Source organism: Blastococcus sp. SYSU DS0541 (assembly GCF_054050875.1).
Window position 1 is genome coordinate 1 of the sequence record NZ_JBJHAD010000007.1, and the last position, 55,391, is coordinate 55,391.

54 protein-coding genes, 1 rRNA gene and 2 pseudogenes (1 of these 57 running past the window's edge) are annotated in these 55,391 nt (G+C 74.6%); 31 read left to right on the top strand and 26 right to left on the bottom strand.

Annotated features, from left to right (window positions below):
* The 3 genes from ACI794_RS09525 to ACI794_RS09535 form a co-directional block, all read right to left on the bottom strand.
* A 16S ribosomal RNA gene (locus tag ACI794_RS09525) occupies positions 1-90 on the bottom strand; the annotation flags it as partial.
* 383 nt (positions 91-473) lie between these two features.
* Positions 474-1,103: an alpha-ketoglutarate-dependent dioxygenase AlkB gene (locus tag ACI794_RS09530; RefSeq protein ID WP_456603323.1), complete on the bottom strand. Its 630-nt coding sequence runs from the start codon at positions 1,101-1,103 to the stop codon at positions 474-476.
* Positions 1,104-1,156: 53 nt separating this feature from the next.
* Positions 1,157-3,379 carry a DEAD/DEAH box helicase gene (locus ACI794_RS09535; protein WP_456582762.1) on the bottom strand — a complete coding sequence of 741 codons (2,223 nt, stop codon included), beginning with the start codon at positions 3,377-3,379 and terminating at the stop codon, positions 1,157-1,159.
* Positions 3,380-3,458: 79 nt separating this feature from the next.
* Between ACI794_RS09535 and ACI794_RS09540 the strand changes: the two genes are divergently transcribed.
* Complete coding sequence (locus ACI794_RS09540) at positions 3,459-4,304, top strand: PHP domain-containing protein (RefSeq protein ID WP_456616250.1); 846 nt, start codon at positions 3,459-3,461, stop codon at positions 4,302-4,304.
* A 4-nt stretch (positions 4,305-4,308) separates the two neighbouring features.
* On the opposite strand, the gene ACI794_RS09545 is transcribed toward ACI794_RS09540, so the two are convergent.
* Positions 4,309-5,472: a benzoate/H(+) symporter BenE family transporter gene (locus ACI794_RS09545; protein WP_456616251.1), complete on the bottom strand. Its 1,164-nt coding sequence runs from the start codon at positions 5,470-5,472 to the stop codon at positions 4,309-4,311.
* A gap of 104 nt (positions 5,473-5,576) precedes the next feature.
* On the opposite strand from ACI794_RS09545, the gene ACI794_RS09550 reads away from it, so the two are divergent.
* Positions 5,577-6,107 (top strand): N-acetyltransferase family protein, encoded by a 531-nt coding sequence (locus tag ACI794_RS09550; protein WP_456616252.1) that lies wholly within the window; start codon positions 5,577-5,579, stop codon positions 6,105-6,107.
* 6 nt (positions 6,108-6,113) lie between these two features.
* On the opposite strand, the gene ACI794_RS09555 is transcribed toward ACI794_RS09550, so the two are convergent.
* On the bottom strand, positions 6,114-8,225 hold the full coding sequence (locus tag ACI794_RS09555; RefSeq protein WP_456616253.1) for an ATP-binding protein: 2,112 nt from the start codon (positions 8,223-8,225) through the stop codon (positions 6,114-6,116).
* A gap of 51 nt (positions 8,226-8,276) precedes the next feature.
* On the opposite strand from ACI794_RS09555, the gene ACI794_RS09560 reads away from it, so the two are divergent.
* From ACI794_RS09560 to ACI794_RS09580, 5 genes are all read left to right on the top strand, one after another.
* Complete coding sequence (locus tag ACI794_RS09560; protein WP_456616254.1) at positions 8,277-9,230, top strand: carbamate kinase; 954 nt, start codon at positions 8,277-8,279, stop codon at positions 9,228-9,230.
* An 11-nt stretch (positions 9,231-9,241) separates the two neighbouring features.
* A complete protein-coding gene (bar, locus tag ACI794_RS09565; RefSeq protein WP_456603329.1) occupies positions 9,242-10,345 on the top strand; it encodes a barbiturase in 1,104 nt (367 codons plus the stop codon).
* A 281-nt stretch (positions 10,346-10,626) separates the two neighbouring features.
* A complete protein-coding gene (locus ACI794_RS09570; RefSeq protein WP_456616255.1) occupies positions 10,627-11,868 on the top strand; it encodes a Cache 3/Cache 2 fusion domain-containing protein in 1,242 nt (413 codons plus the stop codon).
* Between the two features lie 84 nt (positions 11,869-11,952).
* Entirely contained in the window at positions 11,953-13,026 is a 1,074-nt protein-coding gene (locus ACI794_RS09575) for a PP2C family protein-serine/threonine phosphatase (protein ID WP_456603333.1), read from the top strand.
* A gap of 115 nt (positions 13,027-13,141) precedes the next feature.
* Positions 13,142-14,116 carry a tripartite tricarboxylate transporter substrate binding protein gene (locus ACI794_RS09580; protein ID WP_456603334.1) on the top strand — a complete coding sequence of 325 codons (975 nt, stop codon included), beginning with the start codon at positions 13,142-13,144 and terminating at the stop codon, positions 14,114-14,116.
* Positions 14,117-14,121: 5 nt separating this feature from the next.
* Here ACI794_RS09580 and ACI794_RS09585 read toward each other — a convergent pair whose 3' ends face one another.
* The 3 genes from ACI794_RS09585 to rpsD all read right to left on the bottom strand — a co-directional run bounded on the left by ACI794_RS09585 (position 14,122) and on the right by rpsD (position 17,239).
* Positions 14,122-14,667, bottom strand: a complete 546-nt coding sequence (locus ACI794_RS09585) for an RNA 2'-phosphotransferase (protein ID WP_456616256.1) — start codon at positions 14,665-14,667, stop codon at positions 14,122-14,124.
* Between the two features lie 16 nt (positions 14,668-14,683).
* Entirely contained in the window at positions 14,684-16,366 is a 1,683-nt protein-coding gene (locus tag ACI794_RS09590) for a SpoIIE family protein phosphatase (RefSeq protein WP_456603336.1), read from the bottom strand.
* 270 nt (positions 16,367-16,636) lie between these two features.
* Positions 16,637-17,239 (bottom strand): 30S ribosomal protein S4, encoded by a 603-nt coding sequence (gene rpsD, locus ACI794_RS09595; RefSeq protein ID WP_456603337.1) that lies wholly within the window; start codon positions 17,237-17,239, stop codon positions 16,637-16,639.
* A 62-nt stretch (positions 17,240-17,301) separates the two neighbouring features.
* Between rpsD and ACI794_RS09600 the strand changes: the two genes are divergently transcribed.
* Together ACI794_RS09600 and ACI794_RS09605 are read left to right on the top strand one after the other, a co-directional pair.
* Complete coding sequence (locus tag ACI794_RS09600) at positions 17,302-18,057, top strand: DUF2470 domain-containing protein (protein ID WP_456603338.1); 756 nt, start codon at positions 17,302-17,304, stop codon at positions 18,055-18,057.
* Between the two features lie 142 nt (positions 18,058-18,199).
* Positions 18,200-18,946: a PilZ domain-containing protein gene (locus ACI794_RS09605; protein WP_456616257.1), complete on the top strand. Its 747-nt coding sequence runs from the start codon at positions 18,200-18,202 to the stop codon at positions 18,944-18,946.
* Between the two features lie 112 nt (positions 18,947-19,058).
* Here ACI794_RS09605 and ACI794_RS09610 read toward each other — a convergent pair whose 3' ends face one another.
* The gene (locus ACI794_RS09610) at positions 19,059-20,477 is read right to left on the bottom strand and encodes a DUF1116 domain-containing protein (RefSeq protein ID WP_456603340.1); all 1,419 of its coding nucleotides are present in this window, start codon (positions 20,475-20,477) and stop codon (positions 19,059-19,061) included.
* On the bottom strand, positions 20,474-21,979 hold the full coding sequence (locus ACI794_RS09615; protein ID WP_456582778.1) for an FdrA family protein: 1,506 nt from the start codon (positions 21,977-21,979) through the stop codon (positions 20,474-20,476). Before ACI794_RS09615 ends, ACI794_RS09610 begins: the two co-directional genes overlap by 4 nt.
* Positions 21,980-22,162: 183 nt before the next feature.
* On the opposite strand from ACI794_RS09615, the gene ACI794_RS09620 reads away from it, so the two are divergent.
* The 5 genes from ACI794_RS09620 to ACI794_RS09640 all read left to right on the top strand — a co-directional run bounded on the left by ACI794_RS09620 (position 22,163) and on the right by ACI794_RS09640 (position 28,328).
* On the top strand, positions 22,163-23,638 hold the full coding sequence (locus ACI794_RS09620) for a uracil-xanthine permease family protein (RefSeq protein WP_456603342.1): 1,476 nt from the start codon (positions 22,163-22,165) through the stop codon (positions 23,636-23,638).
* Between the two features lie 211 nt (positions 23,639-23,849).
* Positions 23,850-24,719, top strand: coding sequence for an FAD binding domain-containing protein (locus tag ACI794_RS09625; protein ID WP_456616258.1), 870 nt, complete (start codon positions 23,850-23,852; stop codon positions 24,717-24,719).
* The gene (locus tag ACI794_RS09630; RefSeq protein ID WP_456603344.1) at positions 24,716-25,234 is read left to right on the top strand and encodes a (2Fe-2S)-binding protein; all 519 of its coding nucleotides are present in this window, start codon (positions 24,716-24,718) and stop codon (positions 25,232-25,234) included. Before ACI794_RS09625 ends, ACI794_RS09630 begins: the two co-directional genes overlap by 4 nt.
* The gene (gene cutA, locus ACI794_RS09635; protein WP_456616259.1) at positions 25,231-27,654 is read left to right on the top strand and encodes an aerobic carbon-monoxide dehydrogenase large subunit; all 2,424 of its coding nucleotides are present in this window, start codon (positions 25,231-25,233) and stop codon (positions 27,652-27,654) included. The genes ACI794_RS09630 and cutA overlap by 4 nt, the downstream gene beginning before the upstream one ends.
* Entirely contained in the window at positions 27,651-28,328 is a 678-nt protein-coding gene (locus tag ACI794_RS09640; protein WP_456603346.1) for an SRPBCC family protein, read from the top strand. The genes cutA and ACI794_RS09640 overlap by 4 nt, the downstream gene beginning before the upstream one ends.
* 147 nt (positions 28,329-28,475) lie before the next feature.
* Here the strand turns inward: ACI794_RS09640 and ACI794_RS09645 are convergent.
* Positions 28,476-29,036: pseudogene (locus ACI794_RS09645) on the bottom strand (peroxiredoxin family protein); the annotation flags it as partial.
* Positions 29,037-29,261: 225 nt separating this feature from the next.
* Between ACI794_RS09645 and ACI794_RS09650 the strand changes: the two are divergent.
* The gene (locus tag ACI794_RS09650) at positions 29,262-30,092 is read left to right on the top strand and encodes an SDR family oxidoreductase (protein ID WP_456616260.1); all 831 of its coding nucleotides are present in this window, start codon (positions 29,262-29,264) and stop codon (positions 30,090-30,092) included.
* A gap of 47 nt (positions 30,093-30,139) precedes the next feature.
* Here ACI794_RS09650 and ACI794_RS09655 read toward each other — a convergent pair whose 3' ends face one another.
* Positions 30,140-30,610, bottom strand: coding sequence for an SRPBCC family protein (locus tag ACI794_RS09655; protein ID WP_456616261.1), 471 nt, complete (start codon positions 30,608-30,610; stop codon positions 30,140-30,142).
* A gap of 89 nt (positions 30,611-30,699) precedes the next feature.
* Here ACI794_RS09655 and ACI794_RS09660 point away from each other — a divergent pair, with 89 nt between their 5' ends.
* Positions 30,700-31,194 carry a winged helix-turn-helix transcriptional regulator gene (locus tag ACI794_RS09660; protein ID WP_456603349.1) on the top strand — a complete coding sequence of 165 codons (495 nt, stop codon included), beginning with the start codon at positions 30,700-30,702 and terminating at the stop codon, positions 31,192-31,194.
* Between the two features lie 137 nt (positions 31,195-31,331).
* Here ACI794_RS09660 and ACI794_RS09665 read toward each other — a convergent pair whose 3' ends face one another.
* Complete coding sequence (locus ACI794_RS09665) at positions 31,332-32,084, bottom strand: thioesterase family protein (protein WP_456603350.1); 753 nt, start codon at positions 32,082-32,084, stop codon at positions 31,332-31,334.
* Between the two features lie 35 nt (positions 32,085-32,119).
* On the opposite strand from ACI794_RS09665, the gene ACI794_RS09670 reads away from it, so the two are divergent.
* Positions 32,120-32,593 (top strand): hypothetical protein, encoded by a 474-nt coding sequence (locus tag ACI794_RS09670; protein WP_456616262.1) that lies wholly within the window; start codon positions 32,120-32,122, stop codon positions 32,591-32,593.
* Between the two features lie 39 nt (positions 32,594-32,632).
* Positions 32,633-32,848, top strand: coding sequence for a hypothetical protein (locus ACI794_RS09675; protein WP_456616263.1), 216 nt, complete (start codon positions 32,633-32,635; stop codon positions 32,846-32,848).
* On the opposite strand, the pseudogene ACI794_RS09680 reads toward ACI794_RS09675, so the two are convergent.
* Positions 32,839-33,393, bottom strand: a pseudogene (locus ACI794_RS09680) (MFS transporter); the annotation flags it as partial. The gene ACI794_RS09675 and the pseudogene ACI794_RS09680 overlap by 10 nt on opposite strands.
* Here ACI794_RS09680 and ACI794_RS09685 point away from each other — a divergent pair.
* Both ACI794_RS09685 and ACI794_RS09690 read left to right on the top strand, forming a co-directional pair.
* Positions 33,329-33,547: a hypothetical protein gene (locus ACI794_RS09685; protein WP_456616264.1), complete on the top strand. Its 219-nt coding sequence runs from the start codon at positions 33,329-33,331 to the stop codon at positions 33,545-33,547. The pseudogene ACI794_RS09680 and the gene ACI794_RS09685 overlap by 65 nt on opposite strands.
* Positions 33,548-33,591: 44 nt before the next feature.
* On the top strand, positions 33,592-34,059 hold the full coding sequence (locus ACI794_RS09690) for a winged helix-turn-helix transcriptional regulator (protein ID WP_456603352.1): 468 nt from the start codon (positions 33,592-33,594) through the stop codon (positions 34,057-34,059).
* 78 nt (positions 34,060-34,137) lie between these two features.
* Here the strand turns inward: ACI794_RS09690 and ACI794_RS09695 are convergent, their stop codons facing one another.
* From ACI794_RS09695 to ACI794_RS09715, 5 genes are all read right to left on the bottom strand, one after another.
* Complete coding sequence (locus tag ACI794_RS09695; protein WP_456616265.1) at positions 34,138-35,067, bottom strand: oxidoreductase; 930 nt, start codon at positions 35,065-35,067, stop codon at positions 34,138-34,140.
* Between the two features lie 48 nt (positions 35,068-35,115).
* On the bottom strand, positions 35,116-35,670 hold the full coding sequence (locus ACI794_RS09700) for a hypothetical protein (protein WP_456603354.1): 555 nt from the start codon (positions 35,668-35,670) through the stop codon (positions 35,116-35,118).
* A complete protein-coding gene (locus tag ACI794_RS09705; RefSeq protein ID WP_456603355.1) occupies positions 35,670-36,803 on the bottom strand; it encodes a serine hydrolase domain-containing protein in 1,134 nt (377 codons plus the stop codon). Before ACI794_RS09705 ends, ACI794_RS09700 begins: the two co-directional genes overlap by 1 nt.
* A gap of 243 nt (positions 36,804-37,046) precedes the next feature.
* On the bottom strand, positions 37,047-37,670 hold the full coding sequence (locus ACI794_RS09710; protein WP_456616266.1) for a dihydrofolate reductase family protein: 624 nt from the start codon (positions 37,668-37,670) through the stop codon (positions 37,047-37,049).
* A gap of 73 nt (positions 37,671-37,743) precedes the next feature.
* Positions 37,744-38,652, bottom strand: a complete 909-nt coding sequence (locus tag ACI794_RS09715) for a diguanylate cyclase domain-containing protein (RefSeq protein ID WP_456603357.1) — start codon at positions 38,650-38,652, stop codon at positions 37,744-37,746.
* Positions 38,653-38,812: 160 nt separating this feature from the next.
* Here ACI794_RS09715 and ACI794_RS09720 point away from each other — a divergent pair, with 160 nt between their 5' ends.
* A complete protein-coding gene (locus ACI794_RS09720; protein ID WP_456603358.1) occupies positions 38,813-40,021 on the top strand; it encodes a globin domain-containing protein in 1,209 nt (402 codons plus the stop codon).
* A 48-nt stretch (positions 40,022-40,069) separates the two neighbouring features.
* On the opposite strand, the gene ACI794_RS09725 is transcribed toward ACI794_RS09720, so the two are convergent.
* Complete coding sequence (locus tag ACI794_RS09725; RefSeq protein WP_456616267.1) at positions 40,070-41,152, bottom strand: alkene reductase; 1,083 nt, start codon at positions 41,150-41,152, stop codon at positions 40,070-40,072.
* 75 nt (positions 41,153-41,227) lie between these two features.
* Positions 41,228-41,695 carry a MarR family winged helix-turn-helix transcriptional regulator gene (locus tag ACI794_RS09730; RefSeq protein WP_456603404.1) on the bottom strand — a complete coding sequence of 156 codons (468 nt, stop codon included), beginning with the start codon at positions 41,693-41,695 and terminating at the stop codon, positions 41,228-41,230.
* Between the two features lie 140 nt (positions 41,696-41,835).
* Here ACI794_RS09730 and ACI794_RS09735 point away from each other — a divergent pair, with 140 nt between their 5' ends.
* Positions 41,836-42,246, top strand: a complete 411-nt coding sequence (locus ACI794_RS09735) for a nuclear transport factor 2 family protein (RefSeq protein ID WP_456616268.1) — start codon at positions 41,836-41,838, stop codon at positions 42,244-42,246.
* Positions 42,243-42,680, top strand: a complete 438-nt coding sequence (locus ACI794_RS09740) for an SRPBCC family protein (RefSeq protein ID WP_456616269.1) — start codon at positions 42,243-42,245, stop codon at positions 42,678-42,680. Before ACI794_RS09735 ends, ACI794_RS09740 begins: the two co-directional genes overlap by 4 nt.
* Positions 42,681-42,692: 12 nt before the next feature.
* Here the strand turns inward: ACI794_RS09740 and ACI794_RS09745 are convergent, their stop codons facing one another.
* Complete coding sequence (locus tag ACI794_RS09745; RefSeq protein WP_456616270.1) at positions 42,693-44,537, bottom strand: ABC transporter ATP-binding protein; 1,845 nt, start codon at positions 44,535-44,537, stop codon at positions 42,693-42,695.
* Positions 44,538-44,617: 80 nt separating this feature from the next.
* Here ACI794_RS09745 and ACI794_RS09750 point away from each other — a divergent pair, with 80 nt between their 5' ends.
* From ACI794_RS09750 to ACI794_RS09765, 4 genes are all read left to right on the top strand, one after another.
* Positions 44,618-45,034 carry a MarR family winged helix-turn-helix transcriptional regulator gene (locus tag ACI794_RS09750; protein ID WP_456616271.1) on the top strand — a complete coding sequence of 139 codons (417 nt, stop codon included), beginning with the start codon at positions 44,618-44,620 and terminating at the stop codon, positions 45,032-45,034.
* Between the two features lie 162 nt (positions 45,035-45,196).
* Positions 45,197-45,367: a hypothetical protein gene (locus ACI794_RS09755; RefSeq protein ID WP_456616272.1), complete on the top strand. Its 171-nt coding sequence runs from the start codon at positions 45,197-45,199 to the stop codon at positions 45,365-45,367.
* Positions 45,368-45,452: 85 nt separating this feature from the next.
* Entirely contained in the window at positions 45,453-47,525 is a 2,073-nt protein-coding gene (locus ACI794_RS09760) for a hydantoinase/oxoprolinase family protein (RefSeq protein WP_456616273.1), read from the top strand.
* A complete protein-coding gene (locus ACI794_RS09765) occupies positions 47,522-49,399 on the top strand; it encodes a hydantoinase B/oxoprolinase family protein (protein ID WP_456616274.1) in 1,878 nt (625 codons plus the stop codon). The genes ACI794_RS09760 and ACI794_RS09765 overlap by 4 nt, the downstream gene beginning before the upstream one ends.
* A 54-nt stretch (positions 49,400-49,453) precedes the next feature.
* Here the strand turns inward: ACI794_RS09765 and ACI794_RS09770 are convergent, their stop codons facing one another.
* A complete protein-coding gene (locus ACI794_RS09770) occupies positions 49,454-49,621 on the bottom strand; it encodes a hypothetical protein (protein ID WP_456616275.1) in 168 nt (55 codons plus the stop codon).
* A gap of 196 nt (positions 49,622-49,817) precedes the next feature.
* Here ACI794_RS09770 and ACI794_RS09775 point away from each other — a divergent pair, with 196 nt between their 5' ends.
* Complete coding sequence (locus tag ACI794_RS09775; protein WP_456616276.1) at positions 49,818-50,348, top strand: hypothetical protein; 531 nt, start codon at positions 49,818-49,820, stop codon at positions 50,346-50,348.
* 16 nt (positions 50,349-50,364) lie between these two features.
* Here ACI794_RS09775 and ACI794_RS09780 read toward each other — a convergent pair whose 3' ends face one another.
* Entirely contained in the window at positions 50,365-50,850 is a 486-nt protein-coding gene (locus ACI794_RS09780) for a DnaJ family domain-containing protein (protein ID WP_456616277.1), read from the bottom strand.
* A 38-nt stretch (positions 50,851-50,888) separates the two neighbouring features.
* On the opposite strand from ACI794_RS09780, the gene ACI794_RS09785 reads away from it, so the two are divergent.
* The 3 genes from ACI794_RS09785 to ACI794_RS09795 all read left to right on the top strand — a co-directional run bounded on the left by ACI794_RS09785 (position 50,889) and on the right by ACI794_RS09795 (position 54,439).
* Complete coding sequence (locus ACI794_RS09785; RefSeq protein WP_456582120.1) at positions 50,889-51,410, top strand: NUDIX domain-containing protein; 522 nt, start codon at positions 50,889-50,891, stop codon at positions 51,408-51,410.
* Positions 51,411-51,518: 108 nt separating this feature from the next.
* A complete protein-coding gene (locus ACI794_RS09790; protein ID WP_456582121.1) occupies positions 51,519-52,529 on the top strand; it encodes an ATP-dependent DNA ligase in 1,011 nt (336 codons plus the stop codon).
* 68 nt (positions 52,530-52,597) lie between these two features.
* Positions 52,598-54,439: a diguanylate cyclase domain-containing protein gene (locus tag ACI794_RS09795; protein WP_456616278.1), complete on the top strand. Its 1,842-nt coding sequence runs from the start codon at positions 52,598-52,600 to the stop codon at positions 54,437-54,439.
* Positions 54,440-54,451: 12 nt separating this feature from the next.
* On the opposite strand, the gene ACI794_RS09800 is transcribed toward ACI794_RS09795, so the two are convergent.
* Together ACI794_RS09800 and ACI794_RS09805 are read right to left on the bottom strand one after the other, a co-directional pair.
* Positions 54,452-54,955 carry a MarR family winged helix-turn-helix transcriptional regulator gene (locus tag ACI794_RS09800; RefSeq protein WP_456603371.1) on the bottom strand — a complete coding sequence of 168 codons (504 nt, stop codon included), beginning with the start codon at positions 54,953-54,955 and terminating at the stop codon, positions 54,452-54,454.
* Between the two features lie 46 nt (positions 54,956-55,001).
* A protein-coding gene (locus tag ACI794_RS09805) for an anti-sigma factor RsbA family regulatory protein (protein WP_456603372.1) crosses the window boundary here: on the bottom strand, positions 55,002-55,391 show its end. Its footprint extends 630 nt past the window's final position; only the last 390 of its 1,020 coding nucleotides appear in the window; the start codon falls outside the window, past its right edge — the gene reads right to left on this strand; the stop codon is at positions 55,002-55,004.

The window sequence follows — 55,391 nt, forward strand, 5'->3', positions numbered from 1 at the left end:
GATCCCCACCGAAGCGGTTCACCGTTCGACTTGCATGTGTTAAGCACGCCGCCAGCGTTCGTCCTGAGCCAGGATCAAACTCTCCGTAGATGATTTGATACCGGCTGAGAACCGCGAGCTGACACTCGCGATATCAATCAACCAAAGGAATCCCAGCCACGACCACAAGAATCGCGGCACGGGGTATTACTTGGCACTGACTTTCGGCACGCTGTTGAGTTCTCAAGGAGCGGACGCGCAAGAAGTCCGGCCAATTTCTTGGCCCTCGTCCTAGGCGGTTTCCCCACTGTACACCGAGTTCCGCAGCAGCTCGCCCTCAGGGGCTCCGCCGGCGGTTTCCCAGGCCTCGCGGCCCGGTCCGTTCTCGCTCGGTGCATGGAGAACGATACACGCTCTGGAGGGGGGTCTGCAGGGGGGGTCCCTCGGTCGCCTCCGAAGCCCCCCGAGCCGCGTCGTTCCGGGCCTTCCGGGGCTCAGGCGACCCCGCGGGGGCGGAACTGGACGCTCACCCGGGGACCGACCGGCTTCGTCGTCTTCGGGATGCAGTGCTCCCACGTGCGCTGGCACGAGCCGCCCATGACGACCAGGTCGCCGTGGCCCAAGGGGAAGCGCAGCGACTCCCCGCCCCCGACCGGGCGCAGCAGCAACGGGCGGGGTGAGCCGAAGGAGACGATGGCGACCATCGTGTCCGCCGACCGGCCGCGGCCGATGCGGTCGCCGTGCCAGGCCACGCTGTCCCGCCCGTCCCGGTAGAGGCACATGCCGGCGGTGACGAAGGGTTCGCCCAGTTCCGGCAGGTAGTGCCGGTTCAGCAGGTCGCGGGCGTCGGTGAGCAGCGGGTGCGGCAGCGGCTCGTGACCGGAGTACCACCGGAGGAGCCGCGGAACGGCGACCTCCCGCTCGTACATCTGGCGGCGGTCCGCCCGCCAGCCGATGTCGCCCAGCAGCACCTCGAGCACCTCGTCCGAGCCGGTCACCCAACCCGGGAGATGGTCGACCCAGGCGCCGGCAGACAGCCGGTGCCGGACGACGTGCCCGGCGAGGGGCGTGACCGCGGCCTCTTCGGCGAGGTCCCACATCGAGGGCTGGTGCGCCACGTGCATGCCGGCACGCTACCCCGACTTTTCGCACATGTGTGCGAAAACCTGTGGAGAACTCAGGCGGTGAGAGCCAGGGCGAACGGGAGCACGGCGACCGCACCCGCCCGGCGCAGCTCCCGGCCGGCGACCGTCATGGTCCAGCGCGAGTCGGCCAGGTCGTCGACGAGCAGGACCGGCCCGGTCACCTCCGCCAGCCGGGCGCGCAGCTCCGGGCCCACGGCGATGCGGTCCCAGACCGCGGCCAGCCGGAACGCGCTGTTGCCACCAGGCTGTCCCGTCGGCCCGCCGTGGGCGAGCGAGAGCTCGCCGAGGTAGGGCAGCCGCCCCATCCGGGCCAGGCCCTGCGCGACGCCGTCCACCAGCTGCGGACGGCGTCGCGACGGCATCGCCACCACGGCCGCCGGGCGCTCCGCCCAGTCCCAGGCGGCGAGCACCCGGCCGCAGGCCCGCAGGAGCTCCTCGTCCGGCGGCACGTCGGAGACCGACCGGCGCACCGGGACGTCGAAGGCGGCGTCCGGGTCCTCCTCGATGCTCGGCGCCTCGAGGTCGAGCTCGACGACCCCGCCGACGCCGTCGTCACCGAGGAGGGAGCGCAGCCGCTGACCCCAGCCGAGGTCGGTGAGCCGGGCGACGGCGCGGCCGGTCTGCAGCTGCTCCCCGGGCGCGATCTTGCCCTTGACGTCGACACCGAGCCGGTCGGCGCCGGTCGGCCACATCGCGCGGGGCGCCAGCTCCACACCCGGCCGGTCGAGCGCGGCCGACGCCGCCTCGGACGCCGCCTCGGGCACGTCGGTCGCGTACCAGGGGCCCGCGCAGACGTCGCAGCGGCCACAGGGGGACGCCGTCGGGTCGTCGAGCGCGGACTGCAGGAAAGCCATGCGGCACTCGGCCTCGTCGACGGGCTTGGCGTAGGCGAGCATCGCCCGCTGCTCGGCCTCCCGGGTGCGGGTGACCCGGGCATAGCGGTCGGCGTCGTAGACCCACGGCCGCCCGGTGGACCGCCACCCGCCCTGCACGCGCTCGACCGCGCCGTCGACGGCGAGCACCTTGAGCAGCAGCTCGAGCCGCGAGCGGCGGACGTCGGCGACCGTCTCCAGCCGCGCCACCGACCAGGCCTTGCCGTCCGCCATGGCGGTGAGCACCGCGGCCGCGTGGTCCTCCCGCGGCATGGAGGAGGTGGCGAACCACTGCCAGATGGCGATGTCCTCGGGCCCGGGCAGCAGCAGGACGTCGGCGTGCTCGACGGCGCGGCCCGCGCGGCCGACCTGCTGGTAGTAGCTGACCGGCGACGATGGCGCACCCAGGTGGACGACGAAGCCGAGATCGGGCTTGTCGAAGCCCATGCCGAGCGCGGAGGTGGCGACCAGCGCCTTCACCCGGTTCTCCCGCAGCGCCTCCTCGGCGTCCTTGCGGTCGGCGTCGTCGAGGCGGCCGGTGTAGGCGCGCACCTCGTGGCCGGCGTCGCGCAGCAGGTTCGCCGTCTCCTCCGCCGCCGCCACCGTGAGCGTGTAGACGATGCCGCTGCCCGGGAGGTCGCCGAGGTGCGCGGCGAGCCAGGCCAGGCGCGCGCGGTCCGACGGCAGGCGCAGCACCCCGAGCCGCAGGGAGTCCCGGGAGAGCGGGCCGCGGACCGTGGTCACCTCGACCCCGCCGGCGCCCAGCTGCTCGGCGACGTCCTCCACCACCCGCTCGTTGGCGGTCGCGGTGGTCGCCAGCACCGGCGTCCCCGTGGGCAGGGTGCCCAGCAGGTCGCGGATGCGGCGGTAGTCGGGCCGGAAGTCGTGACCCCAGTCGGAGACGCAGTGCGCCTCGTCGACCACGACCAGGCCGCACCGGGCGACCAGGCCCGGCAGCTGCTCCTCGCGGAAGCGCGGGTTGGTCAGCCGCTCGGGGGAGACGAGCAGGACGTCGACGTCGTCGGCGGCCAGGCGGGCGGCGATGTCGTCCCACTCGGTCATGTTGGCGCTGGAGATCTCGACCGCTCGGATGCCGGCGCGGGCCGCCGCCGCCACCTGGTCGCGCATGAGCGCCAGCAGCGGCGACACCAGGAGCGTCGGCCCGGCGCCGCGGCGGCGCAGCAGCGCGGTGGACACGAAGTACACCGCGGACTTGCCCCAGCCGGTGCGCTGGACGACCAGCGCGCGCTGGGAGCGCTCCACCAGCGCGGCCACCGCGGCGTCCTGCCCCTCGCGGAAGACGGCGTCGGGGCGGCCGGTGAGCTCCCGGAGGATCTCCAGGGCCTCGTCGGCGATCGAGGACGGCGGTGCGGCGGTGCTCATGGCGACGACAGTAGGCACGACCAGGGACGGAACGGGTGGCCGCGCGCCACCTGGGGACGGCGGGGAGAATCCACAGGCGATGGCAAGGGACAGGGCACACCAGGGGCAGCTGCCGCCCGACAACCACGTGCACACCCACTGGTCGTGGGACACGCCCGACTCGTCGACCATGCGCAGGGCCTGCGAGCGGGCGATCGCCCAGGGGCTGCCGGCGGTCGCGTTCACCGAGCACCTGGACTTCACCGTCTGGCACGACGAGGACCGGGCGACCGCCGAGGGGCTGGTCGACCGCCACCCGGCCCACCAGCTGCCCATCGACGTCGAGGGGTACTTCGCCGAGCTGGCCGAGGTGCGGGACCGGTTCCCTGAGCTGCGCATCTGGTCGGGCGTCGAGACCGGCGAGCCGCACCTCTTCGCCGCCAGCATCGCCCGCCACCTCGAGGACTCCCCCGTCGACCGGATCCTGGGTTCGCTGCACTCGCTGACCGACGAAGGGCGGCTGGTCGGGGTGGGGCGGCTGCTGCACGTCGACGCCGACGCGACCATGCGCCGCTACCTCGGCGAGATGGTCGGGATGATCGAGAGCAGCGGCGTCTTCCAAGTCCTGGCCCACGTGGACTTCCCGCGGCGCTACTGGCCCGGCGGCAGCCACCGGTACGTCGAGAAGGACTACGAGGAGGAGTACCGGGCGGTCTTCCGGGCCCTCGCCGGCAGCGGCCGCGCGCTGGAGATCAACACCAGCAGCCCGCTGGCGTCGGCCGACCAGGTGCGCTGGTTCCACGAGGCCGGCGGCGAGGCGGTCAGCTTCGGCAGCGACGCGCACGCGCCCGCCCCCGTCGGGCAGAAGTTCGACCTCGCCGTCGCCGTCGCGGAGGCCGCCGGCTTCCGGCCCGGGCGCGACCGCTTCGACTTCTGGCGCCGCTGAGGGATCAGGTGACGGCCGGCGCCGGCCGGTACCAGGCCCAGAAGGCCAGGCCGACGACGAGCGACCAGAACGCCGATCCGATGCCGCCCACGGTGACGCCGCTGATCGCCACGAGGAAGGTGGCGACGACGGGGATCCGGTCCTCCGCCCGCGCGAGCGCCCCGCTCAGCGAGGCAGCCAGCACCGGCCACAGCGCCAGCCCCGCGGCCGCCGCGACGAAGCCGGCGGGCGCCGTGACCACGAGCGCGGCGACGGCGGCCGAGACCAGCGCGAAACCGACGTAGGCCAGGCCCGCGGTCCGCGCGGCCAGGTAGCGGCGCGCCGGGTCGGCGTCCGCCTCCGGGCCGGCGGCGAGGGCGGCGCTGATGGCGGCCAGGTTGACCGCGTGGCCGCCGAACGGGGCGCCGAGCACCGTCCCGGCGCCGGTCACCGCCATGGCCGACCGCCAGGGCGCCCGGTACCCGTAGGCGGCCAGCACCGCCATGCCCGGCACGTTCTGCGAGGCCATGGTCACCACGAACAGGGGCAGCGCCAGCCCGAGCACGGCCGTGGAGGTGAAGTCCGGTGTCGTCCACTCCAGGGCCGGGACGAGCGCGGACACCTCGACCCCGCCCTCGCGGTGGGCGAGCACCCCGATGATGCCGAGGGTGACGGCGAACGCGGCCGGCACCGCCCAGCGCGCGGAGAACCGCAGCAGCAGCGCCCAGACGAGGACGACGGGCACCACCAGCCACGGCATCTCCAGCGCGGACCGGACCGGCTCCAGGCACAGCGGGACGAGGACGCCGGCCAGCATCGCCTGGGCCAGCACCGGCGGGATGGCCGCGATCGCGCCGCCCAGCCGGGGCCACGCCGCGGTGAGCAGGACGAGCGCGCCGACCACCACGAAGGCGGCGACGGCCACCTCCCAGGAGGGCGCGGAGGCCGTCGCCAGCAGCGCGGCGCCGGGCGTGGACCAGGCCACGGTGATCGGCATGCGGGTCCGCTGCGCCAGCAGCACGGTGGCCAGCCCCATCGCGAGCGAGAGGACGACCAGGCCCGAGGCCGCCTGCCCCGGGGTGGCGCCGACCGCCCGGAGCCCGGTGAGCACGACCGCGAAGGAGCTGAGGAACCCGACGAGCGCCGTCACCAGCCCCGCGACAGTCGTCGAGGAGGGGGCGGCAGGCACGGCGCGGGACGGTAGCCCAGCGGCCCCGGGCGCCCCGCCCACGGCGGGCCGAGGTGGCCGACCTCACGCCCGCGCGAGGACGCACCGGGCCTACGTTGCTGATCATGGGCCTCGCTCCGACCGTCCGGGACGCCACCGTGGCCGACGCCGCGGCCTGCGCGGCGATCTACGCGCCCTACGTCACGGGTACGGCGATCACCTTCGAGACGGAGCCGCCGACGGCCGAGCAGATGGCCGGTCGGATCGCCGCGGCCCTGCGCACGCACGCCTGGCTGGTGCTCGAGGACGACGGCGCCGTCGTCGGGTACGCCTACGCCGGGCCGTACAAGGAGCGCGCCGCCTACCGGTGGTCCTGCGAGGTCAGCGTCTACCTGGCCGAGGGCCGAGGACGGCGCGGGGGCGGGCGCGCGCTCTACGCCGCGCTCTTCGAGCGGCTCGCCCGGCGCGGCTACCGCACCGCGATCGCCGGCATGACCCTGCCGAACGAGCCCAGCGAGGGGCTGCACGCGGCGATGGGCTTCGAGCCGATCGGCACCTACCGGCGGATCGGGTGGAAGCACGGCCGGTGGCGGGACGTGCTGTGGGCGCAGCGGCCGCTGGGCCCCTACGACGAGGACCCGGCCGAGCCCGCCTGACCGTGCTCAGACCCGGGCGGGGAGGCCGTCGAGCAGGGTCCGCAGCTGCGCCCGGCGGACCGGCTTGGTCAGCACGCCCTGCATCCCGGCCCGCAGGCAGGTGGCCCGCTCCTCCTCGGCGGTGGCGGCGGTGAGCGCGAGCAGCGTCGTCCCGGCCGCGGGGCCTGGCAGGCCGCGGATGGCCCGCGCCGCCTCCGGGCCCGACATGCGGGGCATCTGCATGTCCAGCAGGACGAGGTCGAAGTGCCCGAGCTCCACGGCCCGCACGGCCTCCTCGCCGTCCCCGACGGTGACGACGTCGGCGCCCTCGGCGCGCAGCAGCGCCTCGGCGACGCGCAGGTTGATGTCGTTGTCGTCGGCGACCAGCACCCGGATCCCGCGGAGCGGGGCGGCCGGGGTGGTGCCGGCGGGTGGGGCGGCGAGCTCCGGCGCGGGCGCCGGGGCGTCCGGCCGCGCGGCCGCGGCGGGCAGGTCGACGACCAGGGTGAACAGCGAGCCGGCGCCGGGCCGGCTGACGACGTCGATCCGCCCGCCCATGAGCTCCACGATCTGCCGGCTCAGGGCCAGCCCGAGCCCGGTCCCCCCGGCCCGGGCCCCCTGGGCGCCCTGGGTGAACGGCCGGAACAGCCGGTCGATCTCGTCGGGCTCCATGCCGGGGCCGGTGTCCCGGACCGACAGCCGGAGGCGGACCGTCGACCCGGTGGCGCAGCTGTCGGTGCGGACGGCGACGTCCACCCGGCCGCGCTCGGTGAACTTCAGCGCGTTCCCGACGAGATTCATGACGACCTGGCGCAGCCGCACGGGGTCGCCGACGACCACGGGGTGGTCACCGGCCGCGACGACGAGGTCCAGCCCCTTCCGGTGGGCCAGCGGGGCCAGCGCCGTCACGACCTCGGTGGCGACGTCGCCCGGCCGCAGCTCGCGTTCGGCGAGGGTGACCGAGGTGGTCTCGGCCTTGGACAGGTCCAGGACGTCGTTGAGCAGCGCCATCAGGGACTCACCCGAGCTGCGGGCGAGCTGCACGTACTCCGCCTGCCGCGGGTCGAGCGAGCCGAGGGTGAGCGCCTCGAGCATGCCGAGGACGCCGTTGAGCGGGGTGCGGATCTCGTGGCTGGCGGCGGCCAGGAACGCCGTCTTCGCACGGGTCGCGGCCAGCGCCTGGTCGCGCGCCGCGGCGAGCTCGCGGGCGGCGGCGCGCTCCCCCGTCACGTCCTTCATGGCGACGACGGCCCCGAGCAGGCGACCGGAGCTGTCCCGCATCGCCGCGCCGTCGCAGCGCAGGGTTCGCGCCTCGCGGTCGGCCGGGCGGATGACGAGGGTCGCGTCGTGCACCCCGCCCTCGCGCAGCGCGCGGAACAGCGGGATGCGCCCGGCCGGCATCGGCGTCACGCCGTCGGTCTCGAAGAGCGAGTAGGCGACGGCCTGCTGCTCCTCGTCCAGCCCGGCGTCCTCCGCCAGCCCGTGGAAGTCGCGGGACGCCCGGTTGAACAGGGTGAGGCGCCCCTCGGCGTCGCAGGCCACCACGCCGACGTCGATGCTCTCCAGCAGGGCCGCGGTCAGCGCGCCGCGCCGCTCCGCCTCGCGGACCAGCCGCCCCTGCTCGAACAGGGCCACCGCCTGCGCGGCGAGGTCCTCGAGCGCCGAGATCTGAGCCGGGGACATGCGGCCCGGCTCCTCGTCGAACACGCAGAGGCTGCCGAGCACCCGGCCGTCGGGCAGCTCCAGCGGTGCCGACGCGTAGAGGCGGATGGAGCCCGACCGGCCGTCGACCCACGGGTTGACCGCGAAGACGGGCTCGAGCGTGGCGTCGGGCACGTACCGCAGCGACTCGTCGCGCTGCGCGTAGTAGCACATGGACGACCGGACATCGGTCCGGCCGCCCTCGAAGCCCACGGAACCCACGCCGTGCTGGAAGCACTCGTCGAGCAGGTTCACCACCGCGTTCGGGACGCCGCAGACCGTGGCGGCGACCCGCGTCACCGCACGCAGCTGCTCATGCGGAGCGTCGTCCGGCAACCCGTACTCGGCGAGCAGGTCCTGCGCGGGGGTGGCCGTCGGCGGGACGGGGTGCGGCGTCACCATGCCCTTGTCGGCGTCCGGGGACAGGTCCTTGAACACCTCCCCCACAACTACTTCACCGCTAAGGAAAATGCGGCTAGGGTCCCCGGGGTGACGTCGACGCGCGTGGTGATCGCCCTCGGCGGCAACGCCATGACCGGCGCCGACGGCTCCGCCACGCCGGAGGCCCAGCGCGGCGCGATCCGGGAGGCCGCCGGGCACGTCGCCGAGGTGGTCGCCGCCGGTGTCCAGGTGGTGCTCACGCACGGCAACGGGCCCCAGGTCGGCAACCTGCTCGTCAAGAACGAGCTGGCCGCGCACGAGGTGCCGCCCGTCCCGCTGGACTGGAACGTCGCGCAGACCCAGGCCACGATCGGGTTCACCGTCGCCGACGAGCTCGACGCCGCCCTCGCCGCACGCGGCCTCGCCCAGCGCACCGCGGCACTGGTCACCCGCACCCTCGTCGACGCCGACGACCCGCACTTCGCCGAGCCCTCCAAGCCGGTCGGCCGCTTCCTGCCCCGCGAGCGGGCGGAACGGTTCGTCTCGCTCGGGCAGCGGTGGGAGGACCGCGGGGAGAAGGGCTGGCGGCGCGTCGTCGCCTCCCCCGAACCGCTGGCCGTCGTCGACTCCCCCGCCATCCACGCCCTGGCCGCGGCGGGGTTCGTCGTCGTCTGCGCCGGCGGTGGCGGCATCCCGGTGGTCGACGACCACGTGGACGGGCACGCGCTGCGCGGCGTGGAGGCGGTCATCGACAAGGACCTGACCGCCGCGATCCTCGCCCGTGACGTCGGCGCCGACACCCTGGTGATCGCCACCGACGTCCCGAACGTGATGGTCGACTTCGGGACGCCCGACCAGCGCCCCCTGGGCCGGGTCACCGCCGCCGAGCTGCGGGAGCTCGCCGAGGCCGGGCAGTTCGCCCGCGGCTCGATGGGCCCCAAGGTCGAGGCGGCCCTACGTTTCGTGGAGGCAGGCGGAACGCGCGCCGTCATCACCTCGCTCGACCACATCGCCGACGCCGTCCGTGGCGACGACGCCGGCACCGTCCTCACCTCCTCCTGAAGGGAATGCGCATGCCCGCACCGATCGAGGTCCGCAAGGTCCCGCTGCACAACGTCAGCGACGCCTCCGAGCTCGCCAAGCTCATCGACGACGGCGTGATGGACGCCGACCGCGTCGTCGCCGTCATCGGCAAGACCGAGGGCAACGGCGGGATCAACGACTACACGCGGATCATCGCCGACCGCGCCTTCCGCGAGGTGCTGCTCGAGAAGGGCTCGCGGAGCAAGGAGGAGGTCGGTGACATCCCCATCGTGTGGTCCGGCGGCACCGACGGCGTCATCAGCCCGCACGCCACGATCTTCGCCACGCTGCCCGAGGACGCGGTCGAGAAGACCGACGAGCCGCGGCTGACCGTCGGCTACGCGATGAGCGACGTCCTGCTGCCCGAGGACATCGGCCGCGTCGCGATGGTGGAGAAGGTCGCCGAGGGCGTGAAGAAGGCGATGGCGGCCGCCGGCATCACCGACCCGGCCGACGTCCACTACGTGCAGACGAAGACGCCGCTGCTGACGATCGACACGATCCGCGACGCCCACCAGCGCGGGGAGACGACGATCCTGGAGGAGCCGCACGGCTCGATGGACATCTCCAACGGCACGACGGCACTGGGGATCGCGGTGGCGCTCGGCGAGATCGAGATGCCGACGCAGGAGCAGATCATGCGCGACCTCTCCCTGTACTCCTCCGTCGCCTCGTGCTCGTCGGGCGTGGAGCTGGACCGGGCGCAGATCGTCGTCGTCGGCAACGCCCGCGGCCACGGCGGTAGCTACCGCGTGGGCCACTCGGTCATGAAGGACGCACTGGACCAGGACGGCATCTGGGCCGCGATCCGCGACGCCGGCCTGGAGCTGCCCGAGCGGCCGCACCACACCGATCTGGGCGACCGGCTGGTCAACGTCTTCCTCAAGTGCGAGGCCTCGCCCGACGGCAAGGTGCGCGGGCGGCGCAACGCGATGCTCGACGACTCCGACGTCTCGTGGCACCGCCAGATCAAGGCGTGCGTCGGTGGCGTGACGGCGTCGGTGACCGGCGACCCGGCGGTCTTCGTCTCGGTGGCCGCGGTGCACCAGGGCCCGTCCGGCGGCGGTCCGGTCGCCGCGATCGTCAAGGCGTGACGACAGCCCCGGGAGCCCCGGGAGCCCCGCAGCGAGGGGCGAGCGAGGAGCGGACCGGGGCGCGGAGTCGCGCCACGAGCGAGGCGTAAGAGCCCACAGCACGACTTCGGGGAAGCGGGGGTCCGGACCGGCGGTCCGGAGCCCTGCTTCCCCGAAGTCGTCCCCGGGGGTGGTCCGCCCCACCCGGCGCGCCTTCCCCGGCCCGGCGACCAGCGGCCTACGGTTCCGGGACGGCCCGCCCGCGGGCCGGTCCGCCGGTCGACCGCAGGGAGGAACGGGTCGTGCGCTCGTCCACGTCGTCAGGCTCCGCGCCGCTCCCCACGGCGGTCGCCCCGGCCCCCCCGACGCCGCGGCGCGCGCCCGAGCGCGACACCAGCATGGAGGACGCGGCGCGGCAGGCAGGCGTCCTCGCCCAGGCCTCGCGCGAGGTCTCCGACACGTCCGCGGAGGCCGCCGCGACGCTCGCCGAGCTGCGCGCCGCGATCGGCGACATCTCCACGAGCACCGGCCGGGCCTCCGCCATCGCCGAGGAGGCGGTGCGGGACGCGCGCGCCGTCGACGAGCGGATCGCCGCCCTGCAGACCGCCAGCGAGTCGATCACCCAGTTCGTCCGCCTGATCGGCGCGATCAGCCAGCAGAGCCGCTTCCTCGCGCTCAACGCCTCGGTCGAGGCCGCCCGGGCCGGCGACCTCGGCCGCGGCTTCGCCGTCGTGGCCGACGAGGTGAAGGAGCTCGCCGACCGCACCGCCCAGGCCGCCCGCGACATCGACGCCCAGATCACGGCGGTGCAGCGGGAGACGCAGCAGGCCGTGGAAGCGGTGCAGCGGATCACCGGGACGCTCGGCTCCATCGCCGAGGCGCAGGACACGATCGCCGCCGCCGTCGAGCAGCAGCGGGCGGCCACCGACCGCGTCGTCGAGAACGTCGAGCGCGCCGCCGGTGGCTCCGCGCGGATCAGCGACGCCGTCGGGCAGCTGGCCGAGAGCCAGCGGGTGGTCTACGTCCGCCGGGCGCTCGCGGTCGCCGAGCAGCACCTGGCCGACCTGGGCGGCGCAGGCCTCGGCGAGGGCCGCACCTCCCTGACCGTGCGCGACCAGACCACCGGCGCGACGCACACCGCCGCGCTCCCCGACCTCCTGATCGGCGGGCGGCCGCTCGAGCGCAGCGACGACCCCCGCCGGCCGGCCCCGCTCGTCGACGACGTGGTGCGCCAGGTCGGGGGCAGCTGCACGCTGTTCCAGCGCCTGGACGGCGACGGCGGCATGGTCCGGGTCGCGACGACCGTCCTCACCCCGGCCGGGCGGCGCAACGTGGGCACCGCCATCGGGCGCACCGGCCCCGACGGCCGCCCGAACCCGGTGCTCGCGGCGGTCCTCGCCGGCGAGACCTACACCGGTGCCGCGACGGTGGCCGACCGGCCCTACTTCACCGCCTACACCGGACTGCGAGCCCAGGACGGCGCCCTGATCGGCATGCTCTACGTCGGGCTGCCGATGGACGCGATGCCCGGCACCGCCCCGTGACGACGTCCTCCGTCTAGGTTGTCCACCGGACGCGCCGCGTCGCTGGGCGAGCACGAGGGGGATGCGGTGAAGCGGTCACGTCGCGTGAACGCCGCGCTCCCGGCCCTGGTGCTGCTGCTCGTCGTGATCGCGGAGGTCGTCAGCGGCCGTGGGCAGGTGGTCCTGGGGCTCAGCGTCATCGCCCCGCTCGCCTCGGCCACCTTCCTCGGCCGCCGGGCCACGGTGCTCTACGCGGCGGCCGCGTTCGTCGTCGCCACCCTGCTGGGCCTCTACAGCCAGCAGTACACCGCCGAGACGGCGGTGGCGCAGACGATCCGCCTGGTCGCCGTCGCCCTCGGCGGCGCTCTCGCCGTGGTCACCTGCGAGCTGCGGCTGCGCCGGGAGGCCCACGTCGCCCGGCTCGGCGCGGAGGCCGCCGCGACGCGGGCCGCCGTCCGGACCGGGGAGACGCTGCAGCGGGCGCTGCTGGGCGAGATCCCGAGCGTGCCGGGGCTGGAGACGGCCGCGCGCTACCTCCCCGGTGCCCGGGACGCGCAGGTGGGCGGGGACTGGTACGACGCCTTCCCGCTGGCCGACGGGCGGACGATGCTGGTCATCGGCGACGTCGCCGGCCACGATGCGCCCGCCGCGGCCACCATGGCGCAGACGCGCGGCATGCTCCGGGCCCTGGCCCGCGTGGGGCACGGCTCCCCCGCGGCCGCCCTGACCGTGCTGGACGACGTCCTGGCGGGCCTGGGCCTGGACACGCTGGTCACCGTCGCCGTCGCCACGATCGACCCGGAGGGCGTCCCCGCGGGCTCGGTGCCGCTGCAGTGGTCCAACGCGGGTCACCCCCCGCCGGTGGTCGTGCGGGCCGACGGCCGCGTCGAGGTGCTGGAGCGGATGCCCGACCGGCTGCTCGGCGCCGGCCCGGGCGACGGCCCGGCGCGCACCGACCACGACCTGCTGCTGCACCGGGGCGACACGCTGCTGCTCTACACCGACGGGCTGGTCGAGCGCCGCGGCATGACCCTCGACGACGGCACGACCTGGCTGGTGCGGACGCTGCGGGAGCTCGGCCGGGAGCCGCTGGACCGCATGTGCGACGGGCTGCTCAGCGCCCTGGGCAGCCGCGGCGACGACGACATCGCGCTGCTGGCGGTCCGCCTCCCCGCCTGACCGGCGGGCGCGGGTGCCGCGGCGGCCACCATGCCGGACGATGGGTGCCACCGCCGGACACGGACGGTCACCCGCCGGGGACGGCGATGCCGGCATCCCCACGTCAGGAGCCATCATGCGATCTGCCCGCGTGCCCGCCGCCCTGCTCACCGCCGCCCTGCTGACCGCGTGCGGCGGCGACGACCCCGGACCGGGAGGAGGGGAGGCGGCCGGCTTCCCCACGGAGAGCATCCGCCTGCTGGTCCCCTACACCGCCGGCGGGCCGACCGACATCGCGGCGCGGGCCCTGGCGGCGCACATGGAGGAGGAGCTCGGCGAGACCGTCGTCGTGGAGAACCTCCCCGGGGCGTCGGGCGCCACCGCGTACCAGCAGCTGATCCAGTCCGAGGCCGACGGCCACACCCTGTCCATGACGGCGCTGCCGACGGCGGTCCTCAACTACCTGACCAACGACGTCGGCTACACCCGTGAGGACTTCACCCCGATCGGCGTCGTCACGCGCGTGCCGTCGGGCATCGTGGTGCCGGCCGACTCGCCGCACCAGGACCTGGCCTCGCTGTTCGGGGCCGCGCAGTCGGATCCCGACTCGGTCACCGTCGGCACCCCCGGCGCCACGAACACGCACGCCGCCGAGACGCGGCGGATCACCCAGCTCTACGACGTGCCGCTGACGGTCGTCCCGTTCGACGGCAACTCCGAGGTGCAGACGGCGCTGCTGGGCGAGAACGTGACCGCCGGCTTCCTCAACCTCTCCCAGGACGTGCTGCCGGCGATCGAGTCCGGCGACCTCCGCGTCCTCGCCGTCGGCAGCGAGGAGCCGCTGCCGTACGTGGACGCCCCCACCTTCGTCGAGGAGGGGTACCCCGAGCTGGTCCAGAGCACGACCACCTTCGGGGTCATCGCCCCCGCCGGCCTCCCCGACGACGTGCGGCAGACCCTGGAGGACACGCTGCGCAGCGCCGGGGAGGAGCCGGCCGTGGTCGAGACGCTCGACGAGCGCTACGTCCCCGAGGAGTTCATCGGCAGCGCCGGGCTGGAGGAGCTGTTCGCCGAGACCGAGGAGACGTTCCGCGGCGTCCTGGGCGACTGAGCCGGTCACCCTCCTCGGTCGGAGCCGCCACCCACCACGGTCAGGTACCGCCGGGGGACGTCGTCCACCAGCCACACGCCGTTGGCGGAACGGCGGAAGGCGAACCCGTCCGCGGCCATGCCGGCCGCGTCCACCCGGAGCACCACCGCGCGTCCCCGTCGTCCGCCGACGGCCCGGGCGGTGGCGACGTCGGCCGAGAGGTGCACCGCGTGCCGGCGGCCCGGCCGCAGCCCCTCGACCAGGATGGCCGGGAGGAACCGCTCGACCGTGCCGTGGAACAGCTCCTCCGGCGGCGGCTCGGGCAGGTAGCCGAGCTCGACCGGCACGCTGTGCCCCTGGCTCGCCCGGATCCGGGTGCCCGTGTCGTCGAAGGCGAACCTGCGCTTGTCGTTCGCGGCCACGACGTGCTCGAGCTCCTCCCGGGAGATCCCCAGCGCCGCGAGCAGCCGGTCGACGTCGGCCCAGCCGGCCGCGTCCAGGGTGAGGCCCGCCGCGTCGGGGCGGTGGCGCAGCAGGAACGACAGCCGCTTGCTCGTCCGCACGACGTCCACCCCCGCTCCGCCCGCCTCAGCCCCGGCGGAGGAGGACGAAGGCGACGTCGTCGTCCGGGGCGTCGCCCAGCAGCCGCTCGGTGAGCAGGGTCTTCAGCTCCGCGGGGCCCAGGTGGCGGCCCTCCACGAGCGCCGCCGCGGCCCGGTCGATCCCCTCGTCGAGCACCTCGTCCCGCCGCTCCACCAGGCCGTCGGTGTAGAGCAGGAGCGTCGAGCCGGCGGGCAGCGGCCGCTCCACCTCCGGGCGGGCGCCGTCCACCACGGCGAGCGGGAGGCCGCGCGCGTCCTCCAGCAGCAGGCTGGTGCCGTCCTCCTGGACCAGCACCGCCGGCAGGTGCCCCGCGCTGCTGTAGCAGAGGGTGCCGGCGTGGACGTCGATGACGGCGCAGAACATGGTGCTGACGGCGGCGCCGGGCACCATGGCGGCGAACCGGTCCAGCGCCTCGAGCACGTGGGAGGGCGACCGGCTCTCGAGCAGCAGCGCCCGCCCGGCGCTGCGCAGCTGACCCATCACCGCGGCGGCGGGCAACCCGCGACCGACCACGTCACCCACCACCACGCCGTAGCCGCCGTCGGGCAGGTCCACCACGTCGTACCAGTCGCCGCCCACCTCGAGGGTCCCGGTGGCCGGCTCGTAGTGGACGGCGAACCCCTCGGGCAGCACGGTGGGGCCGAGGACCGCCCGCTGCAGGGTGACGGCGACGTCGGTGAAGAACTGCGCCCGCACCCGCTCGGAGCGCGCCCGTTCCTCGGCCCGCCGGCGCTCGGCCGCGACCGCCTGGGCATCGCCGACCGCCGCGGCGACCTGGCCCGCGGCGAGCGTCATGAAGATGCGGTAGTCGTCGTCGAGGGGGAGGTGCGGGCTGGCACCCAGGACCAGGGCGCCGATCGGCCGCTCGGCGCCGGCGGCGGTGAGCGGCAGGACGACGGCGGTGTCGACGTCGGCCTGGCCGGCGGGGCTCGCACCGGCGCTGGACAGTCCGGGCAACCGCGCGGCGAGCCCGGTCACCGTCTGCGCTTCCCCGGTCGCCACGGCCCGGCGCACCCGCTCGGGAATCGAGCTGGTGGCGAGCTCGCCGTCGACGGCGAGGCCCTGGCCGGCGACGAACCGCGGGGCACCGTCGCCCCCGTCCGACAGGTAGACCAGCCCGAACGGGCAGTCGGCCCGGGCGTCGGCCAGCACCCCGAGGGCCGTGGACACCGCCTCGGTCGTGTCCCCGTGCGCGGCCCGGGGGAGGCTGCCGAGCCGCTGGAGGACGCCGAGCCGGCGGGCGGCGAGCACGCGGTGGGTGGTCTCCACGACGGTGTCGAGCAGGCCGACCACCGCGCCGCCCGGCTCCACCACCGGGCTGAACGAGAAGGAGAAGTAGGTCTCCTCCTCGAACCCGTTGCGCGTCATGACGAGGGGCAGGTCCTCGGAGTAGGTGGCCCGCCCGGCCATCACCTCCCCGACCATGGGGTCGAGGGCGCTCCAGATGTCCGACCAGACCTCCCGCGCCGAGCGACCCAGGGCGGCGGGGTGGCGGGCCCCCAGCATCGGGGCGTAGGCGTCGTTGTAGATCATGACGAGCTCCGGGCCCCACATGAGCAGGAACGGGAAGCGCGAGTTCAGCGCGCTGCTCAGTGCGGTCCGGAGCGTCGACGACCACTCTGCCTGCGGCCCCAGGGGGGTGGTCGACCAGTCGTGCTCGAGGACCATGCGCTGCAGCTCCGACCGCGGACCGCCGGGGATCAACTCCGCCAGATGCCTGTTCAGCGCTCCGCTCCCCGCCCGCCCGGGCACGCCTCGCGCCGCCGTCCCGGCGGCCGTTCGCTCGTGCTGCCCGGCATCTTCGCACCCGCGACCGCAGCCGGCGTATTGGGCGCGATCAGAAGCCACCCCGCCGGGTTGCCACCTCGGCCGGGGCGGGATCGCCGCACCGGCCCCGCCGAACGGGCGATCGAGGCCGGTGCGCAGGTCTCGCAGCGGTCAGCGGGAGTAGTACTCAACCACGAGCTGCTCCTCGCAGACGACGGGCACCTCCTCGCGGGTGGGGGTCCGCTCGTAGCGGCAGACCAGGTCGGCGAGGTGCACCTCGAGGTACGTCGGCGCCTCGGCGTGCGCCCCGGAGGCGGCGACGACGAACGGGTCCTTGGCACGCGACTTCTCGGCGATCTGCACGAAGTCGCCCGGGTCGAGCCGGTAGGAGGGGCGGTCGACGCGCTTGCCGTTGACCAGCACGTGCTGGTGGGTGACGAACTGGCGGGCCTGGTAGATGGTGCGGGCGAAGCCGGCGCGCAACACGGTCGCGTCCAGGCGCGACTCGAGGTCCTGGATCAGCGCCTCGCCGGTCTTGCCGCCGGTGCGCTTGGCGCGGTCGAAGGCGGCTCGCAGCTGGGTCTCGCTGATGTCGTACTGCGCCCGGAGCCGCTGCTTCTCCTTGAGGCGGGTGGAGTAGTCGCTGTCCTTGCGACGCTTCCGCCCGTGCTCGCCCGGCGGGTAGGGGCGGCGCTCGAAGTACGGGACGCACTTCGGGGTGAGCGGGATGCCCAGCGCGCGGCTGAGCCGGACCTTGGGACGGGGGGTGTTCACTGGGGACCTCCGGTTTGGTTAGGCTCACCTTACTACTCCTCCACGAGCTCCCGAGGTGGTCCATGACGGCCGGCCCGACCCACCCGCCCACGGCCGTCGACCGGCAGCCGCCCGCCGCCGAGCGCGCCCGAACCGTCGCGATCCGCCCGGCCGCCACGCTGCACCTGGCGGGGGCCGGCTCCTGCCAGGTGCGCGCGGCGACCACGACCGCCGGCGGCGACGTCCTGCTCGTCGTCCCCACCGACGGCGGCGCGATGGCGGCGCTGCGCCGCTCGCCGCTGGGCGACGCCCCCGCCCGGCTCACCGTCGCCGACCGCGCCCCCTTCCCCCTGCGCCTCCCCGTCCGGGGGCTGGTGCAGCTGACGGGCTGGCTCGCGCCGGTGGCCGAGCCGGAGGTGCCGCGGCTGCTGCTCGACTTCGCCGAGTCCACGCCGGCGGACGCGTTGTTCGAGGTGGGGCTCGGCGCGACGCTGGTGCGGCTGGACCTCGCCGAGGTGGAGCTCGAGGAGTCCGGCACCCGCGCCGTTGTGGACCCCGACGACTTCCGCGCCGCCCGGCCCGACGCGGTCAGCGGCGCGGAGACCGAGCTGATGTCTGCCCACCGGGAGCCGCTGGGCCGGCTCTGCGCGCGCGTGCAGGACTGGGCCGGGCGGCGCGACGACGTGCGGCTGCTCGGGCTGGACCGGTTCGGCGTCCGGTTCCGGGTGCAGGGCCGCAGCGGCTGCTCCGACCTGCGGGTCCCCTTCACCGAGGCTCTGGACGACGTCGAGGGGTTCGCCGCCGCCGTCGACCACCTGCTCACCTGCGGCCCCGCCTGACCGCGCTCGGCCTTCCCGGTCGCTGATCGCGACGACACGCCGGGACGGGGGTTCGCCGCCAATGCAGCCCGATGCCCGGCTCGCCCCACTAGCCTGCGCGCGATCCAAGACGCGTCCGTTCTAGTAGGAGGAGGGGCCAGGGATGCTGGAGAACCCGGGGGTGGACTACCCGGAGGCGCGCACCGTCGTCGACCTTCTCGCCACGAGCAGGGGCGACGTGCTGATCAGCCTCGTCGAGTCCTCGGACCCCACCGAGATCGTCGTGTCCATCGGCGAGGACCGCACGCGACGGCGGGTCCGCCTGGACGTCGGCGAGCACGTCGAGGTGCTCTGGCGCGGACCCGAGGAGCTCCGCTCCCTCCCCACCGAACTGGTCGCGGCGGAGCTCCACCCGGCGCAGTGGCGGCTGCGCCCCGTCGGCCCGTCCACCCGGGGTCAGCGGCGGTCCGCGGTCCGCGCGCCGCTGAGCCTGCAGGTGCAGATGGCGGTCGGACCGGACGTCCTGAACGGCCTGACCGTGGACATCAGCGAGGGCGGCATCCGGGCGCTCTTCTCGCCGCCCGACCCGGCGCGCGCGTCCGCGTCGCAGCCCGCGGCCGAGCAACTGGTGGCCGAGCAGCCGGTGGCCGAGCAGCCGGTGGCCGAGGACGCACCCCCCGCGGAACCGGAGAGCCCGCTGCGCCTCGGGGCGGTGCTCCCGCTGGTCGTCTGCCTGGAGGACGGCGAGCAGCTGCCCTGCCGCGGTGAGGTGATCCGGCGGATCCCGCGGCAGGATCGCGGCATCGAGCTGAGCCTGCGGTTCGTCGACATGCCGGAGAAGACCCAGGACCTGGTCCGCCGGCACGTCTTCGCCGGGCTGCGGTCGCTGCGGGCCCGCGGCCTGCTCTGATCCGGCCCCCGTCCGGTGGCACCGGCCGCCCCTGACCCGACGCTCCCCCGAGCGCGACGAACCCGTGGTCATCAGCCCTGCCCATGGCCACGGGTTCGTCGCGCTGGGGGGCTCAGGCGGTGCGGGCCTCCTCGGCCAGCGCCGCCAGCGCCTGCTCGAAGCACTGCTGCGGAGGCTGCACCAGCCCGGCGCCCACCTGGCCGGTGCCTGCGACCCGCCCCGCCATCCCGGTGTTGATCTGCGGCAGCCAGCCGGTGCGGGCGACCTTCAGCACATCGATCCCGGTGGGCGAGCCGCGGAAGCCCATGATCGGGATCTGCATCGCCGGGTTCTCCGCGAGCGTCAGCTGGTACATGCGCTCGGTGGTGGCGAGCGCGTCCGGCACGGTGCCGCCGACGAACCGGACGATCGCCGGCGCCGCGGCCATGGCGAAGCCGCCGATGCCGTAGGTCTCCATGATCGCGGAGTCGCCGATGTCGGGGTTGGCGTCGTCCGGGCCGTAGTCGCCGAGGAACAGGCCGACCGGGGTGTTCGCCGGGCCGGTGAACCAGCGGTCGCCGGTGCCCGAGGTCTGGATGCCGAACTCGGTGCCGTTGCGCGACATGACGGTGAGCATCGTGGAGCCCGGGATGTTCCTGGCCGCGTCCAGCGCGAGCTTCGCCGTCGGCATGCCGAGGTTGAGGAAGAAGTGCTCGTTGCCGCCGATGAAGCGCAGCACGTCGGCGATGTCGGACGAGGGGGCGCCGCTGGCCACGATCGACGGCGAGAGCTCGCGCAGCGCCATCAGCGAGCCGGCGCGGTTGCGGTTGTGCCCCTCGTCGCCCATCTGCAGCATCTGGGCGAGCACGCCCTTGACGTCCAGCGGGTCGTTGCCGGCGTCGATCGAACCGCGCACGGCCTTGGACAGCACCGGGCCGAGGACGTCGCGCATCCACCGCAGCCGGATCTGGACCTCCTCGTTGAAGGCACCCATGCGCAGCACCTTGCCGAGGCCCTCGTTGAGGTTGCAGAACGCCTGGCCGCCGGTGACCGGGTCCTCCAGGCACCACATCCACATCGACGGGCTGGTCACGCCGGCCATCGGCCCGACGGTGCGGTGGTGGTGGCAGGGCTCGAGGGTCACCGCGCCGGTGGAGAGGAGGATCTCGGCCTCCTCGACGTCGTCGGCCCAGCCCTCGAACAGGCAGGCCCCGACCAGCGCGCCGCGCATGGGGCCCGAGGCGTTCTCCCACTCCAGTGGCGGGCCGGAGTGCAGGAGCGTGCGGTCGGTGAGGCCGATGACCTCGCGCGCGGGGCGGACGTCCACCAGCAGCGAGCCCGCGGCCATCAGCCGCTCGACGGCGGTGCGGTTCGCGGTGGCGCGGCGGGGGTCCAGGGCCAGCGCGGCGAGGTCGGCCGCGTCGCCGAAGCCCGGCGGGCGCCAGTCGACGTCCTGGACGTCGGCGCCCTGCGCGCGCAGCGCATCGGAGAAGACGTCGACGCCGGCGGCGACGATCGCCGGCGGGCCGGAGAGCAGGTTCTGCAGGCTCATGCGGTGGCTCCCAGCAGGTCGAGGGCGTACCGCGTGGCCGCGGCGTTGGAGGAGAAGACCGCGGCTCCCGCGGTGGCGAGGGCGTCGGCCTGCCGGGACCAGCCCTGCGGGTCGCCCTCGGTGCCGATCAGCGCGACGACGACCGGCAGCGCGCGCCGCTCGCGGGCGGCGGTGAGCGCGGGCACGAGCGCGCCGGCGGGGTCGGGGTCGGCGCCGTACCCGAGGACGACGTCGAGCAGCAGGACGGCGGGCTCGTCGGAGGCGGCCAGCGCCTCGATCGCCTCCAGCCGCAGCGTCGGGTCGATCATCGGGTGCGCGCGGCCCACCGTGAGGGCGTCGTCGCCGAAGTCGACGACCAGGTGGCCGGTGGCGGACAGGTCCGTACCCAGGTCGAGATCGGGCCGCAGCGGGATGTTGGAGCGGATGCCACCCAGCGCCGGGGAGGCCAGCAGCATCGCCTCGTCGGCGAGCGTGCCGCCGGAGTAGAGCCCCTTAAGCGCCGCGCCCGGGACGGCGGCCTCGGCGGGGCCCGGGCGCGACGGCCACACCGGCACGTCGAGCCCCATGTCGGCGAGGAGCGCCTCGACGGCGGCGGTGAGGTCGGGGGTCTCGGGCGAGAGGACGGCGGAGCGCACCGGCACGGAGAGCTGCCCGGCGGCGTCGGTCACCGCGGCGGCGACCGAGGGCGCGGGCGGCTTGGAGACCAGCAGCACCCGCTCGGTGGCGGGGTCGGCGTCGAGGGCGGCGAGCGCGTCGAGGGTGGCCAGCCCGCCGACCTCCTCCTTGAGGTCGCGCCCGCCCACGCCGAGCACGTGCGAGACGCCGACCCCGGCCATGTCCAGCAGGCAGGACACCTGCTGCGCACCGGTGCCGCTCGCCGCGACCAGGCCCACCGGGCCGGGGCGGACGACGTTGGCGAACCCCAGGGCGACGCCGGAGACGATCGCCGTCCCGCAGTCGGGCCCCATCACCAGCACGCCGGCCTGGTGCGCGGCTCGCTTGAGCGCGACCTCGTGCTCGACCGGGACGCCGTCGGAGAAGACCAGCACGCTGCGCCCGGCGGCGATCGCGTCGGCGGCCTCGGCGACGGCGTACTGCCCGGGCACGCTGACGATCGCCAGGGCGGGCGACTCGGGGGAGAGCTCGTCGAGCCCCGCGCCGATGGTGCGGTGCGGGACCGCGGCGGCGCTGCCGGTGGAGCGCTCGCGCTCGGCCAGCGCGGCGTCGACGTCGGCGAGCGCGGCGGCGAGCGTCTCGTCGTCGGCGGCACGGACGGCGACCAGCAGCTGCTCGGGGCTCGTCGGCTCCTCGGGGGCCAGGCCCATGCCGGCGGCGAGCTCGAGGTTGAGCGGGGTGGCCATGGCGACGAGGACGGCGGAGACGCCCTCGCGCGCGCCGATCCGGCGGCTCACCTGCATGAGCTTCACCGAGTCGGCGTAGACGCCGGATCGCAACTGCACCGAGACCGCGGCGTCTCCACCGGAGGGGGTTGAGGGGCTCATCCTCGAAACCGTACCGATGGATCTCTCAGCGGTGAAGTATCGGCATCTCAGTGCAACAATGATTTAGCACTGAGGTACTTCCGCGACACCTGGGAGCCGTGCCACATTGGCGCCTCCCGGTGCGGGCACACCCCCGTCGACCAGCACCGGACCACATCGGAAGTGCACGTCGAGGAGGCACTCATGTCGTTCGGGTGGAAGCTCTACGGGGACGGTAAGACGCCCCCACTGGGAGAGGCCGTCGCCCCCGACGAACGCCTCTCCTGGCCGCGCACCGCCGGGATCGGCGCGCAGCACGTCGTCGCGATGTTCGGGGCGACCTTCGTCTTCCCGATCATCATGGGCCTGGACCCCAACCTCGCCATCATGATGAGCGGCGTCGCCACGATCATCTTCCTGCTGATCGTGAAGAACCGGGTACCGAGCTACCTGGGCACCAGCGCCGCCTTCGTCGGCGGTGTGGCGGCGATCCGGGCCAACGGCGGTGACTCGAGCGACGTCGTCGGCGCGCTGCTGATCGCCGGCATCGTCCTGGCCCTCGTCGGTGTGCTGATCCACTTCGCCGGGCTCGGGCTGATCAACAAGGTGCTGCCCCCGGCCGTCACCGGCGCCGTCGTCATGCTGATCGGCTTCAACCTCGCCCCGGTCGCCGCGGGCATCTACTGGCCGCAGGACCAGTGGGTCGCCCTGGCCACGATGACGTTCGTGATCGTCGCCTCGCTGGCGCTGCGCGGCTTCCTCGCCCGCATCTCGATCCTGCTGGGCCTGATCTTCGGCTACCTGCTCTCGGTGCTGCTGGACGTCACGGCCGGCCCGATCACCTCGCCCGACGGCACCGGCGCCGAGTCCACCCGCGACCGGATCAACTTCGACTCGGTCGCCGACGCCGACTGGTTCGGCCTCCCCGACTTCACCGGGCCGACCTTCTCGCTGAACTTCAGCCTGCTGGTCATCCCCGCGGTGATCGCCCTGGTGGCGGAGAACGCCGGCCACGTCAAGGCGGTCGCGGAGATGACCAAGCGCGACCTCGACCCGTACATGGGCCGCGCGGTCGCGGCCGACGGCATCGCGACCGTCGTCGCCACCTCGGTCGGCGGCTCCCCCACCACCACCTACGCCGAGAACATCGGCGTCATGGCGGCCACCCGCGTCTACTCGACGGCGGCCTACTACGTCGCGGCGCTCGTGGCGATCCTGCTGGGGCTGATCCCCAAGTTCGGCGCGCTGATCAGCATCGTCCCCGGTGGGGTGCTCGGCGGGATCACCGTCGTCCTCTACGGGATGATCGGCCTGCTCGGCGCCAAGATCTGGAAGGAGAACCGGGTCGACTTCGCCAACCCGATCAACCTGGTGCCGCTGGCCGCCGGGATCATCATCGGCATCGGCAACGTGACCCTGGTCTTCTCCGACGAGTTCTCGCTGACCGGCATCGCCCTCGGGTCGATCGTCGCGGTCGTCGCCTGGCACGTCGCGCGGGCGCTGGCGCCGGCCGACATGAAGGCCGCGCTGCTCCGCGAGGGCGCGCACCCGGCCGCGGGCAGCACCTTCGGCCACGACGCCGGCGACGAGGTCAGCTCCGACCCGTCGTCGGTCGACGAGGTGGGCCGCCCCGGCGTGCTGGGTGGCAACACCCCGGGGACGGACAGCCGCAACCGCTGACCCGTTCTCCCGCCGCCCCCGGCGCCCGGACCCACCGTCCGGCACCGGGGGCGGCGTGCGTCTGCGGACGGGCGTCGGCCACCGGCGCCGCCGCCCGGAACCGTCCGCTACGGAAACTCGCGACGAAGTTTTAGCACTGAGGTACTTTCGCCCACCCTCCCGCCGGTGACAGAGTGACGTCTCGCAGCGAGCACGGAGGTGACCGGAGCCGGTGAAGCCCGCCCCCTTCCGCTACGCCGATCCCAGCACCCTGGGAGAGGCCCTGGCGGTCCTGTCCGACGAGGGCGCCAAGGTGCTCGCCGGTGGCCAGTCCCTGCTGCCGCTGCTCTCCATGCGCCTGGCGGCGCCGACCACGCTGGTCGACATCAACCGGATCCCCGGTCTGGACACCGTCGAGGTGACCGACGACGGCGTGACGGTGGGGGCGCTCGTCCGCCACGGCGCACTGCTCCGGCACGAGGGCGCCGCCGGGGCGCAGCCGCTGCTGGGCCGCGCCACCGCCAACGTCGCCCACCCGGCGATCCGCAACCGGGGCACCACCGTGGGCTCGATCGCCCACGCCGACCCCTCGGGCGAGATGACCTCGGTGCTGGCGCTGACCGACGGCTCGGTCACCGTGGCGACGACGGCCGGCACCGAGCAGGTCGGCTGGCGCGACTTCTTCGTCGGGCCGCTGGAGACCTCGATCGCCCCCGGCGCCGTCGTCACCGCGGCAACCTTCCCCGCGCTGCCGCCGCGCTCGGGCACCGCCTTCGCGGAAGTCGCGCGGCGCAAGGGCGACTACGCGGTCTGCGGAGCCGGCGTCGTCGTCACCCTCTCCGAGGACCGGCGGGTGGAGCGCGTGCTGGCCTCCTACGTCTCGGTGGGGCTGACCCCCGAGGTGCACGACCTGACCGAGGCCGTCGCCGGGGTTCCGGTGGAGAAGGCCGACTGGGCCGCCGCCGGGGCGCTCGCGCGCACCCTGGTCGACCCGGACACCGACATCCACGCCAGCGCCGACTACCGGCGCCTGCTGGTGGGGGTGCTCACCGAGCGAACGCTGACCTCGGCGGCTGCCGAGGCCGGGGAGAAGGCGACATGACCAGCATCGACACCGAGCGGACCATCACCGTCACCGTGAACGGTGTTCCACGTGAAGCGACCGTACCGGTGCGCCGGCTGCTCTCCGACGCGCTGCGCCACGACCTCGGGCTGACCGGCACGCACGTCGGCTGCGAGCACGGCGTCTGCGGGGCCTGCACGGTGGTCGTGGACGGGGCCCCGGTGCGCTCGTGCCTGATGCTCGCCGTGCAGGTGGACGGCGCGGAGGTGCGCACGGTCGAGGGGCTGGCGCGCGGGGACCACCAGGGCGGGCAGGTGCTGCACCCGGTCCAGGAGGCCTTCCGCGAGTGCCACGCCCTGCAGTGCGGCTTCTGCACGCCGGGCTTCCTCATGACGATCGCGGCCGGGCTCGAAGGGCGCGACAACTCCGAGGAGCTCACCGAGGAGGAGGTCGACGACATGGTCGGCGGCAACCTCTGCCGGTGCACCGGCTACGCCAACATCAAGAAGGCCGTGCACCACGCGGCCGCCGCGATGCGGGACGGCGACGCATGACCACCAAGCTCTTCGGCGAGCCGGTCCGCCGGCGGGAGGACCAGCGGCTGATCACCGGCAAGGGCCGCTACCTGGACGACATCGGGCACAACGCCCTGGCCGCCGCCTTCGTGCGCTCGCCGCACGCGCACGCCCGGATCGTCTCGATCGACGTGGACGAGGCGCTGGACGTCGAGGGCCTGGTGGCGATCTACACCTACGAGGACCTCACCGGCCCGATGGCCGAGCCGCTGCCGGTCCTCATCCCCCACCCCCAGCTGCACTCACCCCGCACGGGGTTCCCGCTGGCGAACGGCGAGGTCAACCACGTCGGCGAGCCGGTGGTCATGGTCGTGGCCACCGACCGGTACGTCGCCGAGGACGCCTGCGACCGCATCGTCGTCACCTACGAGGAGCTGCCCGTCGTCGTCGGGGTGGACGCCGCGCGCGCCGCGGAGCACGCGGTGCACGAGGAGATCCCCGACAACGTCGCGGCCCGGCACCACCAGGAGACCGGCGACGTCGAGCCGGTGCTGGCCTCCTCGCCGCGGACGCTCTCCTTCACCCAGTACATCGAGCGCAGCGCCTGCATGCCCATGGAGGGGAAGGGCGTGCACGCGAAGTGGGACGCCGACGACTCCTCACTGCGGGTCTACACGAGCACCCAGGCGTCGACGTCGGTGCGCGCGGCGATCGCGGCGAAGCTGGAGCTCTCGCTGGACACGGTCGAGGTGATCGCGCCCGACGTCGGCGGCGGGTTCGGCGTGAAGATCGTCCACCCGTGGCCCGAGGAGCTGCTGGTGCCGATGGCCGCCATCGCCCTGGGCCGCGAGGTGAAGTGGACCGAGGACCGGCGCGAGCACTTCATCGGCTCGGCCCACGAGCGCCAGCAGCGGCAGGAGATCACCGTCGGCTACGACGACGAGGGCCGGGTCACCGCTCTCGACGTCCACATCTGGCACGACAACGGCGCCTACACGCCCTACGGGATCATCGTGCCGATCGTGACGGCGACCCAGCTGGTCGGGCCGTACGCGATCCCGGTGTACCGGGTGATCGTGGAGTCGGTCTTCACCAACACCGTCATCGTGACGCCGTACCGCGGCGCCGGGCGGCCCCAGGGCTGCTACGCGATGGAGCGGACGATGGACCGCATCGCCGACGAGCTGGGCCTGGACCGGGCACTGGTGCGCGAGCGCAACCTGATCCGGCCCGACCAGTTCCCCTACGACCACCACCTGACGTTCCAGGACGGCCGGCCGGTCATCTACGACTCGGGCGACTACCCGGGGCTGCTGGAGAAGCTGAAGGCGCTGGTCGGCTGGTCGGCGGCCGAGGAGCTCCGGGCCGACGCCGAGGCGCGCGGCCGGCTGCTCGGCGTCGGGATGGCGCTGTACGTGGAGGGCACCGGCCCCGGGCCGTACGAGGGCGGGCACGTGCAGGTCCTGGGCAGCGGCAAGGTGCTGGTGTCGACCGGTCTCACCTCGCAGGGCCAGGGGCACGAGACGGCCTTCGCGCAGATCGTCGCGAGCGAGCTCGGGGTGCCGATCGAGGACGTCGAGGTGACCACCGGGGACACCCGGCGCTTCGGGTACGCCGTCGGCACGTTCGCCTCCCGGGCCGCGGTGATGAGCGGCAACGCGATCGCGCTGGCCGCCCGCGGGGTGCGGGAGAAGGCGCTGCGGATCGCCGCAGACGTGCTGGAGGCCTCGCCGGAGGACCTCGAGATCGACGAGGGCCTGGTGCAGGTGAAGGGCGTGCCGGGGACATCCATCCCGCTGCGCACCGTCGCCGTCCTGTCCAACCCGCTGCGCTACGCCTTCGACGAGGCGGCCAAGCAGGCGACGCAGTTCGCCAAGGCCGGCGACGACGACAAGCCGCCGGTCGCCGTGGGCGACGCGCCGGGGCTGGAGCACCGCGACTACTACTCGCCGATCCGGTCGACGTTCGCGTCCGGCGCGCACGCGGCGATCGTGGAGATCGACCCGGCGACGTGGGAGATCGACGTCGTGAAGTACGCCGTCGTGCACGACTGCGGCAACGTGGTGAACCCGATGATCGTCGAGGGGCAGGTGCACGGTGGCGTCGCCCAGGGCATCGGCGGCGCGCTGTACGAGCGGATGGCCTACGACGCCGACGGACAGCTCCAGAACGCCTCGTTCATGGACTTCCTGATGCCGTATGCCTCCGAGGTGCCCGACATCGACATCGACCACCAGCAGACGCCCTCGCCGCTGAACCCGCTGGGGATCAAGGGCGCCGGCGAGGCCGGTGTGATTCCGGGGACGGCGGCGCTCGCCTCGGCGATCGAGGACGCGGTGGGCCGGCGGATCGCCTCGATGCCGATCTCCCCGACCGAGCTGTACGACCTGGTGCGTTCCCCTGATTCGGAGATGACCGCCACGGCCGGGCGCCGGGCGGGGACTGGAGTGATGGCGTGAAGCTCGACGGCTCTGCGGTGCTGCACGGCGACCCCGAGAAGGTGTGGGCCGTCATCACCGACCCGGCGGTGCTGGCGCGCACGATCCCCGGCTGCGAGACCCTGGAGCAGGTCGGGGACGACGAGTACAAGATGAACGTCTCCGTCGGCGTGGGGGCGATCAAGGGGACCTACGCGGGCGAGGTGCGCCTGTCGGACCAGCAGCGGCCGTCCTCCTACGTGATGCACGCATCCGGCGCGGGCGCCCCGGGGAACGCGCGGGCGACGGTGCGGATCGACCTGTCCCCCGCCGAGGACGGCGCGACGAACCTGACCTACTCCGCGGACGCCGTCATCGGCGGCCCCGTGGCGGGCGTGGGGCAGCGGATGATCACCGGCGTCGCCAAGCGGATGGCCGGGCAGTTCTTCAAGGCGATCGACGCGGAGCTGACCGGTGCCGCGGTGCCGGCGGTGGCGGTGCCGTCCGCGGCCGCGGTGAGCTCGACGGCGGAGGCGGACACGGCGGCCAAGCACCCCGCCCCGGCGGCCGAGGCCGCGCCGGCGGTGTTCGCCGGCCGCGCCGCCGCTCCGGCCGGTGTGGGCGGCGACGTGCAGACCCTGGCGCTCGGCGCCGTGGGTGGCGCGGTGCTGACGCTGATCGGCATCCTGGTCGGCTACCGCCTCGGTCGCCGCTGAGCCCGGGGCACGGGCGCCCCGGCCGGGCCCTCCTGGTCGCCGCGGCGCCGCGGCAGCACTGCCCGGACCAGTCGCCCTCTGCCCACCAGGAGTGGGCAGAGGGCGACCGCCCGAGCCGACGGGCGGCGGTGGGGGACCCGAGCCCCGCTACTGGCGGTGCGGCGGGTGCTCGGCCCGCCACTCGTCGAAGGCGGCGAGGAACGAGTCGGCCATCCGGTGCTCGGTGAGCAGTTGCTCGCGGTCGCGCTCGTCGACCATCCGCTCCGCCAGCGCGCCCGTGTTCATCTTGATCGCACGGAAGTACGGAATGAACGACTGCGGCTTGAAGGCCCGTTCCGTGGGCTGCGGCTCGACGTCCGGCTCCCAGGGCAGGACCGGTACCGGGTCGAGGCCCAGCGACTCGAGGGCGGAGAGGACCGGCTCGTCGTCCGGGCGGTCGGTGAAGTCGCGCGACAGCTCGCGGAACACCTCCCGACCGTCCGGCGCCACCGCGACGAGGAGCGGCTTGAAGATCTGCCGATCCGGGTTCCACGCGTCCAGCGGCTTCGCCAGCCGCGAGCCGTCCGGATCGCTCACCCACCGGAACGGCAGGTGCCAGGTGCGGTTCATCGCCGCCTGCACCTCAGGTGGGTCGGTGGAGGCGAGCACCACCTCGGTGCCGGCGTCGGCGAGGCGGGAGGTCGACCGGGCCAGGCGGACCGCCTGGGCGCAGCAGTACGGCTACCAGTCGCCCCGCAGGCCGATCAGGAGCAGGGCGGCGCGCTCGTCGGAGCGCAGGGAGAGCAGGTCGGCGGGTTCCATCGCCCGAGCCTAGGGAGGGCGGCCCCCGGCCCGCCTCCCGACGCAGCCCAGGTTTCCGAGGTGCCCGCGCCGGAACAGGACGGGGGACGCACGCGCTGACGACGGCGGACGCCCGACGAAGGAGACCCCCGCATGGCCAAGACCTGGTTCATCACCGGCGCATCCCGCGGCTTCGGCCGCGAGTGGTCGATCGCCGCCCTCGAACGCGGTGACAACGTGGCCGCCACCGCCCGCGACACGGCGAGCCTCGAAGGCCTGGTGCAGCAGTTCGGCGACCGGGTGCTGCCGATCCGGCTCGACGTCGACGACCGGGACGCCGTCTTCGCGGCCGTGCAGCAGGCGCGCGAGCACTTCGGCGGGCTCGACGTCGTCGTCAACAACGCCGGCTACGGCCAGTTCGGCATGGTGGAGGAGATCAGCGAGGCCGAGGCCCGCGCCCAGTTCGACACCAACGTCTTCGGGGCCCTGTTCGTCACCCAGGCGGCGCTGCCCCACCTGCGCGCCCAGGGGTCGGGCCACATCCTCCAGGTGAGCAGCATCGGCGGGATCAGCGCCTTCCCGAACATCGGCATCTACAACGCCTCCAAGTGGGCGCTGGAGGGTTTCAGCCAGTCACTGGCCGCGGAGGTCGCCGGCTTCGGCATCAAGGTCACGATCATCGAGCCCGGCGCCTACGCCACCGACTGGGCCGGATCCTCGGCACGGCACGCCGCCCCGGAACCCGCCTACGACGACTTCCGGGTGCAGGCCGCGGAGGCGCGCAAGGCCCGCGCCGGCAACCCCGGTGACCCGCTGGCCACCCGCGAGGCCGTGCTCCAGCTGGTCGACATGGAGGATCCGCCGCTGCGCGTCTTCTTCGGCGACGGCCCGCTGTCGATCGCCACCCGCGACTACGAGTCCCGGCTGGCCGAGTGGCGCGCCTGGGAGCCGCTGTCCAAGGCTGCGCACGGCCCGAAGCGCTGACGTGGCAGGGGCCCCTCCCGAGCGGAGGGGCACCGCTCGCCCGGTTCCTATCCCGCGTGCTGGGGCGCGCGCGACCGGGTCGCCTCGTCGTCCGACCCCGGCGTGCCGGTGCCCGTGGTGATGCGGCGCCGCAGGCTCTCCGCGGCGTAGCGGTCCCAGGACGCCGAGCAGACGTCGAAGCACTCGTCGGCGGGGGTCAGCCCGGCGTGGGTGAACCGGAGCTCCGTCCCCCCGTCCACGGCGGAGACGTCGAACCGGATCGCGGTGTCCTTCCACTCCCGCTGGTCCTGGACGAACCCGAACCAGTTGTCGACCACCCGCCAGACGACCGTCCGGCCGGGCACCAGCTCCTCGACCCTCATGCGCACGCGGTGGACGCCCGCCACCTCGTACCCGAACTCGTCCCCGACCGCCTCGGCGCTGCCCTGGACCTGGGTCATCCACCAGCTGCGGACGTCGGCGACGGCCTCGGTCACCTCCTCCGGCGTGCGGTTGACCGTGAAGCTCGTCTCGTCCATGGCGCTCCGATCAGCGAGGGACTTGCATGACGCAAGTCACTCTAGGGAGCGCGCTTTCGTGATGCAAGTGGCTGGGTACGCTGGTCGGCATGCTGGGCAGGACGTACGACGCCGAGGTGTGCTCCATCGCGCGGGCGCTCGAGGTGGTCGGTGAGCGCTGGAGCGTGCTGATCGTCCGGAACGCGCTGTTCGCCGGGTCGACGCGGTTCGGCGACTTCCAGCGGAGCCTGGGCATCGCGACCAACGTCCTGGCGTCGCGGCTCGACGGCTTCGTGGCCGCCGGCATCATGGAGCGGCGCCGCTACTCCGAGCAGCCCGAGGCCTACGAGTACCTCCTCACGGCCAAGGGCCGCGACCTCGCCCCGGCGCTCATCGCGCTCACCGAGTGGGGCGACCGCTGGGCAGCCCCCGACGGCCCGCCGGTTCTCTACCGCCACGCGACCTGCGGATCGGCCGTCACCCACGAGGTGGTCTGCGCGACCTGCGGCCCGGTCGACGAGCCGGCCGAGGTGCGGGCGCTGCCCGGGCCGGGCATGCCTGCCGACCGCCGGCAGCGCATGGAGCAGCGCGCCGCCGGCCGGTAGGCGCAGCGCGCCGCGAGGTGACTACCCAGCCGGCCACCGCGGAGACGACCCAGCCGGCGAGCACGAGCACCGACTACCTCACCGGTTCCCCCTGGCCGAGCTCCAGCGTTGCCTGGACCGGACGCCACACCGGCGGCTCAGCCGACGAGCAGCCGCCGGGTCTGCCGGCCCAGGGCGACCAGCGCGCCGTCCTCCGCGCGCAGCTCCACGTCGTCGACCGCCACGTCGTCGTCGCACCACACGGTCCGCTGGTCCACCCGCACCCACGCCCCCGTCGCCGGCACCGGCCCGGCCAGGTGCGCGGTCAGCTCCACGGTCGGCATGGCCGCGGGCAGGGTGCGGACGGCGAACAGCGACGGCGGGAGCGCGTCCAGGAGCACGCCCAGCTGAACCAGGGGCGCCAGCTCCGCGCCCCGGATGCGCACCCACGCGTGCAGCCGCGGCTCGACACCACCCCCCAGCGGGCGCGCAGCCCCCAGCGCCCGGATCTCGGTGTGCTCCGCCACGGGCACGTACTCGCGCGGCAGCTCGAACGGGACGCCGTCGGCCACCCGGGGCTGCTCCGCCGGCGCCCCGTGCTCGACGCCCGGCGACGCCGGGCGGGCCAGCGTGAGGACCTGCGCGACCGCTCTCAGCTCGCCGCCCTGCCGCAGCTCGGCGCGCACGCTGCCCGTGCGGCCGGCCCGATCGGCGACGGCGCCCACCTCGGCCTCGAGGTCGGCGGCGACCCCGCCGGTGAGGTGCGCGGTCACCGCGCGCGGTGCGGCCCCCGCGAGCTCGCCGGCCGCGGCCAGCAGGTGGCCGACGACCAGCCCACCCTGCGTGCTGGTGAACGACCGCCAGGTGGGGTCGAACGAGAGCCGGCGTCCGGCGGTGGTCACGGCGGTCATGGGGCTTCCTCTCGGGCAACGGGACGGAGATCGGGGTGCCGGGCGCGGCCGATGGCGAGCGCCAGCGCGCTGGCCCCGGCGGCGAGGACGACGACGAGCAGCCAGCCGCGGTCGGCGCCGGGGAGCTCGCCGCCGCTGCGGGCGACCGCGGCCAGCAGCAGGGCGACGCCGAGGGTCGCGCCGAGCTGCCGGGCGGCGCCGAAGGTGGCGGTCCCGGTGGCCAGGGCGCCCGGGGCAGGGCGGACGCCGCCGCCGCCGAGAGGTTGGTCAGCGTGAGCCCGACGCCCAGCCCGGCGAGCAGCTGCCCGGGCAGGAAGGCGGTCAGGTACTCGGCCTCGGCGCCCACCTCGGTGAGCCACCACAGCGACCCGAGCGCGAACAGCGCCGTCCCGGCCGCCGCCACGACCCCGCAACCCACCCGGGCCCCCAGCCGCCCGGCCGGCACCGCCGCCAGCGCGGCCAGCAGCGGGCCCGGCACCAGCGCGAAGCCGGCCTCGACCGCGGTGTAGCCCCAGCCGCCGGTCAGCCAGAGGACGTTCCCCAGCAGCATGGCGGCGAAGGCGGCCATGAAGGCGGCGATCGACAGGCAGGCCAGCGAGAACGCCCGCGCCCGGAACAGCCGCAGCGGCAGCACCGGCACCGTGCCCGCCGGGGCCCGGGCCGCCCGGACGACGACGAGCACGGCGCCGACCACGGCCGAGGCGAACGACCCGATCACGACGGCGTCGTCCCAGCCCCGCTCGGGGGCGTCGACCAGGGCGTAGGCGAGCAGGCCGACGGCGAGCACCAGCAGGGTGGTGCCGACGACGTCCGGGCGGCGGGTCTCGGACCCGTCCCGCGACTCGGGCAGCACCCGCAGGCCCACGACCAGCGCCGCGACGACGACGGGCAGGTTCACCAGGAACACCCACCGCCAGGAGGCCTCGACCAGCAGCCCGCCGATCGGCGGCCCCAGCGCGGCGGCGACCCCGCCGACGGCGGACCAGATCGCGATCGCGTGCGCCCGCCGGGCCGGCGGGAAGGTGTGCAGCAGCAGCGCGAGCGACGTCGCCGTCACCAGGGCGGCACCGGTGGACTGGACGACGCGGAAGGCGACCAGGCTGCCGACGTCCCAGGCCAGGGCGCAGCCCAGCGACCCGGCGCCGAACGTCGCGAGCCCGGTGAGGAAGACCCGTCGCCGGCCGATGCGGTCGGCGACCCGGCCCGCCGGGGCGAGCAGGGCGGCGAAGCCGATCGTGTAGCCGTTGAGCACCCAGGACAGCGCCGCGGTGGAGGCGTCCAGCGACCGGCTCAGCGCCGGGAACGCCACGTTGACGATGAACAGGTCGAGGCTGGCCAGGAAGACCGCCGCCGACACGACGAGCAGGACCAGCCCCGGCCGGGTCCCCCGCGCTGCCTGCGGCTCCACCGTCGTGCTCATGCGCACCCCCGGACCAAAGCGGTTCGACATCCGAACCGACTAAGCCGGGACGCTACACGAGTCGGTTCGATATGCGAACCTAGTGGCATGACGACGCGACTCGACGGGCTCCCGGGCCGGCGGTGCTCCATCGCGGGCGCGCTGGACGTCGTCGGCGACAGGTGGGCGCTGCTGATCGTCCGCGAGGTGTCGCTGGGCGCGCACCGGTTCAGCGAGATCCTGCGCGGCACCGGTGCCCCGCGGGAGCGGCTGGCGGTCCGCCTCGGCGCGCTCGTGGACGCAGGGGTCCTGGAGCGCCGGGAGTACAGCCAGAGCCCGCCACGGGCCGGCTACCACCTGACGAAGGCCGGCCGCGACCTGCTGCCGGTGCTCCAGGCGCTCATGCAGTGGGGCGACCGCTACGTCGCGGACACCCCGCCGGTCGAGCTGCACCACCACGGGCACCGCATCGCCGCCTCGTGGGTGTGCGACGTCTGCGGGGAGCGGGTGGGCCGCGGAACCGAGCGGCGGGTCGCCGACGAGGCCGAGCCGGGGCACGGCCCGCTCCCCCGCTGACCCCGACGTCGGGGAGACCGGGCCGGCGGCCTACCCGGGCCGGCCCCGATCTCGCGGAGCCCGCGGCCCGCTAGCGGGTCAGGCCGGCGGCACCTCCAGCGGGATGCCGGTCTGCCGTGCCGACACCTCCCACAGGACGTCGATCTGCTCCTGCAGGCCGCGCCGGCGCAGGACCGGCCGCCGCACCGCCGGGCCGTGGGAGCCGAACCGGGGCGCGTACAGCTCCCCGCCCCGGGCCTGCGGATCGGTCGCCGCGCGCAGTTGCGGCCGGGCGCCCTCGAACGGCGTCATCCCCGACCGGGCCGTCAACGCCTCGAAGAACGCGCCCACCCACCCGGCGCCGCCCTCCCGCACCGAGCGCGCCTGCAGATCGGTGTTGGACAGGCCCGGGTGCGCGACGAGGCTCTGCGCCGCCACCCCTGCCCGGGAGAACCGCTCGTGCAGGCCCAGCCCGAAGTGCAGGTTGGCCATCTTGGACCGGGCGTAGGAGGCCCACGCCCCGTAGCCCTGCCGCAGGTGCGGGTCGGCCGGGTCCAGCCGCCGGGCGCGGTGGCGCGCCGTGCTCGTCACCGTCACCACGCGTGCCGCCGGCGCCGCCAGCAGCGCCGGGAGCAGGTGCGCGGTGAGCGCCCAGTGCCCGAGGTGGTTCACCCCGAACTGCAGCTCGAACCCGTCGGTGGTGGTGCGCTGCGGCATCGCCATCACGCCGGCGTTGTTCACGAGGAGGTCGACGCGCGGGTGGGCCGAGAGCACCCGCTGCGCCGCCGTCGCCACCGCCGAGAGGTCCCCCAGGTCCAGGGGCACGACCTCGAGCGACGCGGCCGGGTACCGCTCGGCGATCCGCGCGACCGCGGCGTCGGTCTTCCGCGGCTCGCGCGCGGCGAGGACCACGTGCGCGCCGGCGCCGGCGAGGGCCAGCGACGTCTGCAGGCCCAGCCCGCCGTTCGCTCCGGTCACCACCGCGGTGCGCCCGCCCAGGTCGGGGATGTCGGCCTCGGTCCACACCATGGGCAGATCCTCCCCGACGGGCCCGGGCGATGAGCTCCGCGGGCGGGCTCAGGGCAGGCGGCCGGTGGCCCGGAGCTCGACCGCCGTCAGCACCTCCCAGCGGACCGCGGAGCTGCCCGGCCGGATCAGCCGCCAGTAGCGGTCGAACCGGCGCCGGGTGACCGCGTCGGTGGCCATGACGCGGGTCTCCGAGCTCAGCTCCGTCCCGCTGCCGCGGGGGGTGAGCCGGAAGTCGATCGCCGCCTTGACCCAGCCGCGCTGGGTGAACCGGCGGAACCCGTCGGCGTCGAGCACCGGCCCGTCGTCGCCGCCGTCGAGCCGCCAGGCCTGCAGGGGGCCGCCGAACACCACGGACGACGGCGCCTCGGCGTCCAGCAGCGGCACCGGGAGGGCGTCGAGGAACGGCCGGTCGTGGAGCTGCCCGAGCCCCCGGCCGGAGAGCACCACCGGCAGGAAGCGGGCGGCACCGAGCACCAGCGTCACCGGCAGCCGGGAGAGCCGGACGGCGTGCAGCGCGTCCCAGACGACCGCCGGCTCGGCCGCGATCCAGCGCGCTTGCCGGGTGACGTGCTCCGGCCGCGGCAGGACGTCGTCGAGCTCCATCAGCCGAGCGCGTCGTACACGGCCCGGACGTAGGCCTCGCTGCGGGGCGAGCCGATCAGCCCGCCGCCCATCCGGTTCATCATGTAGGTGATCGTCAGTCGCCGGTCCAGGTCCATCACCGCCAGCGAACCGCCCCAGCCGCCCCAGAAGAAGGTCCGGCCCTCGGGCACGTAGGGCACCGTCGGCGAGCCCAGGCAGAAGCCCGTCCCCCAGCGGAACGGAGCGCCGAGCACCAGGTCGACGCCGTCGGCCTGCACCTCGAAGACCTTCTCCACGGTCTCCGGCGAGAGCAGCCGCACCCCGCCGGCCTCACCGCCGAGCGAGAGCGTCCGCAGCACCCGCATCACGCCGCGGGCGTTCGAGTGGCCGTTCAGCGCCCCCAGGTCCGCGGCCCGCCACTGCGGGGTGTTCGCCGCCTTCGCCGACGCGGTGGGGCCCGTGAAGGTCTTCACGGCCACCGACTCGGGGTCCAGCGTGCGCGGGTCGACGTCCGGGGGCGGCGGCGCCACCACCGGCGCGATGCGGGACACCTCCGACTCGCGCGCCCCGATCTGGAAGTCCGCGCCCAACGGGTCGGCGATGCGGTCGGCCACGAACTTCTTGAACGTCGTGTTGGTGATCCGCCGGATGACCTCGCCGACCAGGTGCCCCTGGTTGTTGGCGTGGTAGCCCGACGCCGTCCCCGGCTCCCACCAGGGCGACTGCTGGGCGAGCCGCTCGACGGCCGAGGTCCAGTCGTACATGTCGCGGATGGAGAAGGGCTGCTCCCAGCCGGAGACGCCGGAGGTGTGCGACAGCAGCTGCCGCACCCGCACGTCCTTCTTGCCCTTCGCGCAGAACTCCGGCCAGTAGTCCCCCACCGGGGCGTCGAGGTCCAGCTCGCCGCGGTCGACGAGCACCAGCGCGGCCAGCGCCACCACGCACTTCGTCGTCGACCAGACGTTGACGATCGTGTGCTCGGACCACGGGAGGGTGCGGGCCTCGTCGCGGTGACCGCCCCAGAGGTCGACGACGGTCTCGCCGTCGAGGTCCACGGCGACCGATGCGCCGAGCTCCTCGCCGTCCAGCTGCTGCGCCAGCGCCTCGCGCACCCCCGCGAACCGCTCGTCGCACCTGCCGTGGACCTCCGCCATGGACCCTCCTCGCTCACCCGCGACCTCGTCGTCGCGCCCGAACCGATCATGGGCCACACTCCCCGGCCCGGGCCTGCTGCGCCACCCGTCCGGGGTCCACGACCGCGCGCGGCCGGCCCACCAGGTGCCCGCTCGCAGCCGCCGCCGGTCCCCGGGTCGTCCCCGCTCCCGCACGACACCGCGCGTGCCCTGCCGGCCGCCGGCCCTGGGCCGGGCGGCGGGTTCCACGTGGAACCCGCCGGCTCACTCGGGCAGGCTGAAGTCCCCGGTCTGCAGGTCTCCGACCCGCTGGTAGGCCGCCATGACCGCGCCCGTGGAGGTCACCTCGGACGACGCCAGCCGCCAGGTGCGTGCCGCGGCGCCCTCGGTGAAGAGACGCTTCCCGCCGCCCACGACGACCGGGAAGGTGATCACCCGGAGCTCGTCGACGAGGTCCTCGCGCAGCAGCGTCTGCACCAGCCCCGCCGAGCCGTGGACCTGCAGCTCGCCGCCGTCCTGCTCCGTCAGCGCCCGCACCGCCGTGGGCACGTCGCGCTCGAGCAGCCGCGCGGTGTCCCACTCCAGCGGCCCGGTGAGCGTGCGGGACGCCACGTGCTTGGTCTTGGTGTTGAGGGCGGTGCCGACCGGGTCCCCCTCCGTCGGCGCCTTCGGCCAGTGCGCGGCGAAGATCTCGTACGTCCCGCGGCCCAGCAGGAAGTCCTCCGCGGGGGCGAACCACGACTCCATCCGGGCGCCCATGGCCTCGTCGAAGAACGGGACGAGCCACCCGCCGTGGCCGAACCCGCCGGAGGTGTCCTCCTCCGGTCCGCCGGGTGCCTGCATGACCCCGTCGAGGGTCAGGAACGTGGTGATGACGAGCGGGCGCACGGGGCTCTCCTTCGCGCGGGGACGGATGTCGCGGGGTAGACGGCCGCGCTCCCCCGAACTCATCGCCGCCGGCTCAGGGCAGCCGCCGCGCCCGCCGCCGCTGGGTGCTCTTGGCCCCGTACATCGCGCGGTCCGCCCGGGCGATGACGTCGTCGGCGGGCTCCCCCGAGCGCCCGATGGTCGCCCCGACGCTCACCCCGATCACCAGCCGCTCCTCGGGCCCCGGGAAGGGCGTGCCCAGCCGGGCGACCACGCGCCGCGCGAGGTCGGCCAGCGCTGCCTCGTTCGCCTCGCTGCTGAGGATCACGAACTCGTCGCCCCCGAAGCGCGCCACCACGTGGTCCGGCCCGGCCACCTCGACCAGCCGCGTGGCCGCCTCGGCGAGCAGGCGGTCGCCCACCCCGTGCCCGTACTCGTCGTTGACCGCCTTGAACTCGTCGAGGTCGCAGAAGAGCAGCCCGCACCCGCTGGTCTGCAGTCGCCGGGTGAGCTCCTCGAACAGCGCCCCGCGGTTGGCGACGCCGGTGAGCGGGTCGGTGCGGGTCTGCTCGTGCAGCCGGGCCTCCCGGGCCCGCTCCTCGGTGACGTCGAGGCCCACGCAGGCGATCGCGTACGGCCGCCCGTCGTCGTCCAGCAGGACGGTGTTGCGCATGGTGATCCGCCGCAGCTCGCCGTGGGCGGCGACCCAGTCGGCCTCCACCGGGTAGGCCTCGCCGCTCTGCATCGCCGACCGCAGGGCCTCCTCGGCGTGGGGGACGTCGGCGGGGAGCACCCACACGTCGACGAACCGCCGGCCGAGCAGCGCGTCGCGGTCCAGCCCGGTGAAGCGCTGCATGGCGGGGTTGGCGAGCACGACGCGGCCGTCCGAGTCGACGATGCACAGCAGCGCGTCCACCGCCTCCACGAAGGCGTGCGCGAGCCGGATGTCCGGAGCAGCAGGGCTGGAGCCGCACGGTCGCGCCCAGCCTTCCTGCGCAGACATCGGGGCACGCTCCTGGCACTCATCGGACGGCTCGGTTCCGCGCCCGAGCGGTGACCATACGGCGCGGTGCCCGTCTCGGGGAACGTTCCGGACCTGCCCCAGCACCCGGTGTTGCCTAACGTGGCCGGGGTACCGGAGACCGAGGGGGAAGGAGATCCGCATGCTGTCCGACAGGTCCGCACCCGTCATCCAGGCCACGCTGCCGGTCGTCGCGGAGAACATCCAGGAGATCGCGCAGCGGTTCTACGCGCATCTCTTCGGGGAACACCCCGAGCTGCTCGACGGCACGTTCAACCGCGGCAACCAGGCCGAGGGCACGCAGCAGGTGGCGCTCGCCGGCTCGGTGGCGGTGTTCGCCAGCGCGCTGGTCAACCACCCGGACCGGCTCCCCGAGCACCTGATGAGCCGCATCGCGCACAAGCACACCTCGCTCGGCGTCACCCCGGAGCAGTACCGGGTGGTGCACGACAACCTCTTCTGGGCGATCGTCGACGTCCTCGGCGACGCCGTGACCCCGGAGGTCGCCGCAGCCTGGGACGAGGTCTACTGGCTGATGGCGAACGCGCTGATCAACCAGGAGCGCGGGCTCTACAGCGCCAGGGGCGTCCGCCCGGACACCGTCTGGCGGCAGTGGGAGGTCACCGAGAAGACCCCCGAGACCGGCGACGTCGTCACCTTCAAGGTCAAGCGGGTCGACGACCGGCTGGTGAAGACCTCGCTGCCCGGCCAGTACGTGACGGTGCGCCCGGTCATGCCCGACGGCGTCCGGCAGCCGCGGCAGTACAGCCTCACCCGCGCCGACGACGGCGAGCACCGCCAGTTCTCGGTCAAGCGGGTCCAGGGGAACGGCAAGCCCGACGGCGAGGTGTCGAACCTCCTGCACGACGCGGTGGGCGTCGGCGACCGGCTGGAGCTCTCGGTGCCCTTCGGCGACGTCGTCCTCGACGACTCCGGGCGCCCGGTGATCTTCGTCAGCGCCGGCATCGGCATCACCCCGATGGCCGGGATGCTCTCCCACCTGGCGCACGCCGGCTCGGGTCTGGACGTCCGGCTGTGGCACGCCGATGTGGACGAGTCGTCGTGGGCGCTGCGGCAGCAGGTCGTCGACGACGTGCAGAAGCTGCCCAACGCCTCGGTGCACGTCTGGTTCGAGCAGGGTGCCGACTGCTCGCTGCCGGTCGCGGGCGTGCACGCCGGTCAGATGGACCTCTCGCAGGTCGACCTGCCGTCGGGCGCCGTCTACTACCTCTGCGGCCCGCTGCCGTTCATGCAGGCGGTGCGCAGCACGCTCATCGACCGCGGCGTCCCGGCGAAGGACATCCAGTACGAGGTCTTCGGCCCCGACCTGTGGCAGGCCGACCTGGACTGAGCTGAGCGCGACGGGGGCCGGGCGGCGCTCCGCCCGGCCCGCCGCTGCTCAGCGCCCCGCCGCAGCCAGCGTGGGGTAGTCGGTGTAGCCCTCCGGGCCCGAGGTGTAGAAGGTCCGCGGGTCGGGGTCGTTCTCCGGGTGTTCTCCGGCCCACCGCTCCACCAGGTCGGGGTTCGCGAGCACCGGCCGGCCCACGGCGACGGCCTCGGCGTGCGCGGCGTCGATCAGCCGCACGGCCTCCTGGCGGGTGGTGACCGTGCCGAAGCCGCTGTTGGCGATCAGCGGCCCGCCGAAGCGGCGCCGCAGCTCCTGCACCAGGTCACCGGCGGGCTCGACGTGCAGCACGCTGAGGTAGGCCAGGCCCAGCGGCCGCAGCCCGTCCACCAGAGCGCCGTAGGTGGCCAGCACGTCGGCGCGGTCGGTCTCCAGGGCGCCCTGGATGTTGTGCTCCGGCGAGATGCGCAGGCCCACGCGCCCGGCGCCCACCTCCTCGGCGACGGCGGTGGCGAGCTCCAGCACGAACCGGGCCCGGTCCTCCGGGCTGCCGCCGTAGACGTCGTCCCGCCGGTTGGACGCCGGGGACAGGAACTCGTGCAGCAGGTAGCCGTTGGCGCCGTGCAGCTCCACGCCGTCCAGGCCGGCGTCCACGGCGCGGCGGGAGGCGGCGACGAAGTCGGCGATCGTCGCGCGCGCCTCCTCGGTCGTGAGCGCGTGCGGGACGGGGAAGGGCAGCTTGGCCCCGCCGCCGACGTGCACCTCGCCGTCGATCGCGATCGCGCTGGGGGCGACGACGCGCGTCCCGGTCAGCTCGGGGTGCGAGACGCGCCCGCCGTGCATGACCTGCATGACGATCCGGCCGCCGCGGGCGTGGACGGCGTCGGCCACCCGTCGCCAGCCGGCGGCCTGTTCGTCGGTGACGATGCCGGGCTGCCCGGCGAAGGCGCGGGACTCGTCGTTCGGGAAGGTCCCCTCCGTGATGATCAGGCCCACCCCGGCGCGCTGCTCGTAGTGCTCGACGACGACGTCGCGGGGGATCGCGGCGCGGCCGGAGCGCATGCGGGTGAGCGGGGCCATGACGACGCGGTTGGCGAGCTCGAGCTCGCCCAGCCGCACGGGGGAGAACAGGTCCATGTCCCGCGCAACCGGCGGGCGCGCGCGCGTGATTCCGCGGTGCGTCGTTCATCACCCCCGCCGGACGCGCGCGGGTCAGCCGGCGGCGTTGCGCTCCACCGACGCCAGCGCGGCGGTGAACGTCGGCCGGTCGGCCCCCGGCAGGTCCGCGAGCAGCCGGTCGAGGGTGGCCACGTGATCGGTGACCGCCTGGTCGACCAGCGCCTTCCCCGCCGCGGTCAGCTCGACGACCCCGTAGCGGCCGTCCTCGGGGTCGGGCCGGCGGACGACGAGGCCGCGCTCCTCGAGCCGCTGCAGCCGGTTCGTCATGGCCGCGGGGGAGAGCACGAGGGCGCGGGCGAGGTCCCCCGGCGACAGGCGGTAGGGCGCCGACGACCGCCGCAGGGAGGCGAGCACGTCGAACTCCCCCCGGTTGAGGCCGTGGCCGCCCAGCGTCGCCTCGATCGCCCGCGACGCCGCCACGTGCGCCCGCGTCAGGCGGGCGAAGACCGCCATCGACGAGGGGTCGACGTCGGGCCGCTCCGCCCGCCACTGGGCCACCATCTGGTCCACCGCGTCACCTGCTCCATCCCGCACAGGAAGAGTTTGACATCGAAATGAAGAGCGAGCATGCTTTCGACGTCGAAACGATCCGTCGTTTTCCGACACCGACCGGCACGGGGGACGACTCCCTGGAGGACGAGATGGCATCACCCCTGACGCGGTGGTACGACGCCCTGGCCGCGGGCGACCTGGCCCGCGCCGCCGAGAACCTGACCGAGGACACCGTGCTGCACGTGCCCGGCCGCAGCACCAACACCGGCACCTACACCGGCCGCGACGCCGTCGTGGCGTTCGTCGGCCACGCGGCGGAGGTGACCGGCGGGACGCTGCGGCTCACCGTCCACCGCGTCCTCGACGACGGCGAGTGGGGCGTGGCCCTGGCGACCTACACCGCCACCCGCCCCGACCGCGACCGGCCCCTGGAGAACAACCTGGCCCACGTCGCCCGGCTGCGCGACGGCCGGATCGCGGAGTCCTGGCTGCACAGCCGCGACCAGTACGCCGTCGACGAGTTCTGGGGCGAGCCGGTGGCGCGGGAGGTGGCGTCGTGAGCCGCACCGTGGAGCGCCGCCGGCTGACCTGGCCGGCCGACGAGGCCGCCGCGCTGGTGCTGGACTGGTCGCGGGACGGCGAGTGGCGCGCGGCGGTGACCCGGATGGAGGTCGAGCCGCCGGGCCGGGCCCGCGTCGGTCAGCGGATCACGGAGTGGTTGCGGTTCGGCGGCCGCACCTTCGTCACCCCGACCACGATCACCGCCGCGGAGGAGCGGTCGGCGTCCTTCGCCGGCGGCAACGCCCAGGTCGCGGTGGAGGGGCGGCGCACCGTCGTCCCAGAGCCGGACGGGGGCTGCACCGTCGTCCTGGAGGTCGACGTGCGGTTGACCGGCGTGCTCGCCCTCCTCAACCCGGTCCTGGCGCCGAGGTACCGCCGCCGGCTGGCGAGCGAGGCCGACGCCCTGGTGGCGATGCAGCCGGTGGCCGGCTGACGGCCCACCCCGTCAGCCGGCGAGGACGGCGTCCCGCTGCGCGATCCCGGCCAGCCGGGCGTACCGGCCACCGAGCGCCAGGAGCTCCTCGTGGGTGCCCTGCTCGACGACCCGGCCGGCGTCGAGCACCACGATGCGGTCGGCGTCGCGCACGGTCGAGAGCCGGTGCGCGATGGTGATCGTCGTCCGGCCGCGCGCCACCTCGTCGAGGGCGGCCTGCACGGCGCGCTCGGTCTCGTTGTCCAGCGCGCTGGTCGCCTCGTCGAGCACCAGCACCCGCGGGTCGCGGAGCAGCGTGCGGGCGATCGCCAGGCGCTGCTTCTCCCCGCCGGAGAAGCGGTGCCCGCGCGCCCCGACCACGGTGTCGTAGCCGTCGGGCAACGCGGCGATGACGTGGTGCACCTGCGCGCGGAGGGCGGCGTCGACGATCTCGGCATCGGTGGCGTCGGGACGGGCGTGCAGCAGGTTCTCGCGCACGGTGCCGTGCAGGAGATAGGTCTCCTGGGAGACGACGCCGACGACCTGGGCGAGGTCGGCCAGCCGCAGGTCGCGGATGTCGACGCCGTCGATCAGCACCCGCCCGGTGGTGGGGTCGTTGAGGCGGGCCACCAGCGAGGCGAGCGTGCTCTTGCCCGAACCGGTCTCGCCCACCAGCGCCAGGGTGGAGCCCGCGGGCACGGTGACGTCGACGTCGTCGAGCGCGGGGCGGACGCCGTCGGGGTAGCGGAAGCCGACGTGGTCGAGACGCACCTCGCCGCGAACCGCCGCCGGCTCGACCGGCACGGGGGAGGCGGGGTCGTCGATGTCGACGGGCAGGTCGAGGTACTCGAACACCCGGCTGAACAGGGCCATCGAGGCGGTCAGCGAGACGCCGATGTCGAGCAGCTGCATGAGGGGGCGGAACAGCGCGCCCTGCAGGGTGGTGAAGGCGACCAGGGTGCCGATGGTCATGCCGCCCGACGTCGCCGGCAGGCCTGCGGCCAGGTAGATCAGCGCCGGGATGCCGGCGAAGACGACGCTCATCGTGGCCATCCGCCAGCGGCCGGCGAGCTGCGAGCGCACCTCGAGGTCGACGAGGTACTCCGAGGTGCCGGCGAAGCGCTGGGACTGCGCCGGCCCGGCGCCGAGGGTCTTGCCCAGCAGGACACCGCTGACGCTCAGCCCCTCCTCCACCTGGGAGTGCAGGTCGGCCAGGTGCCGCTGCCGCTGGGCGGTGAGGGTGCGGCGCATGCGGGCGACCCGGCGGGTCAGCCAGACGGCCGGCGGCAGCACGATCAGCGAGAGCAGGGACAGCCGCCAGCTGAGCACCACCATGGCCACGACGGTGCCGATGACGGTGGTCGCGCTCGAGGCGAAGGAGGTGGCGGTCGAGGTGACCACCGACTGCATGCTGCCGACGTCGTTCATCAGCCGCGACTGCACCTCGCCGCCCTTGGTGCGGGTGAAGAAGCCCAGCGACTGGCGCTGCAGATGGGTGAAGACCGCCGTCCGCAGACCGTGCATGACCCGCTGGCCGACGGTCGTGCTCATCCACGTCTGGACGACCCCGAAGACCGCGGTCACCACGGTGACGGCGAGCATCCCGCCGACGGCCCACAGCAGCAGGGGCACGTCCTGGCCGGGGATCGCCTCGTCGATGACCAGGCGGATGAGGAACGGTGTGGCCAGCGCCACGGCCGACGACGCGACGATCAGCGCGACGACGACGGCGAGCTGCCAGCGGTACGGGCGGAACAGCGCGGCCACCCGGCTCCAGCGCACCGGCGACCGCTCGAGCTGGGCGAGGTCGGCCGGATCGGGCCTGCGGCCGGAGCCACCGCCACCGCCACGGCCGCCGCCGCCGCCGCCGCCGGTCATCATCTCGCTGATGTCGCCACCTCCGTTGCTGAGGTTACCTCACTGTCCGGGAACCGCCGCACCGCCGTTACCATTCCCCCGTGGCGGACGACGGGACCGGTGAGCTCGGCGACCTGCTGATGCGCGTCGCCCGCACCCAGCGCCGCCGCTGGCGGGACGCGCTCGCCCCCTGGGAGCTCTCTCCCCACCAGGCGCGGGCGCTGCGGGTGGTCTGCGAACGCGACGGCGTGCGGCTCTCCGACCTCGCGGAGGCGCTGCACATCGCGCCCCGCTCCGCGACCGAGGTGGCCGACGGGCTCCAGGAGCGCGGGCTGGTCGAGCGGACGGCCGACCCGGGCGACCGGCGGGCGGTGCTGCTGCGCGCCACCGACGAGGGCCGGCGGGTGCGCGCGGAGGTGGGGCGGGCGCGCGCCGCCGACTCCGCGGAGCTGTTCGCCCGCCTGGGGCCCGAGGACCGCGCCGCGCTGGCCCGGATCCTGCGCGCGCTCGCCGGCTGAGCCGGGGGCCGGGCCCGCTCCTGGCAGCACGGGTGGCCGATCTCACCAGCGTGGGGCCCGGTCGTGCCAGGAGTCACAGCAGATCGGCACAGGATGCGGGCCGCGCAGTCGTTGAATCGGTACGGGAACCACCCGGACGACGACGAGAAGCAGGCACCCGACGTGACCACCTCCGCTGCGCAGCAGACCACCACCGGCACCACCACGCGATCCGGCCTCGCCCGCCGCGTCGCCGACCGGACCACCTTCCGCAGCGCCGGCCGGGCGCGCCGTGCCCGTCCCCGCCGCTGGACCATGGACCGGATCATCGCGGAGCTGAACCGGGGCGCCTGATCTCGCCGGTCCGGTCGCATCGGCGGGGAGCGAATGCCGGCGGGACGCTTCCCGTAGAGATGTCTCACCGCTAAGGTTTCGTCCCATGAGCGAGCGCCGGGTCCGCATCGGCATCGACACCGGCGGGACGTTCACCGACGTCGTCGCGGTGGACGAGGAGACCGGGCGGACGACCACCACCAAGACGCCGTCCACCCCCGCCGACCCGGCCGAGGGCTTCCTCACCGGCGTCCGCAAGGTCCTGGACCTCATGGGGCTGACCGGCGAGGCGGTGACCGCCGTCAGCCACGGGACGACGGTCGCCACGAACCAGCTGCTCGAGGGCAAGCTCGACCGGCTCGGCTTCATCACCACCGAGGGCTACGAGTCGGTGCTGGAGATCGCCCGGCAGTCGGTGCCCGACGGCTACGGCAACAGCTACTTCTGGGTCAAGCCGCCGCGGATCGTCCCGGCCGACCTGGTCCGCACCGTCCGCGGCCGGCTGGACCACACCGGCGCCGAGGTGCGCCCGTTCGACGAGGACGACGCCCGCGCGGCGGCCCGGTTCTTCCGCGACGCCGGCATCACCACGATCGGCGTCTGCTTCCTGCACGCCTACGCCGACGACACCCACGAGCAGCAGATGCTCCAGGTCATCCGCGAGGAGCACCCGGGCGCCGTGGTGAGCATCAGCTCGCAGGTGCTGCGCGAGTACCGCGAGTACGAGCGCTCGGTGACCACCCTGGTCGACGCCGCGGTGAAGCCCAAGGTCGCCGCGTACGTCACCAACATCCGCACCCGCCTCGACGAGATCGCGCCGGGCGTGCCGTTCTACGTGATGAAGAGCAACGGCGGGGTCCTGAGCGCCGGCGAGGTGGTGCACCAGCCGATCACCACGATGCTCTCCGGCCCGGCCGCCGGTGCGCTGGGCGCGGCGCTGATCGCCGGCACCGCCGGGTTCGACCGGGTGCTCACCTGCGACGGCGGCGGCACCTCCACCGACGTCACCGTCGTCATCGACGGCGAGCCGGCGCTCACCACCGAGGGCTCGGTCGGTGACTACCCGTCCAAGATCCCGATGATCGACGTCGTCACCGTCGGCGCGGGCGGCGGCTCGATCGCCTGGCTCTCCCCGGAGGGCACCCTCAAGGTCGGCCCCAAGTCGGCCGGCGCCGACCCGGGTCCCATCTGCTACCCGAACGGCGGCGACCAGCCGACCGTCACCGACGCGCACGTCGTCCTCGGCCGGATCCCCCCGCACCTGCTGGGCGGCGAGATCCCGCTGTCGGTCGAGGCCGCGCGCGACGGGCTGCAGCAGCTGGGCGCGAAGCTGGACATGGACCTCGAGCGCACCGCGACCGGGATCCTGGAGATCTCCGCGTGGAACCAGGCCAACGCGCTGCGCCAGGTGACGGTCGCGAAGGGCCTCGACGTCCGCGACTTCACCCTGACCACGTTCGGTGGCTCGGGCTCGCTGCTGGCCTGCCGGCTGATGGACATCCTCAACCTGCCGCGCACGCTGGTGCCGCCGAACCCGGGCAACGTCAGCGCCTTCGGCCTGCTCACGGTCGACGTCCGCAACGACTACGTGCAGACGGTCATCAGCCGGCACGCCGACCTCGACCTGCACCGCGTGCGCACGGTGTACGCCGACCTGGAGGCGCAGGCCCGGGTCGCCCTGGACGGCGAGGGCTTCGGCCGCGAGCAGCAGCGCATGCAGCGGACGGCGGACCTGCGCTACGTCGGCCAGGCGTTCGAGGTCCGCGTCGCGGTGGGCGACGGCGAGCTCGACCGCGCGGCCGCCGAGGAGGTCGCCCAGACCTTCCACGCCGCCCACCGCCAGCTGTACGGCTACGACTTCGCCGACGACCCGCGCCAGGCCGTGGAGTGGGTCAACCTGCGGGTCAGCGGGATCGGCCCGATCCGGCGGCCCGACCTGGTCGAGCTGGAGCCCGGCGAGGGTGGGGCGGACCGGGCCGTCACGGGCTCCCGCCCCGTCTTCTTCGACGAGTGGGTCGAGACGCCCACCTACGACCGAGCCCGCCTGGCCCCCGGCGACGTGGTGCCCGGGCCGGCGATCGTCGAGGAGTTCGGCTCCACCGTCCCCGTGCACCCCGGCTTCGCCGCGACCGTCGACACCCACGGGAACCTGCTGCTCACGAAGGAGACCGGCCGATGAGCCTCACCGACGACGCCGTGACCGCCGACCCGGTCCTCGTCGAGATCGTCGCCGGCACGCTGGCCGCGATCGAGAAGGAGGTCGAGACCTCGATCGGCCGCACCTCGCGCTCGCCGATGATCCGCGACGCGCACGACTTCCGCGCCGGCATCCACGACCGGCAGCTGCGCAAGCTCACCGGCCGCTCCTACTCGGCGCTGGTCCAGCCGGTGGTGCGGGACTACCCGATCGGCTCGATGAACCCGGGCGACGTCTACTTCCACAACGACGTCTACCTCTCCGAGGGCGGGATCGGCCACCTGCCGGACCTCTGCGTCACCGTCCCGGTGTTCGCTCACGTGGACGGCGAGGAGAGGGTCGTCGCCTTCGTGCAGGCCTTCGGCCACCACGACGACATCGGCGGCGCGGTGCCCGGCTCGATGCCGAGCGCGGCGACCAGCGTGTACGAGGAGGGGCTGATGGTCCCCCCGATCAAGCTGTGGGACCGCGGCGTGCCCAACGAGAGCGCGCTGAAGATCATGACCCGCAACTCGCGGATGCCCGACTCGCTCGCCGCCGACCTCGACGCCGAGTGCTCGGCCTGCCTCGCCGGCGCCCGCCGGCTGAGCGAGCTCTTCGAGCGGTACGGGGTGCAGGCCGTGGAGGCGGCGTTCGACGCGATCCTCGACAGCTCCACCGACGTCTACCGGCGGGAGATCCTGTCGCAGATCCCTGACGGCACCTACGTGTGGGAGGACTACGCCGAGCACGACGGCGTCGAGGAGCCGCAGCTGCACCGGCAGCGGATCACGCTGACCATGGACTCCACGAAGGACGTCCCGCTGGTCATCGACTTCACCGGCACCGGGCCGCAGGCGAAGGGGCCGATCAACCACTGCGGGGACTACGCCGACGGCAACTTCCTCAAGAAGTGGCTGGCGCCGATCTTGCGGAACCTGGCCGAGACGCCGGAGCGGATGGCGCAGCTCGACGTCAACGAGGGCGTCGTCCCGCTGATCGAGATGCGCTTCCCCGAGAAGGGGACGCTGCTGACGCCCATCTTCCCGGCGCCCACCAACGCCCGGACCTTCGTCATCCTGCGGCTGCTCGGCGTCCTCGCCGGCGTGCTGGCGAAGGCCACCGGCGGCCGCATGCCCGCCGACCAGGAGACGATCCGGTACACCGGCGTCTACGGCACGGACTTCGACGGCGAGCCGTACCTCATGCGCGAGGTGCTCGGCGGCGGCTCGGGCGGGCGGTACTACGCCGACGGCGAGGACACCATCCACGTCGTCCCGGACTCGCGGAACCTGCCGACGGAGTTCACCGAGGGCCGCTTCCCGCTGCGGGTCGAGCGGCTGGGCCTGGCGGTCGACTCCGGCGGCCCCGGGCGCTACCGCGGCGGCTGCGGCTACGAGAAGCACATCCGGGTGCTGCGCGACGCCCACTTCATGTCGATCGCCGACCGCTCGATCCTCGCCTGCTGGGGTGTCAAGGGCGGCAAGGCCGGCCGGCCGTTCCAGATCACCGTCGACCCGGGCGGCCCCGACGAGCACGAGGTCGACGCGCTGGCCGACGCGGAGCCGCTGAAGGCCGGCACCGTCGTCCGCATCCGGACCACCGGCGGCGGTGGCTGGGGGGACCCGCTGGACCGGCCGGTCGAGGAGGTGCTGCGCGACATCTCCTGGCGGAAGGTGTCGGTCGCCGGCGCGCGGGAGGACTACGGCGTCGTCGTCCTCGACTCGGGCGAGGCCGACCTGGCCGCCACCGAGGAGCTGCGGGCCTCGCTGCGGGCGGCCCGTACCGGCGAGGAGCCGTTCTTCGACCGCGGGCCCGGCTACGCCACCCTCTCCGGCGGCGCGGCGTTCAACGAGTTCGACGTCCTGCAGGGGTAGCCGGGACCATCGCTCTCCGCCCCGTCGGGCGGGGCGGAGAGCGACGCGCCCGGCTCACGTCCCCGGGTCGGTGGTCCCGGCCTCCGGCTTGGCCTGGTCGCCGGACTGGCCCTCGTCGCCCCCGGTGGACGTGTCCTGCTCGACGCCGTCCGGGGTGATCGGCGTCTCCTCGACCACGTTCTCGCGGGCCTCGTCGCGGTCGGTGCCTGGTACCTCGGTCATGCGGACCTCCTCGTCGGGTGGTCCGGCCCCTACCCCCGCCCGGCACCGCCGACGCGGGTTCCGCCAGGAGCGGACGCCGCATGACGAATGGACGACGGTCCGCCGTGACGCGCGTGAGCCCGAGCCGCTCCGGAAAGGCCTGGGGGGACGCACGCAGGGGAAGCCACCCCCGGAACACCGGCTAGGAGGACCGACCGTGTCACTGCCACTCCGCCCGCTCACCACCGTCGCCGCCGCCGCCTCGCTGGCCCTCTCCCCCCTCGCGCTCGCCGCCTGCGGGGACGACGCCACCGAGCAGGAGCAGACCAGCACCTCCATCGGGGAGGGGTCCGCGGAGGACCAGGGCTTCGACTACACCGAGGGCGACCGCGAGCCTGCCTACGAGGGTGCCTACGACACCCGGTTCCGCGACGTCATCGACGAGTTCCTCGGCGAGGACGTCGTCGTCTCCGCGTCGGTGGAGGCCGTCAGCAGCCCCGTGGCCTTCACCATCGCCGGCTTCGACGACGTGGGACTGCCGCCGCTCCTGGTGCTCGCCCCGCAGGGCGCCGAGGGCGTGGAAGAGGGCATGGAGCTGGAGGTCTCGGGGACCGTCCAGGGCACCTTCTCCCCCTCGACGGCCGAGGAGGACCTCGGTGTCGACCTGGACGACGACGCCCTCGCCGGGTTCGAGGGCGAGCCGTACCTGGTCGCCGAGGCCGTCGGCCAGGTCGTCGGAACCGGCTGACCGCGTGCCGCGCCGGTCAGCCGCTCCGGCGCCACCAGCGGCGCCGGACCGCCGGCGCGGCCTGCTCGGCGGCCGCCGGCTCCGGCTCCGGGGCGGGTCGGGCGAGCCGCCAGCCCTCCACCAGCGCCTCGACGTCGGCCAGGCCGGGCACCGGCGACCAACGGCTGGGCTGCGGGGTGCGCCAGAAGGCCTCGACGCGGGCGTTGTAGTCCTCGGCCAGCGCCCGCACGGCCTCCTCGGTGGCCAGCCGGGCGGCGCGCTCGGGGAGCACGTCCCGCTCCCGGCGCAGCGCCAGGCCCGGGGGCAGCATCTCCGCGGTCTCGATGCCCTCGCGACGGGCCTTGGCGACGGCCCAGTCGTACGCGGTCGTCTCGCGCTCCAGGCCGGCGATCGGCTTGCCCGCGCCGTCCAGGCCGTCGAAGTCACCGCGCTCCCGGGCGCGGGCGATCTGGGTGTCCACCCAGGTCTCGAAGGAGACCCCGGGCGGCTTGCGCTCGGTCATCGCCGTCCATGGTCCACGTATCTGCCAGGCTCGCCACCATGCGGACGACGAGCAGCCGGGAGGTGTACCGCAACCCGTGGATCCGGGTGCGGGAGGACACCGTGGAACGCGCCGACGGATCCCGCGGCATCTACGGCGTGGTGGAGAGGCCCCACTTCGCCCTCGTGCTGCCCGCCGAGCGGGACGGCTTCTGGCTGGTGCAGCAGCACCGCCATCCGCTGGGCCGCCGCGCCTGGGAGTTCCCGCAGGGCACCTGGACGCACGGCGCGGAGGGCTCGGCCGAGGAGCTGGCCCGGGCGGAGCTCGCCGAGGAGACGGGGCTCCGCGCCGGCGCCCTGACCCACCTGGGGCACCTGGACCTGGCGCCGGGGCTCTGCACCCAGGAGTTCGACGTCTGGCTGGCGACGGAGCTCACGGCCGGCCCCACCGCCCGCGAGGTGACCGAGGCCGACATGGTGTCGGCGTTCGTGCCCGAGCAGGAGCTGCGGGCCATGATCCGCGACGGCCGCTTCACCGACGGGCCCTCCCTGGCCGCCTACGCCCTCCTGCTGCTCCGCTGAAGGCCCGCCGCGCCCGCGCCGCGACGCACCGTGGTGACCGGCCCTCGAACGGGTGTGACCCGCTCCCGCCGGCGTGCGCGACGCCCCGCCCACCAGCAGGCTGTCCGGGTGCCCCTGTCCGTGCCCGGCCTGCCCGCGCTGCCGCCCGAGCTCGCCGGGCCGGTCGCCGTGGAGCTGGCCAAGCCCGTCCGGGACATCCCCGCGCCGCCCGCGCTGAGCGGTGGGTGCCGGTACGAACCCAAGTGGGACGGCTACCGGCTGGTCGTCGTGCGCGACCGCGGCTCCACGCGGCTGTGGTCCAAGCAGGGGCGCGACCTCACCGACCGGTTCCCCGACGTCGCCGCCGCCGCGCTCGCCCAGGTGCCCGCCGGGACCGTCGTCGACGGGGAGGTCGTCGTGTGGCACGACGACCGGCTGGACTTCGGGCTCCTGCAGCGGCGCATGGTGGCCTCCCCCGGGCGCATCGCGGCGCAGGTCGCCGCCGCGCCCGCCTCCTACGTCGCCTTCGACCTGCTCGCCGCCGGCGGGGAGGACCTCCGCGGCCGGACCTTCACCCGCCGCCGGGCCGCCCTGGAGGAGCTGGCCGGCCGCTGGGCCCCTCCGATGCAGCTCTCGCCGGTGACCGCCGACCCCGCGGAGGCGCGGCGGTGGTTCGACGACTACCGCCCGGCCGGCGTGGAGGGCCTGGTCGTGAAGGGGGCCGCGAGCCGGTACGCCCCCGGCCGCCGCGAGTGGCTCAAGGTCAAGAGCTGGGAGACGACCGAGGTGCTGGCCGGCGGCGTCATCGGCCCGGTCGAGCGGCCGAGCCAGCTGGTGGCCGGCCGGTACCGCGACGGCGAGCTCGTCGTCGTGGGCCGCAGCAGCCCGCTCTCCCCCGCGCAGTCGGCCGAGCTGGCCGCCGTCCTGCGCCCCGCCGGCCCGGACCACCCCTGGCCCGAGCGCATCGGCACCGGTCGCTTCGGCGGCGGCCGCCTCGCCGTGCCCCTCACCCGCGTCGAGCCGACCGCCGTGGTCGAGGTGAGCGCCGACGCGGCCCTGCAGGCCGGGGTGTTCCGCCACCCGCTGCGCTTCGTCCGGGTGCGCCCCGACCTCCGCCCCGAGGACCTCCCCGGCGTCTGACCTGCACCGGGCCCCCCTCGTGTGGGTGGGGTCGTCAAGGAGCGCGGTCCCCGTGCCGATGGGTTCGCGTGACCGGCCCCGACACCCCGACCGCCCGCGCCGCCTGGCTCCACGCGGCGCTGGTCGTGCTGGTGATCGCGCTGGTCGTCACCGTCGTCCCGGACGGGCCGTGGCGCCCGGCCGCCGAGATCGTCCTGTACGCCCTGGGACTGGCCGGGGTGCTGACCGCGCTGAGGCGGCACCGCACCCCGCTCGTCGTCGCCTGGTCGGGACTGGCGGCCGGGCTCGCCCTCTTCGCGCTGAGCTGCATCGCCGACGTCGCCGCGCTGGCCGGCGTGGCCCCCGGCATCAGCGCGCCGCTGGAGTCGGTCCTCGACGTGGCCGCCTACGTGGCGGTCGGCCTGGGAGCCGTGGGCGTGGTCCGTGGCGGCCGACGGCGCCGCGACTGGGCGTCCTGGACCGACACCCTCACCCTCCTGCTGGCGGCCGGCCTCATCCTGCTCGCCGTGCAGGGGGACCGGCACGCGCACCGGGCCGACCTGGTCGAGGTCAACGTCGGGACGCCGCTGCTCACCGCCGTCCTGCTCGTCGTCTGCGTGCCGCTGGCGCTCACCCGCGGCCGGACGGTCACCACGACGGCGCTGTTCACCGCAGCCGCGTTCGCCGTGGCCGCGTACGGCGGCGCCATCCTCACCGGCTCCACGCCGCGGGCCTCCGCCGTGCTCGACCCGGTCTCCCTCCTCCCCCTCGCCGCGCTCTGCCTGGCCGGGCGGCATCCCTCGGTCGCCGCCCTCGGCCCCGGCGCCGCCCCCGGCCGGGACACCACCTTCGGCCGGGTGGTCGCCGTGGGCGCCGTCCTCCTCGTCAACCCCGCCGTGCTGGTCCTGTGGACGGTGGACCACGGTGCCGTCGGTCACCTCCTGGGTGCGGGCAGCACGCTGCTCACCGGGCTGGCCCTGTGGCGGCTGTTCGCCCTGAGCCGGGAGCGGGAGCGCACCCGGGCGGCGCTGGCCGAGAGCGAGGAGCGCCTCCAGCTCCTGCTCGAGAACGCCGCCGACGTCATCGCCATCGTGGACGCCGCGGGCGCGGTCGCGTACATGAGCCCGGCGGTCCAGTCGCTGCTCGGTCGCCCCCCGGCGGACTACGTCGGGCGCGACGCCATCTCACTGGCCGATCCCCGCGACCAGCCGCGCCTCCAGGCCGCCGTCTCCGCGGCCAGCCGCACCGCAGGCGGCGGCTCCGGCGTCGTGGACACCGACATCCGCGTGCAGCACAGCTCGGGTGGCACCCGCTGGGTGGAGATGCGCATCAGCGGCCGGGTGGACGCCGTCGGCATCGAGGGCTGGGTGGTGAACTTCCGCGAGGTCACCGACCGCAAGCTCTTCGAGGAGGAGCTGCGCCGGCAGGCCACCACCGACCCGCTCACCGGGCTGCTCAACCGGACCGCCTTCAACGAGCGGCTGGCCGCCGCCACCGCCGACGCCGACCCCGGCGCCTGCCCCGGGGTGCTGTTCGTCGACGTCGACGACTTCAAGGCCGTGAACGACACCCTGGGCCACGCCGCGGGGGACGAGCTGCTGCTGGCCGTCGCCGCCCGGCTCTCCGCCGACGTGCGAGGCGAGGACGTGGTCGCGCGACTGGGCGGCGACGAGTTCGCCCTCCTGCTGGCCGACGCCGACGGGAGCCGCCTGCGCGACGTCGCCGACCGCCTGCTGACCGCGTTGCGCGAGCCGGTGCGGGTGGGGTCCCGCACGATCACCGTGACCGCGAGCATCGGCGGCGCGCTCGGGGGCGCCGGCTGCACGGCCGAGGAGCTGCTGCACCGCGCCGACACCGCGATGTACGCCGCCAAGCGCACCGGCAAGGACTCCCGCGCCCTGCTGGGCGCGGTCGAGGAGGCGCTGCCCTGACCCGCACGGGGGTCAGGGCTGCTGCGGCACCCGGCCCAGGTTGACCAGCAGGCGGCGCAGCAGGTCCGCCAGCTGCTCCCGGTCGCCCGACGGCAGCGCCTCCAGCAGCCGCCGCTCGGTCTCCAGGTGGTCGGGCAGCGCCGCGTCGAGGGCGGCCCGCCCCGCGTCGGTCAGCGTGACGACGACGGCCCGCCCGTCGGCCTCGCTGCGCTCGCGGGTGATCAGTCCCCGCTCCTCCAGCCGGTCCAGCCGCTGGGTGATCGCGCCGGAGGTGACCAGCGCCGTGCGCATGAGCGCGGTCGGCGTGAGCTGGTAGGGCGCCCCGGCCCGCCGCAGGGCCGCCAGGACGTCGAAGGAGGGCGCGTCGAGGCCGTGGCGGGCGAATGTGGCCCGCTGGGCGAGGTGGACCTCGCGCTGGAGCTGGGTGATGCGCCCGACGATCCCCATCGGCGAGCAGTCGAGGTCCGGACGCTCCCGGGCCCACTGCTCGAGGATCAGGTCGACGGCATCCTCCACGTCGCTCACCGTAACGGCCCGGACCGCTCCGCCGGACCGGCGCGCATCACCGCAGCCGGGAGCTCAGCCGGACGGTGAAACCCTCCGGACCCGGCAGGAGGTCGACGTGGTCCCACAGCTTGCGGGTGAGCCACAGCCCCATGCCGCCCTGGGCGAGGTCGACGCCGTGCGCCGGGCGGAAACCCGGGAAGGGGACGTCGGTGCCGCCTCCCTGGTCGGTGATGGCGCACACCAGCCGCTCGCCGTCGGCCCACACGCGTGCCGAGACCGGGCGGGCGCCGTGCCGGAAGGCGTTGCTGGCGATCTCGCTGGCGGCGAAGTGCAGGTCGGCGGCCTGGTCCGGATCGGGCACGTGCGCGTGGATCACCGACCGCAGCAACCGGCGGAGCTCGACGAGGGACGGGGCGTCGTCCACGGCCAGCGCGGGGGCGACGTC

What these genes read in the sequence shown, in the direction of transcription:
- ACI794_RS09530 (WP_456603323.1), bottom strand. Translation starts at nt 1,103, where the DNA reads ATGCACGTGGCGCACCAGCCCTCGATGTGGGACCTCGCCGAAGAGGCC.
- ACI794_RS09535 (WP_456582762.1), bottom strand. Translation starts at nt 3,379, where the DNA reads ATGAGCACCGCCGCACCGCCGTCCTCGATCGCCGACGAGGCCCTGGAG.
- ACI794_RS09540 (WP_456616250.1), top strand. Translation starts at nt 3,459, where the DNA reads ATGGCAAGGGACAGGGCACACCAGGGGCAGCTGCCGCCCGACAACCAC.
- ACI794_RS09550 (WP_456616252.1), top strand. Translation starts at nt 5,577, where the DNA reads ATGGGCCTCGCTCCGACCGTCCGGGACGCCACCGTGGCCGACGCCGCG.
- bar (WP_456603329.1), top strand. Translation starts at nt 9,242, where the DNA reads ATGCCCGCACCGATCGAGGTCCGCAAGGTCCCGCTGCACAACGTCAGC.
- ACI794_RS09580 (WP_456603334.1), top strand. Translation starts at nt 13,142, where the DNA reads ATGCGATCTGCCCGCGTGCCCGCCGCCCTGCTCACCGCCGCCCTGCTG.
- ACI794_RS09590 (WP_456603336.1), bottom strand. Translation starts at nt 16,366, where the DNA reads ATGGTCCTCGAGCACGACTGGTCGACCACCCCCCTGGGGCCGCAGGCA.
- ACI794_RS09600 (WP_456603338.1), top strand. Translation starts at nt 17,302, where the DNA reads ATGACGGCCGGCCCGACCCACCCGCCCACGGCCGTCGACCGGCAGCCG.
- ACI794_RS09605 (WP_456616257.1), top strand. Translation starts at nt 18,200, where the DNA reads ATGCTGGAGAACCCGGGGGTGGACTACCCGGAGGCGCGCACCGTCGTC.
- ACI794_RS09610 (WP_456603340.1), bottom strand. Translation starts at nt 20,477, where the DNA reads ATGAGCCTGCAGAACCTGCTCTCCGGCCCGCCGGCGATCGTCGCCGCC.
- ACI794_RS09615 (WP_456582778.1), bottom strand. Translation starts at nt 21,979, where the DNA reads ATGAGCCCCTCAACCCCCTCCGGTGGAGACGCCGCGGTCTCGGTGCAG.
- ACI794_RS09620 (WP_456603342.1), top strand. Translation starts at nt 22,163, where the DNA reads ATGTCGTTCGGGTGGAAGCTCTACGGGGACGGTAAGACGCCCCCACTG.
- ACI794_RS09630 (WP_456603344.1), top strand. Translation starts at nt 24,716, where the DNA reads ATGACCAGCATCGACACCGAGCGGACCATCACCGTCACCGTGAACGGT.
- cutA (WP_456616259.1), top strand. Translation starts at nt 25,231, where the DNA reads ATGACCACCAAGCTCTTCGGCGAGCCGGTCCGCCGGCGGGAGGACCAG.
- ACI794_RS09650 (WP_456616260.1), top strand. Translation starts at nt 29,262, where the DNA reads ATGGCCAAGACCTGGTTCATCACCGGCGCATCCCGCGGCTTCGGCCGC.
- ACI794_RS09655 (WP_456616261.1), bottom strand. Translation starts at nt 30,610, where the DNA reads ATGGACGAGACGAGCTTCACGGTCAACCGCACGCCGGAGGAGGTGACC.
- ACI794_RS09660 (WP_456603349.1), top strand. Translation starts at nt 30,700, where the DNA reads ATGCTGGGCAGGACGTACGACGCCGAGGTGTGCTCCATCGCGCGGGCG.
- ACI794_RS09665 (WP_456603350.1), bottom strand. Translation starts at nt 32,084, where the DNA reads ATGACCGCCGTGACCACCGCCGGACGCCGGCTCTCGTTCGACCCCACC.
- ACI794_RS09675 (WP_456616263.1), top strand. Translation starts at nt 32,633, where the DNA reads ATGGCGGCGAAGGCGGCCATGAAGGCGGCGATCGACAGGCAGGCCAGC.
- ACI794_RS09690 (WP_456603352.1), top strand. Translation starts at nt 33,592, where the DNA reads ATGACGACGCGACTCGACGGGCTCCCGGGCCGGCGGTGCTCCATCGCG.
- ACI794_RS09695 (WP_456616265.1), bottom strand. Translation starts at nt 35,067, where the DNA reads ATGGTGTGGACCGAGGCCGACATCCCCGACCTGGGCGGGCGCACCGCG.
- ACI794_RS09700 (WP_456603354.1), bottom strand. Translation starts at nt 35,670, where the DNA reads ATGGAGCTCGACGACGTCCTGCCGCGGCCGGAGCACGTCACCCGGCAA.
- ACI794_RS09705 (WP_456603355.1), bottom strand. Translation starts at nt 36,803, where the DNA reads ATGGCGGAGGTCCACGGCAGGTGCGACGAGCGGTTCGCGGGGGTGCGC.
- ACI794_RS09715 (WP_456603357.1), bottom strand. Translation starts at nt 38,652, where the DNA reads ATGTCTGCGCAGGAAGGCTGGGCGCGACCGTGCGGCTCCAGCCCTGCT.
- ACI794_RS09720 (WP_456603358.1), top strand. Translation starts at nt 38,813, where the DNA reads ATGCTGTCCGACAGGTCCGCACCCGTCATCCAGGCCACGCTGCCGGTC.
- ACI794_RS09725 (WP_456616267.1), bottom strand. Translation starts at nt 41,152, where the DNA reads ATGGACCTGTTCTCCCCCGTGCGGCTGGGCGAGCTCGAGCTCGCCAAC.
- ACI794_RS09730 (WP_456603404.1), bottom strand. Translation starts at nt 41,695, where the DNA reads ATGGTGGCCCAGTGGCGGGCGGAGCGGCCCGACGTCGACCCCTCGTCG.
- ACI794_RS09735 (WP_456616268.1), top strand. Translation starts at nt 41,836, where the DNA reads ATGGCATCACCCCTGACGCGGTGGTACGACGCCCTGGCCGCGGGCGAC.
- ACI794_RS09745 (WP_456616270.1), bottom strand. Translation starts at nt 44,537, where the DNA reads ATGACCGGCGGCGGCGGCGGCGGCGGCCGTGGCGGTGGCGGTGGCTCC.
- ACI794_RS09760 (WP_456616273.1), top strand. Translation starts at nt 45,453, where the DNA reads ATGAGCGAGCGCCGGGTCCGCATCGGCATCGACACCGGCGGGACGTTC.
- ACI794_RS09765 (WP_456616274.1), top strand. Translation starts at nt 47,522, where the DNA reads ATGAGCCTCACCGACGACGCCGTGACCGCCGACCCGGTCCTCGTCGAG.
- ACI794_RS09770 (WP_456616275.1), bottom strand. Translation starts at nt 49,621, where the DNA reads ATGACCGAGGTACCAGGCACCGACCGCGACGAGGCCCGCGAGAACGTG.
- ACI794_RS09780 (WP_456616277.1), bottom strand. Translation starts at nt 50,850, where the DNA reads ATGACCGAGCGCAAGCCGCCCGGGGTCTCCTTCGAGACCTGGGTGGAC.
- ACI794_RS09785 (WP_456582120.1), top strand. Translation starts at nt 50,889, where the DNA reads ATGCGGACGACGAGCAGCCGGGAGGTGTACCGCAACCCGTGGATCCGG.